This window comes from Henriciella sp. (assembly GCF_029937755.1).
GTDB lineage: Bacteria > Pseudomonadota > Alphaproteobacteria > Caulobacterales > Hyphomonadaceae > Henriciella.
On sequence record NZ_JAPYPG010000004.1, the window covers coordinates 288,358 to 341,849 of the forward strand.

The 53,492-nt window shown below is 61.7% G+C and carries 56 protein-coding genes and 2 tRNA genes (2 of these 58 only partly in view); 31 read left to right on the plus strand and 27 right to left on the minus strand.

The features are described 5' to 3' along the window. A protein-coding gene (gene dnaN / locus Q1K29_RS11130; protein ID WP_300394753.1) for a DNA polymerase III subunit beta crosses the window boundary here: on the plus strand, positions 1–664 show its 3' portion. It extends 455 nt beyond the left edge of the window; the window shows 664 of its 1,119 coding nt (coding positions 456–1,119); its start codon lies off the left edge, out of view; it ends in the stop codon at positions 662–664. A 9-nt stretch (positions 665–673) separates the two neighbouring features. After that, positions 674–1,783: a DNA replication/repair protein RecF gene (recF, locus tag Q1K29_RS11135; protein ID WP_300394755.1), complete on the plus strand. Its 1,110-nt coding sequence runs from the start codon at positions 674–676 to the stop codon at positions 1,781–1,783. A gap of 241 nt (positions 1,784–2,024) precedes the next feature. On the opposite strand, the gene Q1K29_RS11140 is transcribed toward recF, so the two are convergent. Together Q1K29_RS11140 and Q1K29_RS11145 are read right to left on the minus strand one after the other, a co-directional pair. After that, positions 2,025–3,398 carry a hypothetical protein gene (locus Q1K29_RS11140; protein ID WP_300394757.1) on the minus strand — a complete coding sequence of 458 codons (1,374 nt, stop codon included), beginning with the start codon at positions 3,396–3,398 and terminating at the stop codon, positions 2,025–2,027. Continuing rightward, positions 3,395–3,808 carry a hypothetical protein gene (locus tag Q1K29_RS11145; protein ID WP_300394759.1) on the minus strand — a complete coding sequence of 138 codons (414 nt, stop codon included), beginning with the start codon at positions 3,806–3,808 and terminating at the stop codon, positions 3,395–3,397. Before Q1K29_RS11145 ends, Q1K29_RS11140 begins: the two co-directional genes overlap by 4 nt. Before the next feature lie 143 nt (positions 3,809–3,951). Between Q1K29_RS11145 and Q1K29_RS11150 the strand changes: the two genes are divergently transcribed. From Q1K29_RS11150 to Q1K29_RS11165, 4 genes are all read left to right on the plus strand, one after another. Beyond that, the gene (locus Q1K29_RS11150; RefSeq protein WP_300394761.1) at positions 3,952–5,184 is read left to right on the plus strand and encodes a cytochrome P450; all 1,233 of its coding nucleotides are present in this window, start codon (positions 3,952–3,954) and stop codon (positions 5,182–5,184) included. 53 nt (positions 5,185–5,237) lie between these two features. Beyond that, complete coding sequence (locus tag Q1K29_RS11155) at positions 5,238–6,065, plus strand: methyltransferase domain-containing protein (RefSeq protein ID WP_300394762.1); 828 nt, start codon at positions 5,238–5,240, stop codon at positions 6,063–6,065. An 85-nt stretch (positions 6,066–6,150) separates the two neighbouring features. Continuing rightward, a complete protein-coding gene (locus Q1K29_RS11160) occupies positions 6,151–6,849 on the plus strand; it encodes a transporter substrate-binding domain-containing protein (protein ID WP_300394764.1) in 699 nt (232 codons plus the stop codon). Beyond that, on the plus strand, positions 6,846–7,814 hold the full coding sequence (locus Q1K29_RS11165) for a cation diffusion facilitator family transporter (protein ID WP_300394766.1): 969 nt from the start codon (positions 6,846–6,848) through the stop codon (positions 7,812–7,814). Before Q1K29_RS11160 ends, Q1K29_RS11165 begins: the two co-directional genes overlap by 4 nt. Positions 7,815–7,821: 7 nt before the next feature. Here Q1K29_RS11165 and hemN read toward each other — a convergent pair whose 3' ends face one another. Beyond that, entirely contained in the window at positions 7,822–9,177 is a 1,356-nt protein-coding gene (gene hemN / locus Q1K29_RS11170; protein WP_300394768.1) for an oxygen-independent coproporphyrinogen III oxidase, read from the minus strand. A 121-nt stretch (positions 9,178–9,298) separates the two neighbouring features. Between hemN and Q1K29_RS11175 the strand changes: the two genes are divergently transcribed. Both Q1K29_RS11175 and gyrB read left to right on the plus strand, forming a co-directional pair. Beyond that, the gene (locus tag Q1K29_RS11175) at positions 9,299–10,063 is read left to right on the plus strand and encodes an enoyl-CoA hydratase (protein WP_300394770.1); all 765 of its coding nucleotides are present in this window, start codon (positions 9,299–9,301) and stop codon (positions 10,061–10,063) included. Between the two features lie 202 nt (positions 10,064–10,265). Further along, the gene (gyrB, locus tag Q1K29_RS11180; protein ID WP_300394772.1) at positions 10,266–12,689 is read left to right on the plus strand and encodes a DNA topoisomerase (ATP-hydrolyzing) subunit B; all 2,424 of its coding nucleotides are present in this window, start codon (positions 10,266–10,268) and stop codon (positions 12,687–12,689) included. A gap of 2 nt (positions 12,690–12,691) precedes the next feature. Here the strand turns inward: gyrB and Q1K29_RS11185 are convergent, their stop codons facing one another. Then, the gene (locus Q1K29_RS11185; protein ID WP_300394774.1) at positions 12,692–13,498 is read right to left on the minus strand and encodes a serine protease; all 807 of its coding nucleotides are present in this window, start codon (positions 13,496–13,498) and stop codon (positions 12,692–12,694) included. 380 nt (positions 13,499–13,878) lie between these two features. Between Q1K29_RS11185 and Q1K29_RS11190 the strand changes: the two genes are divergently transcribed. Further along, the gene (locus Q1K29_RS11190; RefSeq protein ID WP_300394776.1) at positions 13,879–14,238 is read left to right on the plus strand and encodes a hypothetical protein; all 360 of its coding nucleotides are present in this window, start codon (positions 13,879–13,881) and stop codon (positions 14,236–14,238) included. 109 nt (positions 14,239–14,347) lie between these two features. Here Q1K29_RS11190 and Q1K29_RS11195 read toward each other — a convergent pair whose 3' ends face one another. Further along, positions 14,348–14,785 (minus strand): hypothetical protein, encoded by a 438-nt coding sequence (locus Q1K29_RS11195; RefSeq protein ID WP_300394777.1) that lies wholly within the window; start codon positions 14,783–14,785, stop codon positions 14,348–14,350. 86 nt (positions 14,786–14,871) lie between these two features. Then, on the minus strand, positions 14,872–16,668 hold the full coding sequence (locus Q1K29_RS11200) for a glycosyltransferase family 39 protein (RefSeq protein WP_300394778.1): 1,797 nt from the start codon (positions 16,666–16,668) through the stop codon (positions 14,872–14,874). A gap of 131 nt (positions 16,669–16,799) precedes the next feature. On the opposite strand from Q1K29_RS11200, the gene Q1K29_RS11205 reads away from it, so the two are divergent. After that, positions 16,800–18,170 carry a dicarboxylate/amino acid:cation symporter gene (locus Q1K29_RS11205; RefSeq protein ID WP_300394780.1) on the plus strand — a complete coding sequence of 457 codons (1,371 nt, stop codon included), beginning with the start codon at positions 16,800–16,802 and terminating at the stop codon, positions 18,168–18,170. On the opposite strand, the gene Q1K29_RS11210 is transcribed toward Q1K29_RS11205, so the two are convergent. Then, a complete protein-coding gene (locus tag Q1K29_RS11210; protein ID WP_300394781.1) occupies positions 18,167–19,078 on the minus strand; it encodes a hydrogen peroxide-inducible genes activator in 912 nt (303 codons plus the stop codon). The genes Q1K29_RS11205 and Q1K29_RS11210 overlap by 4 nt on opposite strands. Before the next feature lie 155 nt (positions 19,079–19,233). Here Q1K29_RS11210 and Q1K29_RS11215 point away from each other — a divergent pair, with 155 nt between their 5' ends. The 4 genes from Q1K29_RS11215 to rpsP all read left to right on the plus strand — a co-directional run bounded on the left by Q1K29_RS11215 (position 19,234) and on the right by rpsP (position 22,318). After that, the gene (locus Q1K29_RS11215) at positions 19,234–19,833 is read left to right on the plus strand and encodes a GNAT family protein (protein ID WP_300394783.1); all 600 of its coding nucleotides are present in this window, start codon (positions 19,234–19,236) and stop codon (positions 19,831–19,833) included. 189 nt (positions 19,834–20,022) lie between these two features. Further along, positions 20,023–21,483 carry a signal recognition particle protein gene (gene ffh / locus Q1K29_RS11220; RefSeq protein WP_300394785.1) on the plus strand — a complete coding sequence of 487 codons (1,461 nt, stop codon included), beginning with the start codon at positions 20,023–20,025 and terminating at the stop codon, positions 21,481–21,483. Then, positions 21,480–21,797, plus strand: a complete 318-nt coding sequence (locus Q1K29_RS11225; protein ID WP_300394787.1) for a chorismate mutase — start codon at positions 21,480–21,482, stop codon at positions 21,795–21,797. Before ffh ends, Q1K29_RS11225 begins: the two co-directional genes overlap by 4 nt. A 20-nt stretch (positions 21,798–21,817) precedes the next feature. After that, positions 21,818–22,318, plus strand: coding sequence for a 30S ribosomal protein S16 (rpsP, locus tag Q1K29_RS18495; RefSeq protein WP_366524199.1), 501 nt, complete (start codon positions 21,818–21,820; stop codon positions 22,316–22,318). 69 nt (positions 22,319–22,387) lie between these two features. Here the strand turns inward: rpsP and glmS are convergent, their stop codons facing one another. From glmS to Q1K29_RS11260, 6 genes are all read right to left on the minus strand, one after another. Next, positions 22,388–24,226: a glutamine--fructose-6-phosphate transaminase (isomerizing) gene (gene glmS / locus Q1K29_RS11235; protein WP_300394790.1), complete on the minus strand. Its 1,839-nt coding sequence runs from the start codon at positions 24,224–24,226 to the stop codon at positions 22,388–22,390. 139 nt (positions 24,227–24,365) lie between these two features. After that, entirely contained in the window at positions 24,366–24,923 is a 558-nt protein-coding gene (locus Q1K29_RS11240; RefSeq protein WP_300394791.1) for an RDD family protein, read from the minus strand. Positions 24,924–25,028: 105 nt separating this feature from the next. After that, positions 25,029–26,432 carry a dihydrolipoyl dehydrogenase gene (gene lpdA / locus Q1K29_RS11245; protein ID WP_300394793.1) on the minus strand — a complete coding sequence of 468 codons (1,404 nt, stop codon included), beginning with the start codon at positions 26,430–26,432 and terminating at the stop codon, positions 25,029–25,031. A gap of 83 nt (positions 26,433–26,515) precedes the next feature. Further along, a complete protein-coding gene (locus Q1K29_RS11250; RefSeq protein WP_300394795.1) occupies positions 26,516–26,881 on the minus strand; it encodes a hypothetical protein in 366 nt (121 codons plus the stop codon). 75 nt (positions 26,882–26,956) lie between these two features. After that, the gene (locus Q1K29_RS11255) at positions 26,957–27,331 is read right to left on the minus strand and encodes a hypothetical protein (RefSeq protein ID WP_300394797.1); all 375 of its coding nucleotides are present in this window, start codon (positions 27,329–27,331) and stop codon (positions 26,957–26,959) included. 158 nt (positions 27,332–27,489) lie between these two features. Beyond that, a complete protein-coding gene (locus Q1K29_RS11260; protein ID WP_300394799.1) occupies positions 27,490–28,134 on the minus strand; it encodes a hypothetical protein in 645 nt (214 codons plus the stop codon). A 137-nt stretch (positions 28,135–28,271) separates the two neighbouring features. On the opposite strand from Q1K29_RS11260, the gene Q1K29_RS11265 reads away from it, so the two are divergent. Continuing rightward, positions 28,272–28,736: a DUF3429 domain-containing protein gene (locus tag Q1K29_RS11265; RefSeq protein ID WP_300394801.1), complete on the plus strand. Its 465-nt coding sequence runs from the start codon at positions 28,272–28,274 to the stop codon at positions 28,734–28,736. Here Q1K29_RS11265 and Q1K29_RS11270 read toward each other — a convergent pair. Further along, entirely contained in the window at positions 28,733–29,254 is a 522-nt protein-coding gene (locus tag Q1K29_RS11270; RefSeq protein ID WP_300394803.1) for a disulfide bond formation protein B, read from the minus strand. The genes Q1K29_RS11265 and Q1K29_RS11270 overlap by 4 nt on opposite strands. An 87-nt stretch (positions 29,255–29,341) precedes the next feature. After that, complete coding sequence (locus Q1K29_RS11275; protein ID WP_300394805.1) at positions 29,342–29,944, minus strand: exopolysaccharide biosynthesis protein; 603 nt, start codon at positions 29,942–29,944, stop codon at positions 29,342–29,344. Between the two features lie 88 nt (positions 29,945–30,032). Between Q1K29_RS11275 and Q1K29_RS11280 the strand changes: the two genes are divergently transcribed. Beyond that, a tRNA-Leu gene (locus Q1K29_RS11280) sits at positions 30,033–30,119 on the plus strand. A gap of 132 nt (positions 30,120–30,251) precedes the next feature. Continuing rightward, the gene (locus tag Q1K29_RS11285; protein WP_300394807.1) at positions 30,252–30,959 is read left to right on the plus strand and encodes an SDR family NAD(P)-dependent oxidoreductase; all 708 of its coding nucleotides are present in this window, start codon (positions 30,252–30,254) and stop codon (positions 30,957–30,959) included. A 2-nt stretch (positions 30,960–30,961) separates the two neighbouring features. Here the strand turns inward: Q1K29_RS11285 and Q1K29_RS11290 are convergent, their stop codons facing one another. The 3 genes from Q1K29_RS11290 to hisC form a co-directional block, all read right to left on the minus strand. Further along, positions 30,962–31,441, minus strand: a complete 480-nt coding sequence (locus Q1K29_RS11290; RefSeq protein WP_300394809.1) for a hypothetical protein — start codon at positions 31,439–31,441, stop codon at positions 30,962–30,964. Positions 31,442–31,735: 294 nt separating this feature from the next. Beyond that, positions 31,736–32,671 (minus strand): prephenate/arogenate dehydrogenase family protein, encoded by a 936-nt coding sequence (locus Q1K29_RS11295; RefSeq protein WP_300394811.1) that lies wholly within the window; start codon positions 32,669–32,671, stop codon positions 31,736–31,738. 3 nt (positions 32,672–32,674) lie between these two features. Beyond that, a complete protein-coding gene (hisC, locus tag Q1K29_RS11300) occupies positions 32,675–33,757 on the minus strand; it encodes a histidinol-phosphate transaminase (protein WP_300394813.1) in 1,083 nt (360 codons plus the stop codon). 236 nt (positions 33,758–33,993) lie between these two features. On the opposite strand from hisC, the gene Q1K29_RS11305 reads away from it, so the two are divergent. Together Q1K29_RS11305 and Q1K29_RS11310 are read left to right on the plus strand one after the other, a co-directional pair. Then, the gene (locus Q1K29_RS11305) at positions 33,994–35,130 is read left to right on the plus strand and encodes a homoserine O-acetyltransferase (protein WP_300394815.1); all 1,137 of its coding nucleotides are present in this window, start codon (positions 33,994–33,996) and stop codon (positions 35,128–35,130) included. After that, positions 35,130–35,735: a methionine biosynthesis protein MetW gene (locus tag Q1K29_RS11310; protein WP_300394817.1), complete on the plus strand. Its 606-nt coding sequence runs from the start codon at positions 35,130–35,132 to the stop codon at positions 35,733–35,735. Before Q1K29_RS11305 ends, Q1K29_RS11310 begins: the two co-directional genes overlap by 1 nt. Positions 35,736–35,827: 92 nt before the next feature. Here the strand turns inward: Q1K29_RS11310 and Q1K29_RS11315 are convergent, their stop codons facing one another. Together Q1K29_RS11315 and Q1K29_RS11320 are read right to left on the minus strand one after the other, a co-directional pair. Beyond that, positions 35,828–36,172 (minus strand): P-II family nitrogen regulator, encoded by a 345-nt coding sequence (locus Q1K29_RS11315; RefSeq protein WP_300394819.1) that lies wholly within the window; start codon positions 36,170–36,172, stop codon positions 35,828–35,830. A 5-nt stretch (positions 36,173–36,177) separates the two neighbouring features. Beyond that, entirely contained in the window at positions 36,178–37,011 is an 834-nt protein-coding gene (locus Q1K29_RS11320) for a methyltransferase domain-containing protein (RefSeq protein ID WP_300394821.1), read from the minus strand. 45 nt (positions 37,012–37,056) lie between these two features. Between Q1K29_RS11320 and gloB the strand changes: the two genes are divergently transcribed. The 3 genes from gloB (at position 37,057) to Q1K29_RS11335 (ending at position 38,662) form a co-directional block, all read left to right on the plus strand. After that, entirely contained in the window at positions 37,057–37,818 is a 762-nt protein-coding gene (gene gloB / locus Q1K29_RS11325; protein ID WP_300394823.1) for a hydroxyacylglutathione hydrolase, read from the plus strand. 2 nt (positions 37,819–37,820) lie between these two features. Next, entirely contained in the window at positions 37,821–38,261 is a 441-nt protein-coding gene (locus Q1K29_RS11330) for a cupin domain-containing protein (RefSeq protein WP_300394825.1), read from the plus strand. An 86-nt stretch (positions 38,262–38,347) separates the two neighbouring features. Then, the gene (locus tag Q1K29_RS11335) at positions 38,348–38,662 is read left to right on the plus strand and encodes a nuclear transport factor 2 family protein (RefSeq protein ID WP_300394827.1); all 315 of its coding nucleotides are present in this window, start codon (positions 38,348–38,350) and stop codon (positions 38,660–38,662) included. A 15-nt stretch (positions 38,663–38,677) separates the two neighbouring features. Here the strand turns inward: Q1K29_RS11335 and Q1K29_RS11340 are convergent, their stop codons facing one another. Together Q1K29_RS11340 and Q1K29_RS11345 are read right to left on the minus strand one after the other, a co-directional pair. Continuing rightward, complete coding sequence (locus Q1K29_RS11340) at positions 38,678–39,472, minus strand: glucose 1-dehydrogenase (protein ID WP_300394829.1); 795 nt, start codon at positions 39,470–39,472, stop codon at positions 38,678–38,680. A 104-nt stretch (positions 39,473–39,576) separates the two neighbouring features. Beyond that, positions 39,577–40,473 carry a hydroxymethylglutaryl-CoA lyase gene (locus tag Q1K29_RS11345; protein WP_300394831.1) on the minus strand — a complete coding sequence of 299 codons (897 nt, stop codon included), beginning with the start codon at positions 40,471–40,473 and terminating at the stop codon, positions 39,577–39,579. Between the two features lie 29 nt (positions 40,474–40,502). Here Q1K29_RS11345 and Q1K29_RS11350 point away from each other — a divergent pair, with 29 nt between their 5' ends. From Q1K29_RS11350 to Q1K29_RS11360, 3 genes are read left to right on the plus strand one after another with little or no spacing between them, the layout of a single operon-like run. Then, positions 40,503–41,696: a CoA transferase gene (locus Q1K29_RS11350; protein WP_300394833.1), complete on the plus strand. Its 1,194-nt coding sequence runs from the start codon at positions 40,503–40,505 to the stop codon at positions 41,694–41,696. Beyond that, positions 41,696–42,097 (plus strand): phosphoribosyl-AMP cyclohydrolase, encoded by a 402-nt coding sequence (gene hisI / locus Q1K29_RS11355; protein ID WP_300394835.1) that lies wholly within the window; start codon positions 41,696–41,698, stop codon positions 42,095–42,097. The genes Q1K29_RS11350 and hisI overlap by 1 nt, the downstream gene beginning before the upstream one ends. A 40-nt stretch (positions 42,098–42,137) precedes the next feature. Then, a complete protein-coding gene (locus Q1K29_RS11360; protein WP_300394837.1) occupies positions 42,138–43,088 on the plus strand; it encodes an N-acyl homoserine lactonase family protein in 951 nt (316 codons plus the stop codon). On the opposite strand, the gene Q1K29_RS11365 is transcribed toward Q1K29_RS11360, so the two are convergent. Continuing rightward, a complete protein-coding gene (locus Q1K29_RS11365) occupies positions 43,085–44,017 on the minus strand; it encodes an alpha/beta hydrolase (RefSeq protein ID WP_300394839.1) in 933 nt (310 codons plus the stop codon). The genes Q1K29_RS11360 and Q1K29_RS11365 overlap by 4 nt on opposite strands. Positions 44,018–44,143: 126 nt before the next feature. Here Q1K29_RS11365 and Q1K29_RS11370 point away from each other — a divergent pair, with 126 nt between their 5' ends. Then, complete coding sequence (locus tag Q1K29_RS11370; protein WP_300394841.1) at positions 44,144–45,373, plus strand: aminotransferase class V-fold PLP-dependent enzyme; 1,230 nt, start codon at positions 44,144–44,146, stop codon at positions 45,371–45,373. Positions 45,374–45,426: 53 nt separating this feature from the next. Here Q1K29_RS11370 and Q1K29_RS11375 read toward each other — a convergent pair. Then, positions 45,427–45,503, minus strand: a tRNA-Arg gene (locus Q1K29_RS11375). A gap of 50 nt (positions 45,504–45,553) precedes the next feature. Here Q1K29_RS11375 and Q1K29_RS11380 point away from each other — a divergent pair. Further along, positions 45,554–46,327: a thermonuclease family protein gene (locus Q1K29_RS11380; protein ID WP_300394843.1), complete on the plus strand. Its 774-nt coding sequence runs from the start codon at positions 45,554–45,556 to the stop codon at positions 46,325–46,327. Between the two features lie 2 nt (positions 46,328–46,329). On the opposite strand, the gene phbB is transcribed toward Q1K29_RS11380, so the two are convergent. Then, a complete protein-coding gene (gene phbB / locus Q1K29_RS11385) occupies positions 46,330–47,055 on the minus strand; it encodes an acetoacetyl-CoA reductase (RefSeq protein ID WP_300394845.1) in 726 nt (241 codons plus the stop codon). Between the two features lie 171 nt (positions 47,056–47,226). Between phbB and phaR the strand changes: the two genes are divergently transcribed. Then, on the plus strand, positions 47,227–47,862 hold the full coding sequence (gene phaR / locus Q1K29_RS11390; protein ID WP_300394847.1) for a polyhydroxyalkanoate synthesis repressor PhaR: 636 nt from the start codon (positions 47,227–47,229) through the stop codon (positions 47,860–47,862). Positions 47,863–47,889: 27 nt separating this feature from the next. Here the strand turns inward: phaR and Q1K29_RS11395 are convergent, their stop codons facing one another. Then, the gene (locus Q1K29_RS11395; protein ID WP_300394849.1) at positions 47,890–48,552 is read right to left on the minus strand and encodes a DUF1223 domain-containing protein; all 663 of its coding nucleotides are present in this window, start codon (positions 48,550–48,552) and stop codon (positions 47,890–47,892) included. A 106-nt stretch (positions 48,553–48,658) separates the two neighbouring features. Further along, the gene (acnA, locus tag Q1K29_RS11400) at positions 48,659–51,430 is read right to left on the minus strand and encodes an aconitate hydratase AcnA (protein WP_300394851.1); all 2,772 of its coding nucleotides are present in this window, start codon (positions 51,428–51,430) and stop codon (positions 48,659–48,661) included. 135 nt (positions 51,431–51,565) lie between these two features. On the opposite strand from acnA, the gene ccmA reads away from it, so the two are divergent. The 3 genes in view from ccmA to ccmC are tightly spaced (at most 21 nt apart) and all read left to right on the plus strand, a layout consistent with a single transcriptional unit that may run on beyond the window. Further along, complete coding sequence (gene ccmA / locus Q1K29_RS11405; RefSeq protein ID WP_300394853.1) at positions 51,566–52,141, plus strand: heme ABC exporter ATP-binding protein CcmA; 576 nt, start codon at positions 51,566–51,568, stop codon at positions 52,139–52,141. Then, positions 52,138–52,800: a heme exporter protein CcmB gene (ccmB, locus tag Q1K29_RS11410; RefSeq protein WP_300394855.1), complete on the plus strand. Its 663-nt coding sequence runs from the start codon at positions 52,138–52,140 to the stop codon at positions 52,798–52,800. Before ccmA ends, ccmB begins: the two co-directional genes overlap by 4 nt. Before the next feature lie 21 nt (positions 52,801–52,821). Then, on the plus strand, positions 52,822–53,492 hold the 5' portion of the coding sequence (gene ccmC / locus Q1K29_RS11415) for a heme ABC transporter permease CcmC (RefSeq protein ID WP_300394857.1). Its footprint extends 61 nt past the window's final position; the window shows 671 of its 732 coding nt (coding positions 1–671); its start codon is at positions 52,822–52,824; its stop codon lies off the right edge, out of view.

Consider the following 53,492-nt stretch of genomic DNA (forward strand, 5'->3'; position numbering starts at 1 on the left):
GCGCTACTACCTGAACGGTGTGTACCTGCATGTCGCCGATGGCGAAGGCGGCAAGGTGCTGCGCGCCGTGGCCACCGATGGCCACCGGCTGGCGCTTGCCGACAGCCCGGCCCCAAAAGATTCCGATGGCCTCGACGGCGTGATCGTGCCCCGCAAGGCTATCGCCGAGGTCCGCCGCCTGATCGACCAGGTCGATGGCGACGTCTCCATTGCGGTCTCCGATACCAAGATCGTCTTCCGCGCCGGGCGTGCCGTGCTGACCTCGAAACTAATCGACGGCTCTTTCCCGGACTATGCGCGCGTCATCCCGAAGGGCAATGAGAAGCGCCTTGTCATCGATAACAAGTCATTCGAGGCCGCCGTGGACCGCGTCTCGACCGTATCAGCCGAACGCTCGCGGTCGGTGAAGCTCTCCATCGAACCCGGCAAGGTCATCCTCGCGGTGAACTCCGCCGAAACCGGCCAGGGCCATGAAGAGATCGAATGCGACTATAGCGAGGACGCGATGGAGATCGGCTTCAACGCGAAATACCTGCTCGACGTCACCGCGCAGATCGAGGCCGAGGACGCCGAATTCCTCCTCAACGATCCCGCCTCTCCGGCGCTGATCCTCGATCCGGGCGATGCCGCCTGCCGCTATGTGCTGATGCCGCTTCGGGTGTAAGCGGGGGCGATGACCGGCCTTACCCGCCTGCGCCTCAAGGACTTCCGCAATTACGAGACGCTGTCGCTTGATCTCGATGGGCGGCATGTCTGCCTTTACGGGCCGAATGGTGCGGGCAAGACCAACCTGCTTGAAGCGGTCTCGCAACTCGGTCCCGGCCGGGGCCTGCGCAGTGCGACGCTGGCCGACCTTGCCCGTCATGACACTGACAGCGGCTGGACCATCTCCGCCACGGTCGATGAGCGGCGCATCGGTGTTGGCCTCGAGACAGACGGCACAAGCTCCAAGCGTATCGTCCGCATCGATGGCGCGCCGGGCCAGGCGTCCGATCTTGCCGAACTCATCCGGATCGTGTGGCTGACGCCGGCCATGGACGGCGTTTTCCGTGGCGGCGCGTCGGAGCGGCGGCGCTTCTTCGACCGGCAGGTGATGGCGCATGTGCCCTCGCACGGGACAGCCGCCGCTCGCTATGAGCGCGCCATGCGTGAGCGCAATGCGCTGCTCGAACGCGGCCATGTCGACCCGGCCTGGGCGGATGCCATCGAGACGCGCATGGCCGAAGCCGGCGCCGAAATCGCCATCAATCGCGCGAGCGTACTGGACGCCCTGCAGGCCGCCGTGGATGCGCGACCGGACGGCTACTTCCCGAAGGGCGACCTGACGCTTGACGGCGAGGCTGAAAAGGCGGCCATAGCGGGCAACGACTTCAAGAGTATTTTCGAGGAGCTCGCCGAAGCCTACCGTATGGGCCGCCGCCGCGACATGGCCGCCGGGCGCACCCTGTCCGGCCCCCATCGCACTGACCTTGCCGTCATTCATCGTCCGACCGGCATGCCGGCTGGCGATGCCTCGACCGGCCAACAGAAGGCGCTGCTCATCGGCCTGATCCTCGCTTCGGCGTCCGCGCTGGCGAAGGATGGCGACGGCCCCTCGCCTATCCTCCTGCTCGATGAAGCCGCCGCGCACCTGGATGCAGACCGGCGCGCGGCCCTCTTCGACGAACTGTGCGACCTCGGCGGCCAGGCCTGGCTCACGGGGACGGAAAGCTTCCTCTTCGAAGCCTTCGGCGACCGGGCCCAGCGGTTCGAGGTCAGGGATGCCGGCGTGACGGAGGCCTGACCCTCAGGCCAGCGCCGCAATCCCCTCCAGTGTGCGCAAGGTTTCCCCGTCCAGCTCCAGTCACGACGTTTCGCAACTGACTCGACCCGAAGTTTGAGGCCGGTACGCTTCAGCCGGTCCTTCAGGGTTTCTGGCCGGACTTCGACGGGCCAAACCTCTACTATTCCAGCCGGTTCGTGCCGGCGCCCCTGCGCGCTTTCATCGACTTCATCCGGGCCGGAAAAGGCCCCCCGGCCCAAGCCTAGGTCGCCCCACCCGCATCGGCGTCGCAATGGCGTGACAGTTCATCGACGGTCTGGCTGTATTTCGAGGGCAACAGGCGTTTCAGTTCCGGCCGGTCGATCTGGTTGCATTCCATCAGGCCGAGGACGAGGCGGGTGTCGTTCTGGATGGTCTGCATTTCGCGGATCTCGTTGCGCGGCGCGTCCGCACTTTTCAACGCCTTCTCGTTCTCCATCGCCGCAATGTGGCGCACCGTCAGGTTCCAGGCGAGCGGCAGGATATTGTCGATCCGTCCGGTATGCTCCAGCGCCGCCTGCCAGTCCTCGTCGAGGATATGGATGAAGCCGATATTCTCTTCAGTGTAGGCGACCCCCACCGACGTCGCGCCACGCTCGCCACGGATGCGGGCAGCCTCACGAAGCTCCGACATCGCTTCCTGCAAGGCGCTCTCGGAATCCTCGCCTTGCGGAAGCTCCTCGCTCGCGACAAGCGCCACCAGCGTCGTTCCGACCCCGTGATGGGCAAGCTGGGCATGCAGCAGCGTTTCCTCGAAACCGCCACCTTCCAGCATGGTCGCCGCCTTGGAGAAAGCCTGATAGGCGGTCAGCGCATCGCCGCGCTTGCGCAGGCACTGGCCTTTCCAGAGCAGCAGCATCGGCGCTTCGAGACCGCGCGCCGAAGCCTGGTTCACATAGTCGACCACGGTCGAGCAGCCCCGGTTCCAGCCGAGCGAATTGTCGTTGGCCGCGCGGTACTCCAACGCGGCGAGCCCGGCGGCGCCACGAGCCTGATCTTGCAGTGCATCGCTGTCCTGGTAGAGGCTCGTCAGAGCGCCGCGAACGGCCTCCTGGTTCTGTCCGCCCCAGTCTTCCAGCGCCGCCTGCAGCAGAAGCCGCTGCGCCGGGTCAAGCAGTTCGCCGTCCGCCCCGTCGGCGCGCAGGACAATCGAGACGACTTGCGACGTTACCTCGTTGAGCAGAATGCCGAGAAAATGCTTCTGCGCCAGCTCCAGCGCATTTTCCTTGTAGCTGGCGACCTGTGTCACGCTGTCGGCCCGCTGGATCTCTCGCGCCAGTTCAGCCTGACGGCGGGCGGCCTCGTTCTCCTCGCGGATGGCAACGATAGCGGCCTGTGTGGACTCCCGCTGGCGGCCGGCCTCACCCGCGACGATGCGGAGATTCATCTCGTTGAGGCGAGTCTGTTCGGCATATTGCTGCTTCAGCCCGGACAGCTGCATGTAGAAATAGATCACGCTGCCTGCGACGATCACGGCGGCCATGCCGATGATCGCGGCAAGCGCCGTCATCAGGAAGCGGAAGCTCTGCTGTTCTTCGCGCAGCTCCGCGAGGAGGTCGGCGGAGGTGATCTGCTGCTCGCTCGTCGTCTCGCTCATACCGGTATCCTTACGCGCGCAAAGCGTCTCGGGCGAGCCGCCTCGTCGTCATCCTGCCAGACCTGATCGCCAAACAGCGGCTCAAGCAGGATCTTCATGGCCGTATCCGTGTCATTCTCGCGGATGAAGGCTTCCGCAATCATCAACTTGATCCGCATCTGACGGAAGCGCCACATACGCAGCGCTGCGCCGATGGCCGTCATCATGAAGAAGTTCGTCGCCCCCAGCATCCGCTCGGGATAGCTGGAGAAAAGCTCTGCCCCCACAGGCAGTGGATACTTGCCGGTCAGGGTGGAAATGAAGGTCGCAAAGCAGGTGAGCGTCGCCAGAATGGCAAGCACGAGGATGTAGCGCGAAAGCCTCGCTCTTTCCTTTATCTGCGCTCGGTGACGCCCGATGAGACGGTTCATGGTCCCCATGGTTAACAGGAATCGGCGCTTCACCCGCGGAAGTCAATTCAATTCGGTCCGGGCTGGGCTGACCTTGCGCGACCCCACGCCAATCCGGGCAAGGTGCGTTATACTTCCCGCAACAAAAAGAATGGGAGGAAGCGATGGCCGACGACATGAAGCAGGGGGAGATGCCACAAAGCATCTTGGAGGTCTCCGCCTTTGATCCGCAAGGACGAAGCGATCCGCACACACCCCTCAAGGCTTTGCGCGAGGGGTGCCCGGTCATGCGGGACGAGATCGCGAAGACATGGTTCCTGACCCGCTATGGGGATATCCGCGAGACGGTGAACGACCGGTCCTATGTGCGCTTGCCGATCAAGGCGGAGGAAGGCTCGCTCGCCCGCCGTTTCGTGGACGAGCAGAGCGGAGAGCTGGAGCAGCCCTCGATCCTCTTCCTTGACGATCCGGACCATTCACGCATCCGACTGCCACTCGCCAAGGCCTTCTATTCGCGCATCCAGAAGATGAAACCCGAGATCGAGGCGATCATCGATGACATCATCGATGCAGCCCCTGCCAACGGGCGGTTCGACCTGATGAGCGAGATCGCCGTGCCGATCCCGGTCCTGGTGATCGCGCGTATCCTTGGTGTCGACGAGAGCCGGCTGGCCGAATTCCGCGACTGGTCGGAAGGCGTGATCCTGTCGCTCAATCCAGTGTGCACCGAAGAAGAGACAGAGCGCCTCGCCCGCTCTGCCGACGCGTTGAACGCCTATTTCGACGAACTGCTCACCGCCCGCCGGAAAGCGCCGCAGGATGATCTCGTCAGCGACATGGCCGCGCTGCAGGCCTCCGGGGAGGCCGACATCAGCGACGATGAACTTCGCCGCAATCTCGAAGCGCTCCTCGTCGGCGGAAACCTCACCACGACAGACCTGATCGGCAATGGCGTGTGGCTGTTCCTCACCCATCCCGACCAGCTCGACGCGCTGAAGGCCGATCCGGCACTGGCCGGGCAAGCGGTGGAAGAAGTGCTCCGTTACGAGGCGCCCGTCTCGGCGACGTCGCGCATCTCGCCGGATGACCGCGAGATTGGCGGCTGCCCGGTCAAGGCGCGCCAGACCGTGTTCTGTTCGCTGGCCTCAGCCAATCGCGATGCAGCCGTCTTCGGCCAGCCAGACCGGTTCGACATCACGGTGAAGCGTCCCTCGCATGTCGCATTTGGGGGCGGTCCGCATATCTGCATCGGCGCGCCACTCGCCCGGATGGAAGCGCGGCATGTCTTCCAGAAGCTGTTTGCGCGCTACCCTGAGATGACGCTTGCAGACGCCCCGCTTGAGTGGCGCACCCTGCCCTTTTTCCGTGGCCTTGAGACATTGGCCGTTGAGGTCTAAACCCTAGCCCGCCGGACCCGTTTCCGGCGGGTGATGAGGAGGCAAGGCCGGGCATGAGCGGACCCGTCAGCGACCACTACAACCGGCCAGATCTGCTGACGCGTATCGAAAAGGCGCTGGGCGAAATGGAACTCTGCCCGGAAACCGTCACCCTCGATGCCCTTGCGCCGGTTGAGGAATTCCATGTCGGCGGCCGCATGGCCACGGACTTGCTATTGCCCGAGCTCGAAATCCGGGAAGAAGAGCACGCGCTGGACGTCGGTTGCGGCACAGGCGGCACGTCGCGCCACGCCGCGCATCGCTATGGCTGCCATGTTGACGGGATCGACCTGACCGGAAACTTCATCGAGACCGGCAAGGCCATTACCTCATGGGTAAAGCTCGGCAGCCTGGTCCAGCTGCATCACGAAAGCGCGCTCGATATGCCATTCAAGGATGAGCTTTTCGACGTCGCCTGGATGTTTCATGTCGGCATGAACATCGAAACCAAGCGCGAGCTCTTCGCCGAGGTCTTTCGCGTGCTCAAGCCCGGCGGGCGCTTCCTCGTCTATGACATCATGCGCGGGGAGGACGAGACCACACCGCTGACCTTCCCCGTCCCGTGGGCCGGTGACCCGTCGACAAGCTTTGTGCGGTCTGCCGACCGCTATGAGGAGCATCTGGAAGCCGCCGGTTTCGCCATATCGAAGACTGAAGCGCGCCATGACATTGCCAGCCGCTTCTTCGAACATCTCGACCGGCAGGCAGGCCAACCCTCCTCACCGATGAGCCTCGCCATGGTCATGGGCGAAACGGCGAAGGAAAAGAGCGCGAACCTGCGCGCCAACTACGAAGCCGGCCGGATCGTTCCCACGGCCATCCTCTGCCGCAAACCAGCCTGATCAGGCTCAAGCCGGGGCCGCATCCTCGCGCCCCAGGCCCGGAACGCGTCGCGATGGTGAGCGTTTGGCGAGCATGATGACAGGCATGATCGGACGAAGTCTGCTGCCGCTTCTGGTGGCTGGCAGTTTGGCGGCCTGCTCCCGCTACCCGGCGGATGTCCGCGGGTCGCTCGAACAGGCCAGGCAGGGCGCGCTGGAAGTCGGGGTCGCCGATGCGCCGCCATGGATCGAATGGAATGATGGCGATCCGACCGGTGTCGAAGCCGACCTCATCCGTGCCTTCGCCGAAGCGGAAGATCTCGAGATAGAATGGCTGCAGCGCGACGAAGAAACGCTGATGCACGCGCTGGAAGCAGGCGACCTGCACATCGTCGCCGCAGGGCTGACAAAAAAGACCCCGTGGAAGAAACATGTCAGCCTGTCGGAGCCCGTCTCCGCCTGTAAATCCTATATCGGCGTCCCCGTTTCGGGCGTTCCAACGCTAAGCGATGCCGACATCAAGGATCTGACGGTCCGCGTCGAGCGTGCGACCGAATTTCCGAAACTCGTCGAGAAACGCGGCGCGAGCGTCGAACGGGTGAACGACCTGACTGACGGCACGGCCCCTGCGGCGGCGGAGGAATACCGCCTTGCCGAGCTAGGCCTGACCCCGGTGGGAGACAAGCTCAGCAAGACCACCCACGTCCTCGCCATTCCGCATGGCGAGAACGCGCTCTATGCCGCGCTGACCCGGTCCCTGCCGGCCAATCCCGGCTGCCTTCCTCTTCAGGAGGCCCGCCCATGAGACTGGCCCAGCAATACGAATATCCCGAAAGCCTGCAGGATGATCGCAAGAAGGCGATCTGGCTCGAGCGCATCACCTTCCTCTACCTGCTCAGCGTCGTGGGCGTGATGTACCTCGTCATGGGCGCCTCGCAGGCGATGAAGGCGGCCTGGCTGGAAGACTCGCTCAGCCTTATCCCGCCGCTGTCCTTCCTGATCGCGATCCGGCTGGTGAGCAAGGCGCCATCCAAGACCTTCCCATTCGGCTTTCATCGCGCCTCTTCGATCGCCTATCTCGCAAGCTCGCTCGCGCTTTTCCTGATGGGCGCCTATCTGATGTACGACTCCTCGATGGCGCTCATCAAACAGGAGAAGCCGACCATCCCGACCGTGCACATGTTCGGCGCCACAGTCTGGATGGGCTGGATCATGATCGGCGTCCTTGTCTATTCCGGCCTGCCCGCCGCCATTCTCGGGCGGATGAAACTGCCGCTCGCGCGCAAGCTGAATGACAAGGCGCTCTATGCCGATGCGGCGATGAATTCAGCCGACTGGCAGACGGCTTCAGCCGCGATTGTCGGCATTATCGGCATCGGGTTCGGCTTCTGGTGGGCGGACGCGGTGGCGGCGCTTTTCATCTCGTTCAGCATCATCAATGACGGCTTCTCCAACCTGAAGGATTCCGGCGCCCAGCTGCTCGACCGCACGCCGGAGCCGCTCGGCACGAATGGCGAAAAACTGCGCCAGGCGATCTGCGACCGGCTGAACGAGCTGGACTGGGTGGACAGGTCGGATGTGAGGCTGCGTGAAGTCGGGCACCTCGTCTTCGGCGATGCCTTCCTCACCATGACCGGCGATAAACGCCCGAGCACGGCGCAGATCGAGGAAGCCGAGCGCATCGTGCGCGATACCGACTGGCGGGTCGGCGATGTGTCCATATCCATTGGCCATTCCGGACATTCACCAAACTCCGAGGCCGGCCTCTAGCGCAGGGTCAGACCGCCCTGGCGTGGCGCGGGGCGGCATCCTCGGCGGGCACATAGGCGTCGAAGCAGCGCGCAACCGTGCGCATCAGGGCGCGCGCCTCTTCCGGCACGGTGATGCAGCGGCCCTCGATCTCGCAGAGCCCTGCAGCCTCCAGCGGACGTGCCCGCTCGATCGCACCGTCGAGCGCATCCTCAGCCACGGACTTCTCCCGGCAGATGGCCGCCGTATCGACGGTGAGATTGCACATCAACGCCTCAATGGCGCGGCCGCGCAGCCGGTCGTCATCGGTCAGGGTAACGCCACGCTCGGTCGGCAGCCGTCCCTCCGCAATCGCCGCCTCCCAGGCGCGGCGGTCCTTCGTGTTCTGGGCGAACCCCTGCCGGAAGGCGGAGATGGACGAGACGCCAAGTCCGATCAACGTGTCGCACGGATCGGTCGTATAGCCCTGGAAATTGCGATGAAGCGCACCGGCCTTCGCGGCGACAGCCATCTCGTCGCCCGGGCGAGCGAAATGATCGAGGCCAATGGCGGCATAACCCGCCGCCGAAAGCGTCGCGCCAACGGCTTCAGCCTGATGGAAGCGCTCTCCAAGGCCGGGTAGCGCTTCGGCATTGATGGCGCGCTGGTGCTTGGCAAACCACGGCACATGCGCATAGCCGAACACGGCAACGCGGTCTGTCCCCATGCCTGCGGCGAAGCGTGCGGCCTCGACCACGTCTTCGACCCGCTGGTGCGGAAGGCCATACATCAAGTCCATATTGATCGCGGCGATGCCGGCCTTGCGGAGGCTCTCGACAGACTCTTCGATCATCTCGCGCGGCTGTACGCGGTTGATGGCCTCCTGCACGGGGCGCGACAGGGTCTGAACGCCAAGGCTCGCGCGCGTCACGCCGCTGATGGCCAGCGCGGCGATCCGCTCCGGGGTCAGCGACCGTGGATCGAGCTCCACCGCGATTTCGGCATCGCTGCGGAGCGTAAACGCCGCCTCGATCCGGTTCACCACGGCGACAAAGTCACTGGCCGAAAGCGCATTGGGTGAGCCGCCGCCGAAATGCAGGTGCTTCACACCATCATGCGCGCCGACCTGACGAGCCCAGAGATCGATCTCGCGATGCAGCTGGTCGACATAGCGCTCCACGCGTGCATAGCCGTTCGGCACGCTCGTATGGCAGCCGCAGTACCAGCAAAGCTGCTCGCAAAAGGGCACATGCACATAGACCGAGATCGCCCCGTGCGGATCGACGGTCGCGGCCCAGTCGCCAACCTGGCGGGCACCGATCCCGTCATTGAACTGCACCGCAGTCGGGTAGCTCGTATAGCGCGGAACAGTCGCCCGGGCGAAGGAAATCCAGTCTTGTCTCATACTGCCCTGATGCCCGTTTCCTCGGGCCGGAACTATCCGGAAAACTCCCTAGGCCCCGGGCCATCTTGCCTGACGGGTCCCATCCTGCTCAAAGGGCGTGAACACCTTTCAAGGAACCGCCATGACCGACCACATCAAGACAGACCTGTCCGATCGCATCCTGACGATCACCATTGCCCGTCCGGACCGTAAGAATGCGCTGACCCAGGCGATGTATGGCGTCATGGCGGACGCGATCAACGGCGCCAATTCCGACAAGGCCATTCGCGCCATCGTGATCACCGGCGAAGGCGACATGTTCACCGCCGGGAACGACCTGACCGACTTTGCCTCCATCGAAGCGCGCGAGAGCGGCGAGCCGCCGGTCACCCGTTTTCTCAACGCCATCCGCGATGCAGAGAAACCGCTGATCGCGGCGATCAACGGCCCGGCCATCGGTGTCGGCCTGACCATGCTCCTGCACTGCGACATCGCCTATGCAGCGGCTTCAGCCAACCTGCGCGCGCCGTTCGTACAGCTGGGGCTGGTGCCGGAGGCGGGCTCCTCCATGCTGCTGCCGCGCATGGTCGGCCGCTCGATGGCGAATGACATCCTGCTGGCGGGCCGGATTCTTTCAGCCGAGGAAGCGCTGGCCTGCGGCCTCGTCTCCCGCGTGGTGGCCGACGGCGAGGTGCTGGAGACCGCCCAGCAGACGGCCCGCAAGATCGCGGCGTCAGCTCCGGGTGCTGTCCTGAAATCCAAGGCGCTGCTGAACATGAACCGTGCGGAAATCGCCGACCAGATGCGCGCGGAAGGAACCGTCTTCGCCGCCCAGCTCCAGTCTCCGGAATTCGCCGAAGCGGCCGCCGCCTTTGCCCAGAAACGGGCGCCTGTGTTCGAGGATTGAGCGCTCTTTGGCGTTGACCTGAAATCCCAGGATCGACCCGTTTTCCGTGGCTTTCGGGCACCGCCCCGGAAGCGAACTGCACACGACCCGTTAAAGCCTTGTTTCTGCACGGGATTCCGCCCCCTCTGGGATTTCCCTTTTGGGCTCGAATCCTCTACAATTTCAACGAATTGTGACGAATCACGAGAACAGGCAGATCAACATGGCCGAAACAGCTGAAAACATGCCCGAATACGGTGCCGATTCCATCAAGGTCCTGAAGGGGCTGGAGGCGGTTCGCAAGCGCCCGGGGATGTATATCGGCGACACCGATGACGGCTCCGGTCTGCACCACATGATCTATGAGGTCGTGGACAATGCAATTGACGAGGCGCTGGCCGGCCATGCCGACGAAGTGACCGTCACGCTGCACCCCGACAACTCCGCCGAGATCACCGACAATGGCCGCGGCATTCCGGTCGAGATGCACAAGTCCGAAGGCGTGTCTGCGGCGGAAGTCATCATGACCCAGCTGCACGCTGGCGGTAAGTTCGACCAGAACTCCTACAAGGTCTCCGGCGGCCTGCACGGGGTTGGCGTCTCGGTCGTCAACGCCCTGTCGGACTGGCTCGAGCTGCGCATCCATCGCGGCGGGCAGGAGCACTTTGTCCGCTTCATCGAGGGTGGCCAGGTCGAGGCGCCGCTGAAGACGCTGGGCGACAGCCCGCCGGCTGCGGACGGCAAGCCCTATTCCGGCACCGCCGTGCGCTTCCTCGCCTCGACGTCGACCTTCACCATGACGGAGTATGACCGCAAGACGCTGGAGCACCGCCTGCGCGAACTCGCCTTCCTGAACTCCGGCGTGCGGATCGTCTTCAAGGACCTGCGCGGCCCCGAGCCCTATGAGAGCGTGCTGCAATATGACGGCGGCGTGAAAGCCTTCGTCGAGCACATCGACCGCCAGAAGACCGCGCTGATCCCCGAACCGATCTATGCGATCGGCGAGCGCGACGGCATCACGGTCGAGGTCGCGATGGAGTGGAACGACACCTATCACGAGCAGGTGCTCTGCTTCACCAACAACATCCCGCAGCGCGATGGCGGCACGCACCTGGCCGGCTTCCGCGGCGCGCTGACCCGGATCATCAACAAATACGCCGCCGAGACGGGCCTCGCCAAGAAAGAGAAGGTCGACATCTCCGGCGACGACGCGCGTGAAGGCCTGACCTGCGTGCTCTCGGTCAAGGTGCCGGATCCGAAGTTCAGCTCGCAGACGAAGGACAAGCTCGTCTCCTCCGAGGTGCGCCCCGTGGTCGAGAGCCTGATGGGCGAGAAGCTGTCCGAATGGTTCGAGGAGCATCCGAAGGAAGCCCAGAACATCATGCAGAAGATCGTCGAGGCGGCGGCCGCACGTGAAGCGGCCCGCAAGGCGCGCGAGCTGACCCGCCGCAAGACCGCGCTCGACATCACCTCGCTGCCCGGCAAGCTCGCCGACTGTCAGGAAAAGGACCCGTCCAAGTCCGAACTCTTCATCGTCGAGGGTGACTCCGCCGGCGGCTCGGCCAAGCAGGGGCGCGACCGCTCCAACCAGGCCATCCTTCCGCTGCGCGGCAAGATCCTCAACGTGGAGCGCGCGCGCTTCGACAAGATGCTGTCGTCAGACCAGGTCGGCACGCTGATCATGGCGCTCGGCGCCGGCATCGGGCGCGACGAGTTCGACCTGAACAAGCTGCGCTATCACAAGATCATCATCATGACCGACGCCGATGTCGACGGCGCGCACATCCGCACCCTGCTGCTCACCTTCTTCTATCGCCAGATGCCGGACGTGATCGAGAACGGCTATCTCTACATCGCCCAGCCGCCGCTCTACAAAGTCAGCCGCGGCAAGTCCGAGCGCTATCTCAAGGATGACCTCGAGATGGACAATTACCTCATCAATGAGGGCACGACGGGCGAGACGCTGATCCTAGCGGACGGCACGCAGATTGGGGCCGAAGACCTGCGCGAGAGCGTGCGCAAGGCCGCCCAGTTCAAGCAGGCCCTGTGGCGCCTGCAGCTGCGCGCGCCGGGCCCGATGGTCGAGCAGGCGGCGATTGCCGGTGCGCTGGCACCAGGCGCCTCGCAGGCCGAAGCCCAGAAGACCGCCGAGCGGCTCAACCTGTTCGCCGAGGAAGGCGAGGACACCTGGGAAGGCAAGTTCGAGGATGGCAGCCTGATCCTGCGCCGTGAGGTCCGCTCCGTGGAGGAGAAGGCCGTGCTCGACCAGACGCTGCTCGCCAGCCAGGATGCGATCCGCCTCAACAGCATCGCCAATGACATCCGCCCGCTCTATGTCGAGCCGTCCGTGCTGCGCAACGAGAAGGCGGGCGAAGTCCCCGTCTACGGGCCGGTCGGCCTGTTCGAGGCGGTGCTGGCCGCCGGCCGCAAGGGCCTGAAGATCCAGCGCTATAAGGGCCTCGGCGAGATGAATGCCGACCAGCTCTGGGAAACCACGCTGGACGCCAATGCCCGCACGCTCCTGCAGGTGAAGGTCGCCCATGCCGACGATGCCGATGAGATGTTCACGAGGCTGATGGGGGATATCGTCGAGCCAAGGCGCGAGTTCATCCAGCACAATGCGCTTGAGGCGGAGGTGGATGTTTAGGTCTAGGCGGGAAGTCCCTGCGCGCGACGAATGTTGAGTATTCGGTTCTCAACCTCAAGCAGGCGTTCGGACTTCAAAACAAGACCTAAATGAATCATGCTTGAAATTGTTACTTCTGGCGGCCGATTCATCGTTATGGTTCCGCTTTGGTCCATCGTGGGCCCGGCAAATAGCACCCCAAGTAGCGCGAAGTGAACTGGTTGCGTGAATTGCTTGTCGTCATTGCCAACCGGCGTAGCCTCGCCGCGATTAAATAGCAAAACAGGCGACCCCGAAGAACCGGGAAAGCATGCAATATCGACCAAGAATTCCTTTCGCCCACGGTAATCAAGGACAAATGGTGTGGCTGTAACGCCTCTTCGAGCGAGAGGAATATGGTTTACGTCATCATACAATCCATTTGGACAGCCAATCATGATTACGCTGCTAACTGGAAGCATACTGTCGATATGAACCTGCGAAACCAGCCCGCCTTTGTGAAATGCCGAGAATTTTAGTCCCCCGACATCTTCGGAAGTTTTCTGTACGTGCTCAGAGATATTTACAAAGCAAAGATCAACGTTTGCATCCCAATGCGGCAAATATGTGCGGTCGTTAATTTCGATAGAAATAGGTATGGCATTTGGCTCCTCGAGAGTTGAACCATTAATATGCATCCAAATACGAAAATCCTCCGCTCCTTCTAAAACGTGCTTATTGGTTACAATAAAAAACATATGCTGGTCGTTGGGCAGAAATATTCGATAATAGAAGCCTGTACCTCGCGAAAATACCTGCCCACCACGGCTGGCTTCAATGCGTGTGGCCATTTCCGGAGTACGATTGAATAGGCTAGTCACATTCCCTCCAGAATACTTGGCCGTCACGCTAAGACAGCATCTCCGCCAATAACCTTAAAGACGGAATATAGTATCTAGAATTGTTTTGGCAGGCCACTGCCGTGGCCCTCTTCGCGGAAATCAGTCCACTGGACTGATTTTCGGACGCTTCGAAGTGCCATTCGGCCATGGCCAGCCTCTTCCGATCTGAATTTGCCTATCAAGGGCGCTTCGCGTCCGCAGGACTTAACCCTTGACGGGCAAATCCAGATCGGACACCGCTCCCCCCTCATCCCCGGCCCCTCTCCCGAGGGAGAGGAGAGCATTACGCCGCTTGACCCCGCACCCTTCTCGCGCCAAATCCCCGCCCCATGGCCCTGAAGGATTATCCCCACACCCCCGATGGCCGCTACTTCGTGGCGGCTGGCAAGCTCTGGCGCTGCTCCGATCCGCGGCTCACGCCGGAAGGCAGGAAGGCGTTGACGAAGAAGCTCATGGAGGCGCGCCGCAAGGTGAAGGAAGTCCAGACCTCGGAAGACAAGCTCCGGCGCGCCCGCCGCGCGGTCAACGCCGCCAAGGAAGCCCTCGGTGAGCGCGGCCCTGTCTGGTGGACGGACGGTGCCCCTGACGAGACGATGAAGGATCCGGCCAACTCATCCTATGCCGAGTGGTGGGCCAGCCTCTCCGACGAAGAGCGCATCCGGGGGCGTACCAGCCCGCGCGGCAAGTAGGCGCGCGCGAACCGGACTGTTTCCGGACTAAAACCGGACTGTTTTCGGACTCCCGTCCAGCGCCCCTGATTTTCAGGGATGGACCGCGGATCGTTCCGGCCGGACGGCGCTAGAGGCGCACTGTGCCGGAGGCGCGCAGGGCGGCGAGTTTCCGGTGGAGCTCTTCCACGTCGGAGACCTCGATGCGCTGGGCATCCTCGAACCGCCAGTCGCGCGTCTCTCCATACTGGCGCTCATAGGCCCGGTCGAATTTTTCCTCGGTCAGGTCCCCCGCAAAGCGATAGGTTGTGAGATCGTCGCCCGCATCGGCACGCGAACCGCCGGGCAGGTAGATGGCGCCAGAGCCGAAGTCGACCGCAAAGGCGATCAGGCCGGGCACGAGAAACAGAAGCAGGCCGAGGCCATCAAGCAGGACGACAGCGGTATCAAGGCGACCGCCGGTCTGTCCGCGGCGTTCGGGGTAAAGCAGTGTCCCGCAGCCGCTGAGCGGCGCAGCGATAGCGGTGGTGCCTGCCAGTGCGAGCAGGCGGCGGCGTGATTGGTCCATGGGTCCCTCCTTCAGGCGTAACCGGTCCGGGTTTTGTGAACGCTACATCACACAGCCGGTTCCCCGGAATTAAAACCTGTCCATCCCTATTCGTCCGCGCAATCGGCCTCGTAGCGAACGGCAATGAAGGCCGTCGGGTCGTTGTTGGAATAATTCAGCGCGTAATACGGGTTCGACCGCGTCGAACAGCGATTCAGCCGCTCGGCGGAGGCCTCGACGCGCGCGAACTGATCCGGGACGCCCGGGTTTTCGAGGTTTACGAGGTAAACGACCGGGTATTCGGCATCATCCTCGGGAAGGTCGAGGGGCGTTTCCGGCGGATGCAGGTTCTGCGTGCCCAGTGTGAGCACATAGGACGGCTCGGCAAAACCAAGCGCCAGAACGCGTTCCGGGCCTTCGGTCTCACCGCAGGATTGATGCGGAATGCCACAGACCTCTGCAAGGGCGAGCTTGCCGGTCTCGGTGGCCTGGATCCATGTCTGCGAGGGGAGGACGAAAATCCGCGCCTGCCAGCCAAGCAGCACGGCTGCGGCGACACCGCCAGCGACCGCCCAGCCGATCCGGCGCACCAGCATGGCGATGACAGCAAGGGCCGCAGCGCCGAGCCCCATCCACCACAGGAAGAGCGGATAGTCCGACGATCCGGTCCACTGCGCGAGTACGGCCTCTTCGGCCACCGTCCTGAAATCACCGGCTTTATCGGCCTGCAGCACTTCGACCACCCACGGGGATGTAAAGCCGATCAGCGCGACCGCGCCGAGCAGGAAGAAGGCCGTCGAGACCCAGCGCGAAACCGGGGCGCGGTTGCCCTCCATCAGCTTCACGGCGGCCCAGCCGCAGAGCAGCGCGAAGGCCGGATAGGCGGGGAGGATGTAGTGGCTGAGCTTGGTCAGCAGCAGCTCGAAAAAGATCCAGGTGGTCAGCGCCCACGCCACGAGGAATTTCAGCGCATCGCGGTCGACATCGCCGAGCGATTCCAGCGTGCGGTGGCGCAGGTAGCGCCATGTCAGGACAATGGCCGGGACGAGGAGCAGGATGCCCGGGAAGAACCAGGCCGGCAGGTGCATCAGGTGGTAGCCCGGCAGGCCGCCATGGCCCTCGGAGGCCGAGACCAGCTTGTCCTTGAGGTCCTTGCCGACAGCGCCTTCGACATAGGTGCCCTGGGTGGCGATCTGGATCATGATGAACCAGGGCAGCACCATGAGCACGCTGATCAGCGGACCCGGCCACCAGGCGAGGCTTCTCATCCAGTCATGGTCGCGCCGGTCCCACAGCCAGAGCACGAGGATCGCCATGCCGGCCACGAGGGAAATGACGGGACCCTTGATCAGAAATCCCGCGCCATGGATCACCCAGAACGCAATGGCCAGGCGCTTGTCATTGTCCTTCTTGAGGTAGAGCCGCAACAGGCATCCCATGGCCGCGGTAATGAGGAAAACCAGCACTCCATCCGTCTTGGAAATATGCGCCTCGGACGTCAGCAGCAGACTGGACCCAAACAGCGCCGCACCAATAAATGCGCCCCGTCTTCCGATGGCAACAATCCCGACCCAGAAGACCATGAGCGTTGCCAGGCCCGCGCCGATCCAGCTCGGGACACGGTAGGTCCACACATCGAGGTGTTCGCCCTCGCCAAACGCGGCGGTCGAACCAGCCTGCAGCCAGTGAATGCCGGCGGGCTTCTTGTTTCGGTACTCGTCCTGATAGCGGATCGTGATGTAGTCGCCGGTCTCGAGGTACTGTTTCGAGGCTTGCGCGAAGCGGCTCTCGTCACGGTCCAGCGCCGGCAGGTTGAACACGCCGGGCGCAGCCGCGGTCATCGTCAGCGCAAAGAGCAGCACCCAAGCTTTCCAGCCGGTCGAGAGACGGTCAATCCAATCCATTCAGACCCGCTTGTAGACTGGAATGGCCGCAGGCGAAACGGGCTTGCACGGTGATTTCACAGATGCCGATTTGATTTCACGAAAACGCGCTCTAGGGTGCCCGCCAGTTTTGGGCGTTCAAGGGGAGCAGCATGAAAGCCTGGTTTCGGATTGATCTCTGGAAGCGCGTAATGATCGGCCTGGCCATCGGCCTGCTGATCGGCGCAGCCGTTCGCTATGGCATGATCGCTTCTCATGGCACCGAGGATGGCATAGCCCGCTCGAAGGACATCGCCGAATTCTTCAAGCCTCTGGGCGACCTCTTCCTCAACCTCATCCGCATGCTGGTCGTGCCGCTGATCTTCCTGACCCTTGTGTCGGGCGTACTCGCGCTCGGTGACCCCAAGAAGCTTGGCAGCCTCGGCGGGCGAACCATCGGCATCTACATGTTCACCACGCTGATTGCGGTGACACTCGGCCTGCTGATGGGGACAATCTTCCAGCCCGGCGCCGGATACGACCTCTCAGCCGTTACACCGGAACAGATAGCCGAAACGCAGGCACGGCTCGAGGGCGGCGGGGCGCTGGAGCAGGTCGGCGTTTACGAGTCCATCATGCGCACCATCCTGTCCATCGTACCGACCAACATTGTGTCTTCGATGGCGAATGGCGACGTGTTGCCGATCATCTTCTTCGCGATCATGTTCGGCATCGGCATTCTACTCGCCGGCGAGGCAGGAAAGCCGGTCGCAAAAGTCTTCGATGCCGGCGCAGAAGCCATCCTGAAGCTCACCCTTATTGTCATGGAGACCGCCCCCTTCGGCGTGCTCGCCCTGATGGCCTGGGTGATGGCAGACCAGGGGTTCAGCGTTGTGTCCTCGCTCGCACTGATGACGGTCGCGCTCTACATCGCCTGCATTCTGCACATGCTGCTGACACATGGCTTCCTGATCAAGGTCGTTGGGCGCCTCCCCCTTATTCCGTTCTATCGCGGGATCACCGACGCCCAACTTGTAGCCTTCTCCACCTCGTCCTCGAGCGCGACACTGCCGGTCACCCTTAGCGTTGCGGAGAAGAATCTCGGCGTGGGCAAGCCCGTTGCCTCCTCGGTGCTGCCGCTCGGGTCGACCATAAACATGGATGGCACCGCGCTCTATCAGGGCCTGATCGCGCTCTTTGCCGCCCAGGCGCTCGGAATCGATGTATCGATCGGCATGTATTTCACGGTCGCGGTCATGGCGACGCTGGTCTCGATTGGCACTGCCGGCATTCCGTCGGTCAGTCTTTTCCTGGCGACCACGACTCTCGGAGTCGTCGGCGCAACGCCGGATCAGATGTTCGTGATCCTGGCCCCGCTCTTCGCCTTTGACCGTCTGCTCGACATGATGCGGACCGTGACGAACATTACAGGCGACCTCGCCGTCGCCACTCTGGTCGGCAAATGGGAAGGCGAGCTGAATGAAGAGATTTTCCGGGCCGAAGACAATGTCACCGAAGAGATCGACCGGACGATGACGAACTAGGCGCTTACGCGATCCGAGAGTGTCTTTCGCACACATTGGCCGATCAGCCGGGCTTCATCCTCTCGCGGAGACCCAGCGCGCCAGGCAATGCCGATCTGGCGGCCGATTACAGGTGTGTTGAACTGGCGGATGGCGACATCCGTTCCCGCCGTTACGCCAGCCTCGGCGGCAATGCGCGGCAGGAGCGAAACGCCGAGACCGCCGGCCACCATCTGCACAAGTGTGGCGAGGGACGTTGCGCCGACATCAGAGCCTGTGCCGTTCGCTGTCAGGGAACAGACCGAGACAGCATGTTCGCGCAGGCAGTGACCGTCTTCAAGCAGCAGGACTTCCTCACCATTGAGGTCGTCCGGCTGTAGCGTCTTCGCTTTTGATAGCTCGTGATCCTTCGGGCCGATGAAGAGAAACTCGTCATCCCCGAGAATCTCGGTCTCGATACCGCTTGCCTCCCATGGCAGGGCAATCAGGGCCGCATCGAGCGTCCGGTTCCGCAGGCCCTCGATCAGCCGGTCGGTCTGGTCCTCGCGCAGGTAGAGCTTGAGTTCCGGATGCCCGGCCCGCAAGGCCGAGAGGGTGCGCGGCAGGAGATAGGGCGCAAGCGTCGGAATGGCGCCAAGATGAAAGTGTCCGGTCAGTGGCGTACCGGCCTGGTGGGCCGCGGCCACAAGGTCAGCGGCACTCGAGAGGATCGCACGGGCGCGCTCGACAGCAGCTTCACCAGCGCGGGTCAGCGAGGCACCGCGCGCTTCGCGCTCAACCAGCTGGACCCCAAGGATCGCTTCAACTTCCTTGATGGCCGACGACAGGGTTGGCTGTGTCACATTGCAGACTTCCGCAGCACGCGAAAACGATTTCTCGTCGGCAAGCGCGCACAGGAACTGAAGCTGTCTCAGGGTCGGTAGATGCATAGGGCTTATCTATTGTGCCCCGAGCGCTTATCAATTCATTCTTGATCGATACGCGCGGAATTTCACATCACCGTGATAAGCATACCTCTATCTGGAACGATCTGGCCCGGAATTTCTTGCATTCCACTCCCGCTAGCGAGCAAAGTGACACGGTCATGGAACTAGGTGCAGATGGCTTGGAGACCGCCCGCATCCGCCTCGCTCCCTTCGAGGAGGCGGATCGCGAGGATATCCACAATAGCAAGGCCGTCGATGCGATGTGGACCTCGATGCCGGTGATTGCGACCGGCAATTCGCTCGACGCCTATTTCGACCATACGGTCCGGATGGGAGAACTCGGAATCGGGCTTGGGCTGACGGCGCGCGACAAGGCAGATGGCGCCCTTGTCGGACTGGCAGCCTTCCTCCTGCCGAACCGCCTGCACCGGCGCATTCGCATCGGCTATATCTGGGTAAAGCCGGAACTGCGCGGGACCGGGATTACCGATCATGTTCACTTCCTGATGCTGAAGCGGGCAATGGAATGGCGGGCCCGGCGCGTCGAATGGTTCCTGTCGACGCGCAATCAGGCCGCAATCACGCACGTCGAACGTCTCGGTGCCCTGCGCGAAGGCCTGCTGCGCCAGCATTCACGCTTTGCCGATGGCAGCTGGTCCGACATTGTCGTCCTGTCGCTGGTCGACGCCGAGATTCGGGCAGCCATGAAAGAACTCGGGACGCGCATCGGCGAGATCGAAACCGCCTCCGGCGCTTGATTTTGAGACCGAGGCGTGCTTTAGGGCGCGCTTAAATCCGCGCACAAGTGAAAAGCGCGCTTTTCCGGGACGAGAGCCCGGCGAAGCCCCCCGCTCGGCGAAGTTTCGCTCAGTGGGGTCGCACCGCTTTGCGCGAAAGACCGTGAATGCTTACCTGTCGAGTATGTGCAGGATAGCAAGGAGTGAGCGATGTTCGACGCGCTGACAGACCGCCTTGGCGGTATATTTGACGGACTGACAGGGCGCGGCGCCCTGACGGAGAAAGAAGTCAATTCCGCGCTGCGCGAGATCCGCGTGGCGCTGCTCGAAGCCGACGTTGCGCTGCCCGTGGTGAAGGACTTCATCGAGAAGGTGCGTGAGCGCGCCGTCGGTGAGGAAGTCATCCGCTCGGTGAAACCCGGCCAGCAGGTCATCAAGATCGTTCATGACGGCCTTGTCGACATGCTGGGTGGCGAAAATGCCGAAACCGGGCTTCGCGTCGACAATCCGCCATCGGTTATCATGATGGCGGGCCTGCAGGGCTCCGGTAAGACAACCACCACCGCCAAGGTCGCCAAACGCCTGGCCGAACGCGACAAGAAGAAGGTCCTGATGGCCTCGCTCGACGTGCGCCGTCCGGCAGCCATGGAGCAGCTTGCCATCCTCGCCGATCAGGCCGGCGACAATATTTCATCGCTTCCGATCGTTCAGGGCCAGAGCCCGGCTGAAATCACACGCCGCGCCCTGCAGGCCGCCAAGCTTGGCGGCTATGACGTCCTCTTCCTCGATACCGCAGGCCGCACATCGATCGACGAGCAGATGATGGCCGAGGCGTCCGAGATCGCAAAGATCGCGCAGCCCAAGGAAACCCTTCTCGTCGCTGACGCGCTGACCGGTCAGGACGCTGTCGAGACCGCCAAACGTTTCCATGAGCGCCTGCCGCTGACCGGCCTTGTGCTGACCCGGATGGATGGCGACGGCCGCGGTGGTGCTGCACTCTCCATGCGCGCGGTCACGGGCCTGCCGATCAAGTTCCTCGGTACGGGTGAAAAGCTCGACGGGCTCGACGCCTTCGACGCCAAGCGCGTTGCGGGCCGCATCCTTGGCCAGGGCGACATCGTCTCCCTCGTCGAAAAAGCTGGCGACCAGTTCGACCAGGAAAAGGCCGAGCGCATGGCCAAGAAGATGCGCAAGGGCGAGTTCGACCTCAATGACCTCGCCGACCAGCTCAAACAGATGCAGAAGATGGGAGGCCTTGGCGGCATCATGGGCATGCTGCCCGGCGCGAAGAAGGCCAAACAGGCCATGTCGGCCGCAAATATGGACGACAATATGATCAAGCGTCAGGAGGCGATTATCTCGTCCATGACGCGCAAGGAGCGCGCCAAGCCGGCCCTCCTCAACGCCTCCCGCCGCAAGCGGATCGCTGCGGGTGCCGGCGTCAGCGTGCAGGACGTCAACAAACTGCTCAAGATGCACCGCCAGATGGCCGACATGATGAAGAAGATCGGCAAGGGCGGCATGAAGGGCATGATGAACGCGCTTGGCGGCGCGGGCGTGTCACAGGCGGATCTGGCCAAGATGGGCCAAGGCGGCATGGGCGGCGCCGGGCTCCCCGGCCTTGGCGGCGGACAGCTGCCACCCGGCATGGGCGGAGGGAAAAAGAAGTGACCGCCCCACTCCCCGAACTCGAACGCCTGCGCTCAAGCATCGACAATATGGACTCGATACTGCTGCACACGCTGGCCGAACGCTTCAAGCTCACCCAGCAGGTCGGCCAGCTGAAGGCCGAGCACGATCTGCCGCCTGCCGACATCAATCGCGAAGCGCGCCAGATCGAACGGCTGCGCAAGCTCGCACGCGAAAGCGGGCTCGACCCCGTCTTTGCCGAAAAATTCCTGAAATTCATCGTGGCCGAAGTCATTCGTCACCACGAGCGAATCCGTGACGGAGCTCCCGCCACGCCTCAATCGAAGACGCCATAAGACACTTAAGGAGATACACCATGGCTCTCAAAATCCGGCTCGCCCGCGGCGGGTCCAAGAAACGCCCCTTCTACCGCGTTGTCGTCGCCGACTCCCGCGCCCCGCGTGACGGCCGCTACATCGAGAAGATCGGCACCTATGATCCCCGCCTGCCGAAGGACTCCGAAAACCGCGTCCAGATCGACGGCGAAAAGGCCGCTGAATGGGTCAGCAAGGGCGCCAAGCCGACCGACCGCGTCGCTCGCTTCCTGAACCAGATCGAAGTCGACGGCAAACCGATCGTCGCCTGGGAACACGGCAACAACCCGCAAAAGGGTGAGCCGGGCACGAAGGCCAAGGAACGCGTCGAGGAAAAGGCTGAAAAGGAAGCCGCCAAGAAGGAAGCTGAAGCAGAAGCCAAGAAAGCCGCCGAAGAGGCCAAGAAGGCTCCGGCTGAAGAAGAGGCCCCTGCTGAAGAGGCTGAAGCTGAAGCCAAGGAAGAGCCGACCGAAGAGGCCGCCGAGGAAGAAAAGACCAGCTAGGTCTTTTCGCTTTCGCGAAACATTGAACGCCGGGCAGGAAACTGCCCGGCTTTTTTTGTTCTCTGTCGCCTACTCCACCGTCACCGACTTTGCGAGGTTGCGCGGCTGGTCGACATCGGTGCCTTTCTCGACAGCGACGTGATAGGCGAGCAGCTGGACCGGGATCGAGTAGAGGATCGGCGCGACGAAGGGGTCGCAGTCGGGCAGTTCGATGCGGTGGGCCGGGGCCTCTCCAGCCGCGCGCAGGCCGGCGGCATCCGAGATCAGGATGACCTCGCCCCGGCGGGCGGCGACTTCCTGGAGGTTCGACAGCGACTTCTCGAAAAGGCCGTCGAACGGCGCCACGAATACCACCGGGGTCTCCTCGTCGATGAGCGCGATCGGCCCGTGCTTCAGCTCCCCGGACGCATAGCCCTCAGCGTGGATGTAGCTGATTTCCTTGAGCTTCAGTGCGCCCTCCAGTGCGATGGGATAATGTACCCCGCGACCGAGATAGATGACATCCTCGGCCTTGGCGATATCCCGGGCCAGCGCTTCGATGCGCTCGTCCAGGCCAAGCGTCGTGGAGACCAGCCGCGGCAGCTCTGTCAGCGCGCGCACCAGCCGGATCTCGGTATCGCGTGACATCACGCCCCGGCCTCGCCCCGCTGAGATGGCCGTGGCCGCGAGTGCAGAGAGCTGTGCGGTGAAGGCCTTGGTCGAGGCCACGCCGATCTCCGGGCCCGCCAGTGTCGGCAGGACAAGATCGACTTCGCGCGCAATGGTCGATGTCGGCACGTTGACGACAGCCGCCGTCTTCATCCCGTGCTCCTTGCAGTAGCGCAGCGCCGCCAGCGTATCGGCGGTCTCCCCTGACTGGCTGACGAAAAGGGCGAGCCCCCCCGATTTCGGCAGCGCCGGTTCGCGGTAACGAAACTCCGAGGCGATATCGGTCTTCACCGGCAGGCCGGCGAGCTGTTCGAACCAGTATTCAGCCACACGCGTTGCATAGTGCGCGGTGCCACAGGCGACCATGTAAAGGCTTGTCACCTCGCTCCAGTCGATGGCCTGGTCATTGTCGTCCGGCAGGGTGACCGTCTGGTTCAGCACGTTGAGATAGGCGCCGATGGTCCGCGCGGTGGAATCGGGTTGCTCGAAGATTTCCTTCTGCATGAAGTGGCGGTAATTGCCCTTCTCGACCGCGGCACCGGCACCCTGCACCAGCGTCACACTTCGTTCGACCTTTTCGCCTTTACGGTCGAAGACCTCATAGTTCTCGCGTGTCAGCACGCACCAGTCACCTTCTTCAAGGTAGACGACACGGTTCGTGAAGGGGGCCACCGCCAGCGCATCGGAGCCGAGATACATCTCGCCATCACCGACACCAATCGCGAGCGGCGAGCCCTTGCGCGCGCCCATCAGCAGGTCCGGGCGGTCCTCGAAAAGGAAGGCGAGCGCAAAGGCACCCTGTAGCTTGGCGAGCCCGGCCTTTACGGCCTCGACCTCGCTCATGCCCTCATTCATGTTCGATGAAATGAGATGGGCGATGGTCTCGGAGTCGGTCTCGGTCTCGAATGTATGCCCCTTCGCCTCAAGCTCCTGGCGCAGATCGCGGAAATTTTCGATGATGCCATTGTGAACGACACAAACCTTGCCGGAGACGTGCGGGTGAGCGTTGCCGACCGTCGGCGAGCCGTGTGTCGCCCAGCGGGTGTGGCCAATGCCCTGATCGCCATCGAGCGGGTTGGCATCGAGTTCGGCTTGCAGGTTCTTGAGTTTGCCCGGCGCGCGCCGGCGGTCGAGCTTGCCGCTCGCATTCAGCGTTGCGATGCCCGCACTATCATAGCCGCGATACTCAAGCCGCTGCAGCGCCTCAACGAGACGCGGGGCTGCCGGTTCGTTTCCGAGAATACCAATAATTCCGCACATACCTACTCAACTCGCTTAATTTGCCTTCCGGGGAAAGCCTCTAGGAAAAGAGACGACCCCTCGTCACTGCAATTAGGATGACCGAATGTGACAGGCACGGGCCCGGATCGCGGGATTTCAGAGACGATTTGAGGCCGGGTCAGCGCTTTAGCGCTACGACGCTAACCGCGCGGGTGCCAGACTCCCTGTCCCAGTGATAGGTGCCGGGCGTGGAATCGGCTTGCGAGGTCGAGATGAAGGTGACCGGCCAGAGACAGGTCGCGACGAAGCTAGACAGCACGCGGTGGGCATATTCCGGTTCGGTATTTCCACTGGGCGCCACAACGATCCGATACGCCATGACATACTGGCCGGGAGTCGCCCGCCCGAAGGCAGCGTGGAGCCAGAAATAGCAGAAGACCAGGGCCGGACCAATCACAACCGCGCCAGCAGGGCTGATGAGCGAAAGCAGCGGATGAAGCACGAGGAAGAGGGCGATCATGTCGATCAGGAAAGCCGTGAAGCGGCGCCATAGCCGGACGGGATGATCGGTCTCGATCAGATCGCCTGCAGGCATATAACCGAGGGCGAAGGCGCCTAGCGCGAGTCCTGCAAACAGGCGTACCGAACTCGCCTCAGGCACAAGGCGAAGCCAGGGCAAGGCCGCCCAGACGCCCAGAAGGGCGAGCAAGACGCTGAGGACCATCCAGCGGTTCATCGCACCTGCGATTTGGCGCGCTCCACCCTCTGGCGTCAATGAGAATTGGGCAGGATCAATGAGGAAATCTTGGCAACCCTGCTCACGCGCAGGGCGCGCAGCTGCCTACATCTGCATCGTCCAGCCTTCGACGCCCATGGCCGCCTGACGGACAGCTTCCGACAGCGTCGGGTGGGCGTGGCAGGTGCGGGCCACATCTTCGGACGCCGCGCCAAATTCCATGGCCACGCAGATCTCATGGATCATTTCACCGACACCGACACCAACCATATGAGCACCGAGGATACGGTCAGTCTTGGCATCCGCCAGGATTTTCACAAAACCAAGCGTCTCGTGATTGGTGCGGGCGCGAGAATTGGCCTGGAAGGGAAACTTGCCCTTCTTGTACTCGATACCGGCTTCCTTGAGCTGGTCTTCCGTCTTGCCGACCCACGCTATCTCAGGGTTCGTGTAGACGACACTGGGGACGAGATTGTAATCGACATGCCCGGCCTTGCCGGCAATGAGCTCAGCCACGGCAGCACCGTCATCTTCAGCCTTGTGAGCGAGCATCGGGCCGTGGATGCAGTCGCCAACCGCCCAGACGCCGTCGGCAACCTTGAAATGGTCCGTCGTTTCGATGACGCCACGCTTGTCGGTCTTGCCCCCGACAGCCTCAAGGCCAAGGCCTTCGGTGAAGGGGCGACGGCCAACCGCGACGACGACGGCATCCGCTTCCAGCACTTCCTCATCGCCGCCTTTGGCCGGCTCCATGAAGAGCTTGAGCTTGGATTTCATCTTCTCGACGCCGGTGACCTTCATGCCGAGGTGGAAATCGAGGCCCTGCTTCTTGAAGATGCGCTGGGCTTCCTTGGCGACCTCGGCGTCAGCGCCCGGCAGAGACCGGTCGAGAAACTCCACGACAGTGACGTCCGAGCCGAGCCGTGACCAGACCGAGCCGAGTTCAAGCCCGATCACGCCAGCGCCGATCAGGATGAGTTTCTTCGGAACGTCTTTCAGCGCAATGGCGCCGGTATTGGTCACCACGCGCTCTTCGTCGATTTCGATATTCGGAAGAGAGGCGGGTTCTGAGCCGGTGGCGATGACGATATTTTTCGTCTCGAGCGTCTGTTTCTTGCCGTCAGCGCCATCGACCTCGACCTTGCCTTTACCGGCGATCTTGCCGAAGCCCTTGATGTAATCGACCTTGTTCTTCTTCATCAGGAACTCGACGCCCTGGGTGAGGCCTTTCACGGCTTCGTCCTTCTGCGCCATCATCTGCTTGAGATCGAGATCGACCTTACCGGTCTTGATGCCGAGGCCTTCGAAATTCGTCTTTGCCGCCTCGAAGAGTTCCGACGCATGCAGCAGCGCTTTGGATGGAATGCAGCCGACATTCAGGCAGGTCCCGCCAAGCACGCCGCGCTTCTCGATAATTGCGGTCTTCAGGCCAAGCTGGCCGGCGCGGATCGCGCAGTTATAACCGCCGGGGCCGCCCCCGATGATGACGACGTCATAGGTGTCTGCCATGGAAATTCCGCCTCAAAAGGTCAGTGCTGTGAATCGACCGCGAACCTAAGCACTGACGCAGCGAAATCAATGCGGCTAACGGCTCATTTCCTGTGGCGGAACACAAGCACGCCGGAAATGACAAGAAGGAACGGGGCGAGCACGGCTTCGTCCGACCAGAGAGACGAATCTGCCCCTGATCCGGCCATCGCGCCGGTCATGGCCGCGAACACCGCCGCGCCGGCTGTCATCAGCCAGGCACCGCCGGGCAAAGCAGCCAGGGCGAGAAGGCCGCCAACGATCATCAGCGCCGTCGATACAAGCCGCATCAGCGATGTCGGCGGGTTGAGCAGCTCGGTTATCAGATCGCTGCCACGTGAGATCTGCATCTGGATGGGTTCGATGGTCTGCCACAGCATCCAGGCTGCAACGCAGATGCCGACGAGGCCGGCCAGTCGCCTGATAAGCATGGGCCCTCCTCCCGCCTTTGCATGCTCTAGCCAGATGCATCCAAGGGCGAATTGCCCATGAATGCAAGCCGTGCATCAGGTACGGGAGATCTGGCCCACATCGACCGTGTCGTATTCCGGCGTATCGGCTTCGTCTCCCTCGCGCCGCAGAACAACGAGGGCAAGGAAGAGCGTGGTAAGGATCGACAGGTAGAGATAATCGTCGCTCCAGACTGCCACGCTGTATCGTCCCTGGATCAGGCCGATGGTGACGCAGGCGAACATGAAGGTCGAGATACCTGCCAGCCATGCTCCGCCCTTGCGTTCGGTAAGCGCTGCCAGACCCGCAAGGAATGCAGCAAGCGCCGACATCATCCGGACGCTGACTTCCGGCTCGATAAGGAGCGATGGCAGTGTTACTTCGAGGGTCGCGTGGATGAAGTGTGCCAGTCCGACGCCAACTTGCCACATGAACCATGTTCCAAGAAGGCCGAGGCAAAATCCACAGAACTGGCGGAATCTCATGGCCGGAAAACCCCCGAGGCTTACATGAATTTCAGGTTGTACTTTGCTGCCCTGAACAGTTTGTGAAAATTTCCTGCTCGATTGCATCTATCAGCCAAAAACTTTCAATATCCACTACGCTCCCGACGTGCGCGCATCCGTCTGCCTTCAGCCGCAAAATGGGCACGCTGACGGGCAATCGCGGCCGGGACAGGCCGGCGCCGGCGAGGCTTTTCAGTTATGAGCTCCGGCGTTACGGAGGGGGCTGTTCGCGCGACCAGGGCGTCGAACTGCTCCTGGCTCAGTGTGACCTTCCCGTCCTCCTCGTCCGCCTCCGGCAGTCCAGCAGGAAGCTTGCGCCGGCGCAGCATCAGTACCGCATATCCCAGCAGTAGCGTGATGATCGCTCCTCCGGCCACCATGCCTTCGGGGCCACTCGGATCACGCCACCAGCCCTGCTCGAAATCGACGAGATAGAAGATGGGAGTCGAGGCGACCATGCCCATGGCGTACCAGAGCACTCCCCCCGGACGGCGCCCGGCAACGCAGACAGATGCCGCATAGTAACAAAGCGAGGCGAGGAAATAGGGGGCGCCATAGACGATGCCGAGTTCACGCCAATTGATGTTGTCCAGCCCAAGTGACGGATCAGGATGGAAGAACAGGGTCAGAAACATCATGATGCTCGGCCAGCGGATAGCCGCTAGCGCGCCAAACGCAAATACGATGGCGAGGCCGGCAACCATGAGAGCAATCACGCGGCGGGACATGCCGACAGACCTAACGCAGGTGCAATTTACACCGCATGAATGGTTGCGCCGAGTTTTCGGTTAACCGGAAAGGTTGTGTTCACGAATCCGCCAGCGGGCATGGACAGCTGCCTCTGAGAGGACATATCTCAAACATTATGAGTGACGTGTCCCCCACCTTTCGCCATACCGCTGCAGGGCTGACAGGCGCAGGCGCCTTGCCATTCATTGCCCTGACAATTGCCATGGGTGTACTGGACGCACCAACAAATCTGACGGCCAGCTTCTGGCTCATGGTTTACGCGACTGTGATCCTCAGCTTCCTCGGCGGTATCCGGTGGGGGCTCGCCCTGACATCACCGTCAGGCACGCCGCTGCCGCTTGTCCTGTCGGTGCTTCCTGCCCTGGCCGGCTGGGCGATCGTACCCTATGCGATCCTGGTCCAGCAAATCCCAAGTCCGGAATGGTTTCTTGCCTACGCCGCCCTCTTCGCCCTGCAATTCGGCTGGGACTGGACATCCACGGCTGTACCCGGCTGGTTCAGGCCGATCCGGCTGATGGTCAGCGGCGTCGTCATTGCTTGCCTGATTGCAGCCTGGGCGATCAGGGCTTTTGCCGGCTAGGCCGTCTCGCTCGGCAGGGCGGCGGTTGCTGCGGTAAAGCTGAGCGCCGCCAGTCCCAGAGATACCAGTGCATTCCAGCCCGCCATGGAAAGGCCGATCATCGTCCATGCCGCATCTTCGCAGGACGCCGTCGCGGTGCGTTCATCAATACCGCCCAGATCGAGATTGACGACATCGACCGTCCCGGCAGCACACCCTGTTGGGGCCGGCCAGAAATTCCATTCCACACCCGCATGATAGGCAGCCACGACAGCCCCTGTCAGAAAGACGAGCGCGAGCATGACGTTGAAGGCGACCAGAAAGCGCCGGTTCTGACGGATGTTCCATAGAACAAGTCCCGTGGCCGCCATGGCAATAGCCGCCCAGTAAACCTCCCGCTGGCGCAGACAAAGCTGGCACGGCAGGAGGTAGGCGAAATGCTCGAAAGCGTGCGCAGCCGCAAGCATTGCGGCGGATGCGAGCAATGCCAGCAGCGGCCAGCGCCAGGTTTTCAGCAAAGGGGAAAGTGCCGCTGTCATGCGCCCTCAAGCAATCCGAACGGGTTTACGAATTGAACAATGACCATGGCATCAACAAGGCGCAATGCGGCGATGAAGCGCGCCCCGTCACGCTCCCGTGATCGTGCGCACGCCCAGAGCCACCAGGGCCAGCAGGGTAATGATCCAGGCGGTGCCGATAATACTCCCGAGAATGACCAGGATACCGTCACGCGCCATCAGCCCGAAGGCGACGATCGCGACACCGATGCCCGGCACGGTGTTTGTTGAAGGCAGCGGAACCAGGATCGACGCACAAAAGAAGACAAGAAACAGGCCGATAACCCGCTCACCCCGATCTCCCATGAGAAAAGTGAAGCGCGGCCGGGCAATCTTTTCCAGCCAGCCGAACCACTTTCGCCCCCCCCTTGCAGTGCGTGTCAGCCCCTTCTTGTCGATCTTCCGCTCGCCGAACTTGTGCGGCAACCATGGCTCTTCGCGTCCGGCAGCCATCTGGCCGGCCAGGACCATCATGGGAAGCGAGACAACCTGCGGAACGCCATAGAGAAATGGAATGCAGCATGGCAGGGCCAGAATAAAAAGCGCAGCGCCGAACGCACGTTCATCGAGCCTGTCGAATATCGCTCTCAGCGAAAAACCTTCCTCGGGAGCCTCGGCCGCCATGGCTTCGATTGACTGCAGAAAAGTGCGCGGAGAGGGATCGTGTGTCATGCATTTTCGCCTAGCCCAGTTCCGTTGGCTGGTCGAGACGATTGACGCGGATTGCGCGTTCAGGCACAGGCAAAAGCCCCACGAATCAGCCCCGGTGGTGGAATTGGTAGACGCGGCGGACTCAAAATCCGCTTCTGGCAACAGAGTGCCGGTTCGAGTCCGGCCCGGGGCACCATTCATCCTTGGTGGGGCGTGGCGAAAAATCAGTCCAGCGAACTGATTTTAGCGGATGAATGCCCCGGCAGGGACCATTTCCTTCATCAAATATCGCGCTAGCTCCCCGGTCATAACCATGCGGGAGACTATCATGCCAGCCGTCATTATCGGCGCGACCGGCGGAATTGGCCGCGCCCTGACCCTCGGGCTGAAGGAAAAGGGCTATAGCGGCCCGGTTCATGCCCTTTCACGCTCAGGCGGTGGAGACTGGCCGAGCGACGTTGTGCCCGGGAAAATCGACATCCTGCATGAGGATAGCATCGCGGCAGCCGCTGAAGCTGTCGACGCGCCTGATCTTGTCATCATTGCCAGCGGTATCCTGTCGGACGGTGAGCGATTGCAACCGGAAAAATCTTGGCGGCATCAGTCCATGGCGGCGTTTGAGAAAGTCTTCCACGTGAACACGTTCGGTCCGGGGCTGGTCGCGAAACACTTCCTGCCACGCATGCCGCGCGAAGGGCGAACGGTTTTCGCCGCACTCTCCGCGCGCGTCGGATCGATCAGTGACAATGGCTTCGGAGGTTGGCATGCCTATCGGGCTTCAAAGGCGGCCCTCAACATGCTCATCCGCAACTATGCGATCGAACAGGCACGCAAGAATGAAAGTTCGATCTGCGTTGGCCTTCACCCAGGCACCGTCGATACAGGGCTGTCCAAGCCTTTCCAGACCAACGTGCCGGACAGGCAACTTTTCTCCCCTGAGCAGTCCGCAGGCTATCTGCTTGACGTTATCGACGGCCTGACGGCGAAAGACAGCGGCAGGCTGTTTGACTGGCAGGGGAAGGAAATCGCTCCCTGATCTCAGCCAGGACCAGCCGTGTTCATCAGGACAGATTCGGCGTCATAAACCTGCGCATCTTCCGGCTGGTTGCCCCTGCCGGTAATGATTTCCAGGCTTTCGGTCACCTTGCTTTTGCTCCCGCCAAGCGGGAAACCCACACCAACGCCAACACCGACGCCGGACCCATATGAGCCGCTGCTGCCGCCGACGGAAACAGAAGAGCCAGTACCGCCACGACTTTCCGCCTCCGTGTAGCCATGAACCACGCGGAACCACTCATCTCCATGCTCAACCGTTACCTCTGCGGCGCGGCGCAAGGCGTACTGTCTCGCATCCTCAGGGCTGAGCGCGGTGTAGCTGACGCGATAGCGATTATTTTCAATAGGCTGAACCAGATAGCCCTGAGCACCAGATGAACCAGCGGGGCCATAGGGTTGTGCGGTGGTGCAGGCAACGGTGCCGGAAACCAGCAGGCCTGCGATAAGAAGATGTCTGATCATGTGTCCAATCCTGCCACGGGCCTTCGTGAGACGCCAGCGGGTTCACTATCATGTCAGAATGAACGCGTCACAACGATGTGGGCTCCAGAGTGTTCAGGTGGCCTGAGTTACAAAGTGGAACAGCACGGACGGTTCCCCCTGAGACCGACAGCGTGCTGTGCGGGTTCGCGCTGAGTGGCCGTCTGCCCAATCTGGCCAGATCCAGGCGCGATCCATTCGGCAGAATGCCTCTGGCGGAACAGTGGACTCTGAGGGGACAGAAGCTGTTCCGCCCGCATTCCGCTCTGTGAGCCTTCAGTCCTTCTCGCCGTCCTTGTTGCGGCCGAAATTGGTTTCGTCGGTATCCTGCCCGGCCTCGATGATGGCCTTGCGGATACCCCGGGCGCGCTCGAACTCCTGCATGAGCATCTCGCCATCGCCCCAGCGGATCGCCCGCTGCAGGGCAGCCAGGTCCTCACTGAACCGGCCAAGCGTTTCGAGGACGGCATCCTTGTTGTTGAGGAAGACGTCGCGCCACATGGTGGGGTCGGAGGCGGCAATCCGGGTGAAATCCCGAAAACCGCCAGCCGAATATTTGACGACTTCGCCCTCGCCGACACTTTCCATGTCGTAGGCGGTGGAGACGATATTGTAGGCGATGAGGTGCGGCAGGTGTGATGTGATCGCCAGCACGCGGTCATGACGGGCGGCCTCCATGATCTCGACCCTTGCCCCCAGCATCTCCCAGAAGCTCGCCAGCCGGTCGACCGCTGAATTATAGGGCTCTTCCTGCTGCGGTAGCGGCGTGAGGATGTGCCAGGCCTTGCGAAACAGCGTCGCGAAGCCAGCCTCCGGCCCGGACTTCTCCGTACCGGCAATCGGGTGGCCAGGAATGAGGTGGACACCGGCGGGACACTGCTCGAGCATGGCTTCGAGCGCCCTTTCCTTCACCGACCCGACATCCGTGAGAATAGCGCCCTCTTTCAGATAGGCCGCCAGCGCCTTGCTTGTCTCCCCGATCGCACCAACAGGGACGCAGAGAATGACGCAGTCTGCTCCGGAGCAGGCCGTTTCCAGTGTGTCGGCCACGTCGCCGAGTTCCAGAGCGGCGGCCCGCTTTCGGACATCCTCGCTGCTGTCATACAAGACCACTGTCTTTGCTGCGCGAAACTCGCGCGCGGCCAGGGCCAGGGATGACCCGATCAGGCCCGCGCCGATGATCGCAATGCGGTCAAACACGGGCCCCGGCATGGCTCAACCTGCCTTAGCGAAAGCGTCGAAAGCCTCAAGGACCTCGTCATTGGCTTCTTTCGTGCCAATGGTGAGCCGCATGCATTTCCGCAAGCCGTAAGCTTTCATGTCGCGAATAACGATCCCGCGCGAACGCAGGAAGGCATCGGCATCATCTGCGCGCTTGCCATCGCGATCCTCGAACTCGATCAACAGGAAGTTGGCGACCGAGGGATAGACCTTGTAGCCCATCGCCTCGAGTGTAGGCTTCAGACGGTCGAGTTCGCCATTATTGTGATCGGCGGAATGGGAGACGAACTCGTCGTCCGCAAGTGCTGCGATGGCGGCCGCCTGCCCGACAGAGGTAACGTTGAACGGCCCGCGCACCCGGTGCAGTGCGTCGATAACGCTTTCCGGCCCGTACGCCCAACCCACACGAAGCCCGGCAAGGCCATGGATCTTGGAGAAGGTACGCGTCACGAGCACGTTCGGCTCCTCGCCCGCCATCTCCATGCCTGCCGCATAATCGTTCTGACGGACATATTCGGCGTACGCTCCGTCGAGGACCAGAAGAATGTCATCCCGCAGCCCCTTGTGGAGGCGTTTGACCTCCTCATACGGGATATAGGAGCCGGTCGGATTGTTCGGATTGGCCAGGAAGACAATCTTCGTCCTGTCTGTCACCCGCTCAAGCATCGCATCGACGTCTGCGGTCAGGTTCTTCTCCGGCGCGCTGATACACTTTGCGCCAGCCTGCTGGGCGACGAGTTTGTAGACCAGGAAACCGTGCTGGGACTGGATGATTTCGTCGCCGGGCTGCAGATAGGCGCGGCCGAGCAGCTGGAAGATCTCATCCGATCCTGCACCGCAGACGATGCGGCCCGCATCAATGCCATACTTCTTCGCGAGCGCCTCGCGCAGCGCGAACGCCGACCCATCGGGGTAGAGTTCAAGGTGCTCAGCGGCCTTGGCCAGTGCCGTGCGAGCCGCCTGGCTGCTGCCAAGCGGGTTCTCATTCGACGACAGTTTCCAGCCATGATCGAGCTTCTGGCCGCCCTTGTAAGGCGTAATCTCGAGAATGTTCGCTAGCGGCTTAGGCCCGGTCATTCGCATCTGGCTCCTTTGCTTCGCCAACCTCGTGGTCAAAACGCGGCGGAAAATCAAGTCGCCAGATGCGCGCGAGCGGGGTTAAGCTATGCCTTCAGGAGGATTTCGAGATCCGTGACCAGCTGGCCGGAATGCGTGGCGGTCAGGCCATGCGGCCGTTCCATAGAGAAATCCCTTACGGACCTGCGCCCTGACCGCTTGACTTCCGCCGCCAGTCCGGACACCTCACGCCTGTTATGCCGGATACAACCCGTGTCTCTCTCAGCGATGTGAAGCAGGTGACATTGCCAAGCCCGTTACCGCTCGACTGCGGTGAGGAGCTGGAGACCGTGCGAATCGCCTACGAAACTTGGGGCGATCTCAACGAAGATAAGTCGAACGCCATCCTCGTCTGCCATGCGCTGACCGGCGACCAGTTCGCCGGCTCGCCGAACGTGGTCACGGGCCGCCCAGCCTGGTGGCCTCGCATGATCGGGCCCGGAAAGCCGATTGATACGAACCGTTTCCATGTCATCGCAACGAATGTTCTCGGCGGCTGCATGGGGACGACGGGACCGGCCTCTCCGGGACCGGACGGCAAGCCCTGGGGTACACGCTTCCCGGTCATCACCATTGGGGACATGGTGCGCGCCCAGCGCGCCTTTGTTGAGGCTCTCGGCATTGACAGCCTGTTCTCGGTCATGGGTGGCTCCATGGGTGGCATGCAGGCGCTGGAATGGGCCGTGCAGGCTCCTGAGCAGGTTTTCACCGCTGTCCCCATCGCAACCGCGGCGCGCCATTCGGCCCAGAACATCGCCTTCTATGAAGTCGGCCGCCAGGCAATCATGGCCGATCAGGACTGGTGCGACGGACACTATCTCGCCGAAGGACGCCGCCCCGGCCGTGGCCTCGCCATCGCGCGCATGGCCGCTCATATTACCTATGTCTCCGAGTCAGCGCTGAAGCGGAAGTTCGACCGCGGCCTGCAGGACAGGGACCGGGCGAGCTTCAGCTTCGATGCCGATTTCCAGGTCGAATCCTATCTGCGCTACCAGGGGCATTCCTTCGTCGACCGGTTCGACGCCAATTCCTATCTCTATGTCACGCGCGCCATGGATTACTTCGACATGGCCGCCCGCCATGACGGACGACTGGCAGATGCGTTCAAGGGCACACCCGTCCGCTTCTGCCTCTTCTCCTTCACGTCAGACTGGCACTATCCACCGCAAGCGAGCCGCGAGATCACCAGAGCGCTGGCAGCAGCCGGCGCCGAGGTCAGCTATCTCGAGATCGAGAGTGACAAGGGCCATGACGCCTTCCTTCTCGAAGAGCCTGTCTATGAGGATGCCCTGGCCGGCTTCCTGTCGGCCAATGCCGATCTGAGGGGCATCTGATGAACGAGGCCCGTCAGATCCGTGCCGATCACCTGGCGATCGCCACGCGCGTCCCACAGGGCGTCCGCGTCCTTGATGTCGGCTGCGGCAATGGAGACCTGCTCGCCCTCCTGAAGAGCGAAAAAGGTGTGAACGCCCGGGGGCTCGAATTGTCGCCGGAGGAGGCCGGGGTCGCGCTGGCACGGGGGCTGTCGGTCATTCAGGGGGATGCCGACAGCGATCTCGAAGTCTTCCCTGACAATGGCTTCGATGTGGCCATTCTGTCGAAAGCGATCCAGCAGATGCGCAGGCCGGTCTTTGTCCTGCAGGAACTGGCCCGCATCGCGCCGGAGATGATCGTGTCCTTCCGAAATTTCGGGCTCTGGCAGCGGCGCTTCTCTCTGGTCACATCAGGGCGCATGCCGGGACATCGAGACTGGCATCATGAAGGCGCCCTTCATCCATCAACCGCCCGTGACATGATCGACCTGACCAGTGCGCTGGGCCTGGAAACCGTCGCCATGGCGCCGATGCGCGGCGACCATGTGGGCGCCTTCCGCCGCACGGGCCTTTCCCGCCTGAACTGGGGCGCAGACGAAGTTATCCTGCACCTGCGTCGGAGCTGATCTCGTTCAGTTATTTGTAGTGAGACATGAAAAAGCCGGCTGGGCCCTGACCCCCAGCCGGCTTTTATAGCACACTCTCAGAGAGACGTGCTTTAGCTTGCGAGCGCTTGCTCGTTCTTCTCACCCGTACGGATACGGATGACAGAGTCCAGTCCGGAGACGAAAATCTTGCCGTCACCGATGGTGCCTGTGTTGGCAGCAGCAATGATGGCTTCGGACAGGCGGTCCACATCGTCTCCGCCGCATGCCACTTCCACTTTTACTTTAGGAAGCAGGCGTACTTCGTATTCAGCGCCGCGATAGACTTCGGTCTTCCCCTGCTGCCTGCCATATCCGCGGACTTCCGAGACAGTCAGACCGGCGACACCGGCTTCGCTCAGAGCGTCAATAACGGCATCAAGCCGGCTTGGCTTGAAAATGGCGGTAATAAGTTTCATGGCCCCTAAGCCTCCCAATCTGCAACATTTTGATCAAAGCGCGCCGCCTCTGGGCGGTCAACGCGCGAATTCCGGTGTTTTTCAACGCTTTTCACCTCTGCCTCTTTTCTAGGCAGTTGTGCCACTCCTTTGCGCCCGGGCGTCAAACTCGTAACCGGTGCAGCTGCGCCGCCTCCGGGACGAGCATACAGTCTCTTGACCGCTTCGACCATAACCACGCCGCCCAGACCAGGAGCGAATAACTCACCGAACCGTTCCCAGCCCTCCGCTCCGGACGAAAACGGGTCCCAGCTGACCGGCGGCATATGGACCGCCGTTGTACTGGCTGTCACCTGGAAAAGATGATCTCCGAGATAGGCAATGAGCTGGCGCCGGGTCCAGGGCCGGCCATGACCAAATGGTGTGTTTTCGAAAAGCGACCAGAGCCCCTTGCGATTGGCAACCGCGACCAGCATCCGCCCTTCTGGGGCGAGCAAACGCCACGCCTCACGCAGGACCGCACGTGGGCTATCGGCCTCTTCTATCGCGTGCAGCAGGATGATCCGTTCGAAAGCCCCGTCGCCAAAAGGGAGCCGGTCTTCCTCCGCAATACAGGTCGAGACGCCCCGCTCGGTCGCAGACCAGGGGGGCCGAGACGATATATGCGGCGTGGTGGAAACGCATGTCTTCGCCGTTCCGGCATAGCCGAGCAGGAGCGGTTGGGCGTATCCCATGCCGAGAACGTTGAGCTCTGAACAATCCCCCCACAGGTCTCCCATCCGCTTCATAAGCAGGAAGACAACCGCCTCTCCGAGGCGGCTGCCATAGAACCCTTCGAGATCGCTTGCGGCCAGTCTCATGAAAAACCCTTGTTTCGCCGACGCGTCATAGCTTTAAATGGGGCTATGCTCGATATTCACCAGTTTCCATGCCTGAATGACAATTACGGCTTTCTTGTCCATGACCGCGAAAGTGGCATGACAGTCGCCATCGATACGCCTGATGGCGACAAGTATCTCGACGAGGCCAAAGCGCTCGGCTGGACAATTGATGCCATCTGGAACACCCACTGGCATCCAGACCATGCCGGCGGCAACCTCAAGATCAAGGACGCCACCGGTTGCCGGATTATCGGTCCGGCCGGCGAGGCCGAAAAAATTCCCGGGATCGATCACCCGTTGCGCGGCGGCGACACGTTGAAGCTCGGCGAACTGACGGTTCATGTCCTCGATGTTCCTGGCCACACGCTCGGCCATATCGCCTATCACATCCCTGAAGCGAAAGTCGCCTTTGTCGGCGATGCGCTTTTTGCGCTTGGGTGCGGCAAGGTTTTCGAGGGCGATGCCAGGATGATGTGGACGAGCCTTGCGCGTCTGAAAACGCTGCCGCCGGACACGACGATCTATTGCGCACATGAATACACTGCCGCCAATGCCAAATTCGCCCTCACGGTTGACCCTGAGAACGCAAAACTCGCCGCCTATGCCGAAGACGTGAAGATGAGGCGCCGGCGCGGTGACTGGACCGTGCCGACGCTGCTGTCGCGTGAACTGGAGGCCAATCCCTTCCTGCGGGCTGACGACCCGGCCATGCAAGCCGCCATGGGCCACCCCGGCGACCCGGTTTCGACCTTTGCCGAGATACGTCAGCGCAAGGATACGTTCTAGCAATGCCGGGCATTTCCGGCGATCTTGGCGCAAACGAGATCATCCGCCTGCTGGGCCTGAAACAACACCCCGAAGGCGGGCATTTCGCGGAAGTTTATCGCAGTGAAGGCGAAGGTCGTGCCGCGTGCACAACCATCTATTACCTGCTCCAGGCAGATGAAGTTTCTGCCTGGCACCGTGTGGACGCTGTCGAAGTCTGGGCGTGGCATGCCGGCGGGCCGCTTTCACTCACCATAGCTCCGCCTGATGGCAAGAGGGTGCAGGCGAACATGCTGGGCCCCGACCTGCGGGCTCGGCAAATGCCTCACCTCGTTGTTCCGAAAAACCATTGGCAGACTGCCGAGAGCCTCGGCGCCTGGACCTTGGTCAGCTGTTTCGTGGCGCCCGGTTTCGAATTTTCCGGATTCGAGCTTGCGCCCGAGGGCTGGAGGCCCGAAACCTAGACCATCTCTCTCACAAGGATTCGGGAATGAGGATTTCGCGGTCTGGGGAATGCGGTAACTCGCCAATAAACGAGTTCATCGAAGATTTGGCCATCTCACTCGCCGATCGTGATCCGCGTGCTTTCGAAGAGGTCCTGACAGACGACTTTCGCTGGGTGCGCGCGGGCGAAGCTGTCTCACGCGGCCGGGACGCTTTCCTGCGCTACCTCGCCGATGAAAGTGCGGCTGACGCCATCACCATCTTCCATGTCAGCACAGACGGGCAGACGGGGGCCGTAAACGGTGAAATCGCCATGCCCGCCACCGATATAGCCTTCTGCCACGTATTCGAATTCGGCAGCGCCGCCGGCAACACCATCAAGACGATTACGAGCTATCTCATCCCGCTCGCCTATCGCTAATCCTGCGCCTCATACTCAACCGGCTGTCAGACCACCATCGATGACCAGTTCGGCGCCGGTCATGTAGCTGCTTTCGTCAGACGCCAGGAAAAGCATGCCATTGACGATTTCCTGAATTGATCCCGTGCGCCCGAACGGGACGGCTTCGGCCGTCATGCCGGCAAGCGTCGCATCTCTCGGCATATTGTCCTTCATCTCCACGCTGGTGCCGATGAGCGTGTCCCAGATTGCCGTGGAGATGATGCCCGGATGGATCGAATTCACGCGGATCCCGTCTTTCGCTTCAGCGCATTCGAGTGCCACCGATTTCGTGAAGCTGCGAACGGCTGCTTTCGTCGCGCAGTAGCACGAGAAGTTCGCCGTCGAGCGGATACCCGCAACTGATGAGACATTGATGATATTGCCCTTACCCGCTTCCTTCATCAGCGGGAGCGCATGCTTGGTGCCGAGAAAGACGCCATCGACATTCACCGACATCATCTTCCGCCAGAGGGAAAACTCCATCTCGTGAACTAGTCCGGTCATCCCGATGCCAGCATTGTTTATAAGGACATCGAGGCGGCCATGCCTTTTCCGGATCTCCTCAATGACGCTGATCCAGTTCACTTCAGACGTGACATCATGTTCGAGAAAGGTCGCCGACCCTCCAGCGCCTTCGATTTCTGAAACAAGGCCTTGTCCCTCGCCACGCTCAATATCCGTGGCGACGATATGTGCCCCTTCACTCGCAAAGCTGATGGCTGCCTGACGGCCGATCCCCTTCGCGGCACCGGTGATCAATACGACCCTGTCCTTGAAACGCTCCGCCATGATGGCCCTCCCTTCTCATTCGTCCGTCTGAAAATGACGGATCTCTGAAAGGACTTGAGCGGCGCCGGGTGCCGGAGGCAAGTCTGACGCTGGGTCATGGCAGTCTAGGCCGGGAACGGTCCAGCCTTGCTGAGACTTGAACTAACTTCGTGGCCGAGGACGGTTTCGAGCCACTTGGCTGTCTCGATGAGTTTAGACAGGTCCAGCCCGGTCTCGAATCCGGAGCGTTCCAGCATGTAGACGACGTCTTCGGTCGCGACATTCCCAGTGGCCGCTGGCGCAAACGGACAGCCGCCGATACCGCCGCAACTTGCATCGATCACATCGACACCTTCCTCGATGGCGGCCGTCACATTGGCCAGCGCGGCGCCTCGCGTATCGTGGAAATGCATGCGCAGGAACACATCGGGGGCTTCCATGAGAACGCGCTCGATCAGCGCGCGCACCTGCCATGGCGAAGCGACACCGATGGTGTCTCCCAGCGCCAGTTCGCCGACGCCTGCGCGCTGCGCACGTGCCGCGAGATTGGCAACAACACCCGGATCAACCTCGCCATCATATGGATCGCCAAACGCGACCGAAATCGTGGCCGAGAGCGGCAGGCCGACCTCATGCACGAGAGGCGCGCACTGTTCAAGCATGTCGGCGCTTTCTGACGGGCTCATGCCCTGGTTGCGCCGGCCGAAGCCCTCTCCGGCGACCAGCACGAAATTGATTTCATCGGCTTTCGCATCAATCGCGCGCCGAACCCCTTTTTCATTAAGCGCCAGGGCGATGTGGCGGGTCGGCCTGGTGCGGTCGAGACCCATGAAGACTTCAGCGCTATCGGCCATTTTCGGCACGGCCTTGGGCGAAACGAAGCTTCCGGACTCCATCCGCTTCACACCACAGTCCTGCAGCCGGGCAATGAATTCGAGCTTCTGCTCCGTGCTCAGATTGCCCGGATCATTCTGCAGCCCGTCGCGCGGACCGACCTCAACAATATCAATGCGTCTTGTCATGAAGCCTATCTAATGCTGTTGGAAGTCGGATGACAGACCCAAAACCACCCCTTGCCGGGCTTCGTGTAATTGAACTCGGTCAACTCATTGCCGGCCCGTTTTGCGGCCAGCTGCTCGGTGACTTCGGCGCCGAAGTGATCAAGATTGAACCGCCGGACGCGCCGGACCCTGCCCGTGGCTGGGGCGCGGCCAAGGTAGATGGGCAGAGCCTGTTCTGGCCGATCATTGCCCGAAACAAGAAATCTCTGACCCTGAACCTGCGCACTGAGAAGGGCCAGTCGATCCTGAAGGAGCTCGCAAAAAGTGCTGATGTCCTGATCGAAAATTTTCGGCCGGGCACCCTGGAACGCTGGAATATCGGGCCAGACGTCCTGCACCAGATCAATCCGGGCCTCGTGATCACCCGCATCTCAGGTTACGGCCAGACGGGGCCCGAAAGCCACAAGGCGGGCTATGCCAGCGTGGGAGAGGCCAAGGGCGGTCTAAGGCACCTGATCGGGGAGCCTGACAGGCTGCCAGCACGCGCCGGGGTGTCCCTTGGCGACACGATGACAGGGACGTTTGCGGCCCTCGGCACGATGATGGCCCTTTTCTCGAGGGAGCGCACAGGCAAGGGCCAGGTAGTCGATGCGGCGATCTACGAAACCGTCATGGCCTTCATGGAGAGCCTCATCCCCGAATACGCGCTTGCCGGGCACACCCGGGAACGCACCGGGCCGATCCTGCCGAAAGTGGCCCCCTCCGGCGTTTACCCCTGCTCGGACGGCCTTGTGATTATCGGAGCAAACCAGGACACGCTTTTTCGCCGGCTTGCAGACATGTGCGGCACCGACTGGGCCGACGATCCACGCTATGCGAGCCATGATGCCCGTGGCGAGAACCAGCTCGAACTCGATGGAAAGATTTCATTGTGGACGAAGCAGCGCACGGTCGCCGACGTCCTCGCGCTGTGCGAGGCGTATGGTGTGCCTTGCGGGCCAGTGAACACAGCGAAGGACATGCTTGCGGATGCGCATATCGCTGCCCGCGAAGCCATCATCCGCGTGGCCCATCCGCTGCTTGGCGATGTGCCAATGCAGGGGGTCTTCCCGAAACTCTCCGGCACCCCGGGCGGCGTGAAGAAGAGCAGCCCGGCGCTGGGCGAGAATACAGGCGAAATCCTCTCCACGATCGGCTATGACGAGGCCGAACAGCAATCGCTCAGACAGGAAGGCATTATCTGATGGCGCGCTTTGACCCTCCCCTTGATGGCGCTGCGCAGGACGAGACACGGGATCTTCGCCCGAAATTCGATGACGACGGGCTTATTGCTGCCATCGCTCAGGATGTCGAAACCGATGAAGTCCTGATGCTCGCCTGGATGAATGAAGAGGCGCTCAGGAAGACGATGGAGACTGGCCGGGCGACCTACTGGTCACGGTCACGCAAGACTATCTGGGTAAAGGGGGAAAGTTCCGGGCACACCCAGGAAGTTGCGGATATACTCGTCGATTGCGATCAGGACGCGGTGCTGCTCAAGGTTCGCCAGCATGGCGGGGCCTGCCACACCAATCGGAAGTCCTGCTTTTACCGGCGTCTGGAAGGTTCTGGAACAGTTCTTTCCTTCACAGGTCCGGACAGATAGAGTCGCTGCGGAATCACTTGGGTTTTTTGGGGTCAGACTGATGAAACAGATCGTACTTGCTACCGCCAGCGCTTTCATTCTTGCCATGGCCGCCTGTTCCGGTCCGAATGAGGCGTCGGGCCCGGAAGGGCAGGAAAGCACTGAGGGCACCACTGATCCGGTCGGCGAACCCGAAACCGCGGAGCAGGAAGGTGTCGATGCATTACAGCTGATCAAGCTCGACTGCGGCTCCATCTATGTCTCCGATCTCGATATCTTCTCAACGGCCGGTGACTATGCTGGTGAGACGGACACCTTTACCGACACCTGCTGGTTGGTCCGTCACCCGGAAGGCGACCTGCTCTGGGACCTGGGCCTGCCGACTATCCTGACGTCTCAGGATGAGCAGACACAGGGTGTCTTTACGGTCTCGCTCGACAAGACGATCGCTGAACAGCTGTCGGAAGAATACGATGTCGCGATGAACGAGATCGAATATGTCGCCATTTCGCACAGCCATTTCGACCATACTGGCCAGGTCGATCTGATTGATGGCTCGACCTGGCTCGTCAATCAGGTTGAATATGACTTCATGTTTCCTGAGCCGGATGTGAGCGAAGAGGCGCCCGCGGAAGGCGCAGAGTCTGACAGTGGCGCCGATGCCGGCAATCAGTTCCCCGGCTTCGAGGTGCTCGAACACGACATCATTCTCGACAATCATGATGTCTTTGGTGATGGCTCCGTCATCATCTTCATGACGCCGGGCCATACGCCGGGTCACGCTTCACTGCTCGTAAACTTGCCCGAGACCGGCCCCGTCATGCTGACGGGTGACCTCTGGCACCGCGAAGAAAGCCGGGAGCTCGGCCGGGTGCCGCAATTCAATTCCAGCGAAGAAGCAACCCGGGAGTCCATGCAGGCATTCGAGGACCGCGCCGACGAACTCGGCGCAAAGGTCATCATCCAGCACGAACCTGCCGACACTGAAGACCTGCCGGACGTGATGCGCTAGTCTGCGGTTTCGGTCTCAGGACCAAGCAACCGTTTCAGGGCCACGGTCTCGATATCGAAAGCGAGCGTGCCCGGCGCGATAAGCTCGACATGGCCGCTGACTGGCACATTCACAAAGTCGGCCTCGCCACCAGCCTCACGAACCTTTTCTGTGAGCGCCCGGCCAAGCTCAGGCGGAGCAATTCTGTCCTGTGCGCCGTTGACGCTGATGATCTTGGAAGAAACCGGCAGGAGGGCAGCCGGCGATGTGTCTGAAAAGACATCTGCCCGGCTCTCGGAGGGCGGCCCGGTTAGCTGGTCCATGATATCGGCAAGACAGCCAGGATCGGCAATGGGGGCGGAGGCTTCAAGGTCCGCAAGCCCGCCGGAGTTGACGACCCCTGCGAGATGTAACGGGTCATCGGAATAGAGCGGGCTTGTCTCCGGCAGGTTCTCGCGTGCCGCCGCCCAGACGGCGAGATGTCCACCCGCAGAATGTCCGAAAGCGACGATCCGGTTCGTGTTCAGGCCAAGCGAACGTCCGCGTTCTCCAAGAGCATCAATCGCCCGGGCAACATCAAGGAACGTCCCGGGATATCCGCCACCCTCCTCGTCAACACCGCGATACTCGATGTTCCAGACCGCAAACCCCTCTTGGCGAAGGGCTTCAGCTGCATAGTTCATGATCGTGCGGTCCGCGATTTCCTTTTGCCAGCAGCCACCATGGATCATCAGCACGGTGGGATGCAGCCCCGCGCCTTCCGGCAACCAGACATCGACCAGATCCGTCTCAGCATCCGGGCCAACCTGCAGGGTCCGCGATGGCTGTGGGATCGGCTGGTTCAACAGATCCGGCCAGCGCATCAGGCCCTCCGGAGCCGTGCCGTTCCCACTTTCGGCCGCTGCTGGCTGGTTTGCCGCGTCCATGGGAGCACCCTCACTATCGTTCATGCAGGCCGTTGCGAAACACAGACAGGATGCGGAAACTGCAGCGAACCATTTCATCCTTTGACCTTTCAGTGCGTTGATAGACGATGAGAGCGGGCGATGCCTGCGGTTTCAAGAGCAAAGACAAAAATGAGTTACACCCTACCAGACAGCCGCCACGCCGCAGAGACCCTCGACGAGCACGATATCCTCGGCCACGCGCACGATTTCTTCGATCTGCCGAATGGCAAGGTCTATCTCGTTGGCCACTCGCTAGGACCGGCGACGCACAATGCGCTGGACGCATTGGAAATGGCGGGCGGCCGTAGCTGGCGCAACGAACTCGTCAAGGCCTGGAACAGTGCCAGCTGGTTCGACCTGCCCCAAACGGTCGGGAACAAGATCGCCCGGCTGATCGGTGCGAATGAAGGGGAAGTCCTGATCGCCGACAGTGTGTCCCTGAACCTCTATAAGCTGGCTTCTGCCGCACGCACACTTGCGCGCACATCCACCCTGATTGTCGAGGAGGATGAATTCCCCACCGACCAATACATAATCGAGGCACTGGCGGCGCTGGCGGGGGCGGACTTCGTGCGCGTGGCGCCGGGGGAGGGTCTGAACACAGTCAAAGCGACAGGGGGCGTGCTGGTGCTGAGCGCGGTCAATTACCGCTCCGCAGATATCCGCGACATCGCGGACGCTGAAAGACGAGCGCAGGCTGGCGGCGGCGTGATTGTCTGGGATCTTAGCCACGCGACCGGCGTCATCGCCCTGGACATGAAGGCAAGTGGCGCCAGGCTGGCGACAGGCTGCACCTACAAATACCTGAATGGCGGACCTGGCGCACCTGCCTTCCTCTATATCGATCAGAGCCTCACGGCACGGCTATCGACACCCCTGCCCGGGTGGATGGGTCATGCCCGGCCGTTCGCCTTCGAGCCCTCATACGATCCGGCCAACAACATTCGCCGCTTCGCCTCCGGCACACCGCCCATCCTCTCGCTGGCCGCGCTTTCGGGCGCGCTTGAAGTCTTCGAGGGGATCGATATTGGACTGGTTCAGGCCAAGGCGCGCGCCTTGGGCGACCTGGTGATCGAGCGGGCAAAGGGCATGGGGCTGGAGGTCACGTCTCCAGAAGATGCCGCTTGCCGTGGCGGTCATGTCAGCTTCACCCATCCGCACGGCTATGAAGTCGTGCAGGCGTTGATCAATCGCGGTGTGCTCGCCGACTTCCGCGCCCCCGAAACAATCCGCTTCGGCGTCTCACCGCTCTATCTGCGCTTCACCGAGGTCTGGGATGCCATGGACGACCTGAAAGATATTCTGGATCACGACGCCTGGGACGATCCGGTCTATCGCCAGCGCGACACAGTGACCTGAGGCCCGAGCCGGTTGCACGGCACGGCACCGTGTTTCTGCTGAAACGAAAAAAGTGGCGACCCCGGCGCGATTCGAACGCGCGACCTACAGATTAGGAATCTGTTGCTCTATCCTGCTGAGCTACGGGGTCAGCCAGAGGTGTGCGATACCCTGTTTTGACGCGGGGTTGAAGAGGCAGGCATGCGCACAGGACTAATACCGGTAATTGCTGCCCTGCTCGTGGTCGCGGCCTGCTCGAAAAACTCGCCACTCGATGCGATGCAGCCAGGAGAGCGCGCACGAGTCGTACGGGTGATAGACGGGGATGCGCTGGTACTGGAAACTGGACAAAGCGTCCGCCTGGTCGGAATTGAAGCGCCCTCACGCGGGGGCCGGTATGATGAGACCGAACCCCATGCCGAAGAATCCGCTCGGGCTCTGGAGGATCTTGTCATGGGCCGGGAGGTTCAACTTGTCTATCCGGGCCTGACACGCGACCGCTATGACCGGGCGCTGGCTCATGTAAAAACGACCGATGCGGCTGGACCAGCCTGGTGGGTGAACCTGGAACTCATCCGGCAAGGCCACGTGCGTGTGCGGCTTTATCCCGACACCGATGCTGGAGGCGCCATCCTTGTCGAAGCGGAAAAGGAAGCCCGCCAGACCTCACGCGGCCTCTGGAGCGAAAGAGCCTATGCGCCGCAGCGGGCAGAGAGGGTCACCCACGAAGACCGCGGCTTCATGCTTATCAAGGGAATCCTTGGCGATGAGGCCGAGCGCCCCCAGGAAGATGAGCGCACAATCCTCTGTACCCGCAAACTGCAGGGCTCCAGCATTCTCATCGACATGACATTCAGCGCGCGGGCAGCCTGCGACACACCTGCCGGAACGCCTGTCCTCGTACGTGGATGGACACAGAAAAAGCGGATGGAACTCGTCCATCCGCTTCATCTCGAAATTCTCGAAGGCGAATAATCCTAGCCCGCGATATACTGCGCACCATTCACTGTCATGGTCGCGCCATTGATGAAGGCGGCTTCCTCTGACGAGAGATAGGCGCACATGGAGGCAATCTCTTCCGCCTTGCCGAGACGTCCGGTCGGGATGGTCGCAATGATGGACTCGAGCACCTTCTCTGGCACAGCGCGGACCATGTCAGTGTCGATGTAACCCGGCGCGACGACATTGACGGTAATGCCTTTCTTCGCGCCTTCCTGGGCGAGCGCCTTGGTGAAACCGATCAGACCGGCTTTTGCTGCAGAGTAGTTGGCCTGGCCGAACTGCCCCTTCTGCCCGTTGATCGAGGAAATATTGACAATGCGGCCAAACCCGCGATCACGCATGCCTTCCCAGACATGGCGGGTCACATTGAAGGCCGAGGACAGGTCGGTATCGATGACCTGGTTCCATTGCTCCAGCGTCATCTTGTGAAACGGGGCATCGCGCGTGATACCGGCATTGTTGATGACGACATCGACAGGGCCGAGATCCGCTTCGATCTGCTTGATACCGGCGCCAGTGTCTTCATAGCTCGAAACATCGAACTTGTAGCACTTGATGCCCAACTCCTGCTCGCAGAGTTTCGCAGCCTCCTCATTGCCTCCAAAGTTCGCCGCGACGGAATATCCGTCATTCTTCAGTCGTTCGCTGATGGCGCGGCCGATGCCGCGTGTTCCACCCGTTACAAGCCCAACGCGTCCCATTCATTCCTCCCTGCTTATTGCGCAGCAAAAATTTTGCTGCGTCTGCTCAACCCGGTGTAAGCATGATATGTATAAGGAAGACAGGCGGTTTTGAAAGTCCGGCGACGTCATGCCAAGAATGACGCCGAACAGGAATGATCTCGCCAGCAAACAAGAAGACAAGGGCACGAAATGACCAAGGCAAATGGATCGGACGGGAAAGTCATCATCAAGAAGTACGCCAACCGGCGACTCTATGACACATCCACCTCGTCTTATGTGACGCTCGATCACCTCGCCGATCTTGTGCGCCGCGAAATTGACTTCGAAGTGCGCGATGCGAAGACGGGTGAGGATCTTACCCGCGCGGTGCTGACGCAGATCATCTTCGAGCGCGAGACAAAGGGGGACGGCGCCCTGCCGCTTTCCTTCCTGCGCCAGCTGATCGGCTTTTATGGTGGCGGCTCACAGGCCATGCTTCCGGCCTGGCTCGATATGAGCATGAACAGCTTCGCCGAGAGTCAGGAACGCTGGAAGAAGGCAATGGGCGGTGCCCATCCGCTCGCACTCTTTGAAAGCCAGGCGCGCCGTAACATGCAGATGTTCGAGCAGGCGATGAAGGCGTTCACACCGGGGGCGGCCGGGATGTCAGGTTCAGCGGCCACCTCTGGCGACCCGCACCAGAAGAGTGAGAAGCCCAAGCGTGAAGACCCGCAACCGGCTGAGGAAACATCGGGCAGCGATAATCGTGATGCCGCAGTGGCCGCGCTGAAAGCCCAGATGCAAATGATGCAGGAGCAGCTGGAAAGTCTCTCAGACAAGAAGTAGGCCGTATAGGCGGCTTCTCCGGTACCTCTAGTTCAGGCGCTGAACGGCATAGACTTCGCCATGGCCCGGCTGCTGCACGATCGCTGCACAGCTGGCCTCGCATGCATAGCCGAAACTCACACGTCCGCCCGTCCAGCTGCCAAGCTTGCGCGTGCTTGTGACAGGATGGACCATTGCGGTCGGATTGGCTGAGCCATCCAGAAATTCAACAAGATGAACCTCGACCGGCGCCGGCGTGTGGCCGTCGAGACTGAACTGGCCATTCCCGGTGGAGACAATCTCGACCTTACCGGGGCGGGTCGCGGATTCCCGAGTCTGGATATTCGACACAACCGCTTTCTTCCGGGTAGCAGGACACTGCATCGCCCCGTCATAAACCGATTGGGGCGTATAAGGCGCCCGGATCTCGAAACGGTCGGTATAGGCAGCCTGACGCTCTGTGGCCGCTGGAATGGCCATAGGGTCGGGCGCACCGAGATAATCCCAGTAATCGACTGACCAGGTCAGGACGAGGACCTTGGCGCCGTTCTCCGCCTGAACGTCCTTCAGTGTCCGGTGCGCTTTCGGGCACGCATTGCAGTTCTGCGAGGCAAATAGTTCGACAAGTACCGGCGTCTCGGCGGAAGCTGGCTGCGCTGGCAGCAACGAACCGGTCAGGGCCGCAAGAAAGGCAAGCAGGACATGTCTCATGGCTGCGTCAGATAACGTCTTCCAGCGGGAGGATGAAATCACCGTGCTGTGATCGGCCCGCTTTTACTGCAATTGGCAGAAAAAGCGGGCCGGACAGCTAGATATATCAGGCTGCGTCCCTGGCGAGATTGCGCAGCACATAGTGCAGGATGCCGCCATTGCGGAAGTAGTCGAGTTCGTTCTCGGTATCGATGCGCACCAAGGTGCTGGCCGTAACGGTTTCGCCATTCGACTTCTTGATGACGACATCAAGGTCCTGCCGCGGGTTGATCTTGCCGATGCCTTCAATGGTGACCTGTTCGGAGCCATCCAGACCCAGCGACTGCCAGCTCTGGCCATCCTTGAACTGCAGCGGGAGGACGCCCATCCCGATCAGGTTGGAGCGGTGGATGCGCTCGAAGCTTTCAGCCACAACGGCTTTGACGCCGAGCAGGATCGTGCCCTTCGCCGCCCAGTCACGCGACGAGCCAGTACCGTATTCCTTGCCGGCGAAGACAACAAGCGGGACATTTTCCGCCTTGTACTTCATTGCCGCGTCATAGATCGGCATCTCTTCGCCCGACGGGTGGTGAACCGTCACGCCGCCTTCGACACCTGGCACCATCTGGTTCTTGATGCGGATATTGGCGAACGTGCCGCGCATCATGACCTCGTGGTTGCCCCTGCGCGAGCCGTAGGAGTTGAAGTCGACAATATCGACATCATGATTTTGCAGATACTGGCCGGCCGGACTCGATGGCTTGATCGAACCGGCAGGCGAGATGTGGTCGGTGGTGATGGAGTCCGCGAAAAGGCCGAGCACACGCGCATCGTGCACGTCTTCTGCCCGGTCGAGTTCGACCGTCATGCCTTCGAAGTAAGGCGGGTTTTGGACGTAGGTGGATTGCGGCGGCCAGGAGTAGGTCTTCGAGCCCGTGACGGAGATATTCTGCCAGTGCTCATCGCCCTTGAACACGTCGCCATAGCGCTCGGTGAACATGTCCGGCGTCACTGACTCGCGCATGATGGAGGCAATTTCCTGCGAGGAGGGCCAGATGTCCTTCAGGTAGACATCGTTGCCGTCCTTGTCCTTGCCGAGCGGATCGGTCGTCAGGTTGATGTGCAGTGATCCGGCAATAGCATAGGCAACCACCAGCGGCGGCGATGCAAGATAGTTCGCACGCACATCCTGGCTGATCCGGCCTTCGAAGTTACGGTTGCCTGAGAGTACAGACCCGACGACGAGGTCATTCTCATTGACCGCCTTGGAAATAGCGGGCGGAAGCGGGCCGGAATTGCCGATACAAGTCGTGCAGCCGTAGCCGACCAGGTTGAAGCCCATCGCGTCGAGGTCATCCTGTAGGCCGGCGCGCTCGAGATAGTCGGTCACGACCTTGGAGCCGGGCGCAAGCGATGTTTTCACCCATGGCTTGCGGTTGAGGCCTTTCTCGAGCGCGTTGCGCGCGAGCAGGCCGGCGGCGAGCATCACCGACGGATTGGACGTGTTCGTGCACGAGGTAATGGCTGCAATCACGACCGAGCCGTCATGGACATGATAGTCGGTGCCCTCAACGGCGTGCATAGAGACGCCATAGGACTCCGGATGGGTGTAGACGCTCGTTGCGCCTTCATCGATGAAGCGGGCTTCACCCTGTGAACTCGGCGTAGCTTGAGGGTCTTTCGCACCGCCGCGGATTTCATTCAGCGCATCGCGGAAGGCGGTATCGGCCTCAGACAGCAGCACGCGGTCCTGCGGGCGCTTCGGGCCCGCAAGCGATGGGACGACGCTGCCAAGATCAAGTTCGAGCTTCGAGGTATAGGTCGGTTCGACCTGCTCCGGCCGCCAGTAGCCCTGGGCCTTGGCATAGGCTTCGACGAGCTTGACGCGCTCAGGCTCGCGGCCGGTGTCGGAGAGATACTGGACGGTTTCCTCATCAACCGGGAAGAAACCGCAGGTCGCGCCATATTCCGGCGCCATGTTGGAGATGGTGGCTTCATCTTCGAGCGTGAGATTGGCAAGGCCCTCACCATAGAACTCGACGAACTTGCCGACCACGCCGTGCTTGCGCAGCATCTGGGTGACGGTGAGGACAAGGTCGGTGGCCGTCGCGCCTTCAGCGAGCTTGCCGGTCAGTTTGAAGCCGACGACTTCCGGGATCAGCATGGAGACCGGCTGCCCCAGCATGGCCGCTTCGGCTTCGATCCCGCCGACGCCCCAGCCAAGGACAGAGAGACCATTGACCATGGTCGTGTGGGAGTCCGTACCAACGCAGGTGTCCGGATAGGCGATCGTTTCGCCGCCCTCTTCTTTCGTCCAGACGGTCTGGGCGAGGTATTCGAGGTTCACCTGGTGGCAGATACCGGTGCCGGGCGGCACGACGCGGAAATTGCGGAATGCCTTGGAGCCCCAGCGCAGGAATTCATAGCGCTCGAGGTTACGTTTGTATTCGATATCGACATTCTTCTCGAAGCTTTCCGGGCCGCCAAAGAAGTCCACCATGACGGAGTGGTCGATGACGAGGTCGACCGGCACCAGAGGGTTGATCGCTTCGGCATCAGCGCCGAGATTTTCAGCGGCATCGCGCATGGCTGCGAGATCGACCACAGCAGGGACGCCGGTAAAGTCCTGCATCAGGACGCGGGCCGGACGATACGCAATCTCCTGGCTCGTCTTGCCGCCATTGTCGAGCCAGGTCTTGAAGGCAACGATGTCATCCTTGGTGACCGTCTTGCCGTCCTCATTGCGCAGCATGTTTTCCAGCAGCACCTTGAGCGAAGCGGGAAGCCGTGAGACATCGCCAAGACCGTTTTCGGCTGCAGCCTTGAGCGAGTAATAGGTGTAGGACTTGCCGTCGACGTCGAGCGTCTGGCGGGCATTGAAACTGTCGAGGGATGGCATCGTTGGAATGACCTCTTCTTGCATCAGCGGATGTGGCGCGCGTTCTCGCGCGGCGCGGTGTTGCCCGCGTCTTACTAGCGTATCCGCATATGTGCAATCGCAGCATCATGCGCCTTTTGTCACGAGGGGGATGCTTTGACAGACGGTCTTCTGATCGAAGCCGATGGCCTCGGCGCCGTGCGCGGCGAACGCATGCTGTTTTCAGGCATTCACCTGACGCTGCGCCCCGGTGAAGCGCTGGTCCTGCGCGGACCGAACGGATCGGGCAAGTCGACGCTGCTCCGCCTGCTCGCAGGCCTCAGCCAGCCCTCGGTCGGAGAGGTCGTTCGCAGCCGGCCGCACCACTGGCTCGGTCACAGAGACGGCATCAAACCGCATGAGACCCCGCGCCAGCACCTCAGGCACTGGGGTCGCGCATGGGGAAGCCAAAAAAAGGCTGATGAAATCGCCGGGCACATGGGCCTTGAGCGGCCGATGGACGTGCCCGGCCGCCTGCTGTCGGCTGGGCAGCGTCGGCGCACGGCACTGGGCCGACTTCTTCTGGTGGATCGTCCCATCTGGCTGCTGGACGAACCGTTCAACGCACTGGATGCGGACGGACGCACACTCCTCACCGAACTCATCGCCTCACACCGCGAAAGTGGCGGCGGAATCATTGCCGCCCTGCATGGCGATGCGCCATTCAAGGCGAGCCGGGAGGTGGTGCTGTGAGATCGCCCTCCCCCATCCGCGCTGCTTTCCGACAAGCGCTCGCTGAAGCCTGGGCCGGCGGGGCCGGTGCATTGCTGCCGATCGGCTTCTTCGCCGGTGCGGCCATGCTCGTGCCGTTCACAGTCGGAAGCGAGGCCAACCAGCTTGCCGCTATCGGAACAGGTGTGCTCTGGGTGGCGCTGGCTCTTGCGTCGCTCGTCTCCATGGAGCGGCTTTTCCAGGCAGATCTGGAAGACGGCACACTCGAACTCTGGGCGCAGGAGGATTGCCCACTCTTCCTCATTGCAACCGCAAAGATCCTCGCCCACTGGACGGTATCCGGCCTTCCGCTCGTCCTGCTGACACCCCTTATCGGGATCACGCTGCAAGTCCCGGCCGACCAGCTCCTGCCCGCCATGCTGGCTTATGGACTAGGCGGTCTGGCTTTCTTCTTCTGGGGCGGCGTTGCCGGGGCGCTTGCTGCCAGCGTCCCGCGCGGCGGGCTGCTGATCGCCCTTCTGGCCCTGCCACTCTTTGTGCCGACGGCCATATTTGGCGCGCTTGCCGCCGAGCCGGGCGCAGCCGGACCGAACATATTGTTCCTCGCCGCCTCGACCCTGTTCGCGCTCGCGGTTGCACCTTTCGCCGCATCTGCGGCGCTTCGCTTGGCCGTGGACTGATCGGCTAGTAATGAGGGCCCCATGATCTCGATCTTCGCCAATCCCCACCGCTTCATGGCGCTTTCGCGCTGGCTGGCCCCGGCCTGCCTCGTCATTGGCGTTGTTCTTATCGCGTGGAGCGTCTGGCAGGCTCTCTGGATCGTGCCGCAGGATGACTATCAGGGCGGCGACATCATGCGCGCCATGTTCATCCACGTGCCGTCGGCCTGGCTGGCCATGGGCAGTTATATGGGCCTCGCACTGGCGAGCTTCGTCTGGTTCATCTGGCGCCACGAACTGGCCGACATGGCGGCGAAATCCATTGCCCCCATCGGGGCTGGCTATACCGCCATGTGCCTTGCCACCGGTGCCATCTGGGGCAAGCCGACCTGGGGCACCTGGTGGCTCTGGGATGATGCACGGATGATGTCGGTGCTGCTGATGTTCTTCCTCTTCCTCGGCTATATGGCTCTCCGCGCGGCCATGGACACGCGCCAGAAGGCCGCCCGCGCCGGCGCCATCCTCGCAATGGTCGGGGCGGTGAATGTGCCGCTGATCAAGTTTTCGGTCGATATCTGGGCGTCCATCCATCAGGGCGCGAGCGTCATCCGCATGGATGGGCCCGCCATGCCGGCGGTCTATCTCACGCCTCTGCTGATCGGGGCGCTTGGACATCTTATCTTCTTCGGTGCGCTTACGATGATCCTGATGCG

What these genes read in the sequence shown, in the direction of transcription:
- recF (WP_300394755.1), top strand. Translation starts at nt 674, where the DNA reads ATGACCGGCCTTACCCGCCTGCGCCTCAAGGACTTCCGCAATTACGAG.
- Q1K29_RS11140 (WP_300394757.1), bottom strand. Translation starts at nt 3,398, where the DNA reads ATGAGCGAGACGACGAGCGAGCAGCAGATCACCTCCGCCGACCTCCTC.
- Q1K29_RS11145 (WP_300394759.1), bottom strand. Translation starts at nt 3,808, where the DNA reads ATGAACCGTCTCATCGGGCGTCACCGAGCGCAGATAAAGGAAAGAGCG.
- Q1K29_RS11150 (WP_300394761.1), top strand. Translation starts at nt 3,952, where the DNA reads ATGGCCGACGACATGAAGCAGGGGGAGATGCCACAAAGCATCTTGGAG.
- Q1K29_RS11155 (WP_300394762.1), top strand. Translation starts at nt 5,238, where the DNA reads ATGAGCGGACCCGTCAGCGACCACTACAACCGGCCAGATCTGCTGACG.
- Q1K29_RS11160 (WP_300394764.1), top strand. Translation starts at nt 6,151, where the DNA reads ATGATCGGACGAAGTCTGCTGCCGCTTCTGGTGGCTGGCAGTTTGGCG.
- Q1K29_RS11165 (WP_300394766.1), top strand. Translation starts at nt 6,846, where the DNA reads ATGAGACTGGCCCAGCAATACGAATATCCCGAAAGCCTGCAGGATGAT.
- hemN (WP_300394768.1), bottom strand. Translation starts at nt 9,177, where the DNA reads ATGAGACAAGACTGGATTTCCTTCGCCCGGGCGACTGTTCCGCGCTAT.
- Q1K29_RS11175 (WP_300394770.1), top strand. Translation starts at nt 9,299, where the DNA reads ATGACCGACCACATCAAGACAGACCTGTCCGATCGCATCCTGACGATC.
- gyrB (WP_300394772.1), top strand. Translation starts at nt 10,266, where the DNA reads ATGGCCGAAACAGCTGAAAACATGCCCGAATACGGTGCCGATTCCATC.
- Q1K29_RS11185 (WP_300394774.1), bottom strand. Translation starts at nt 13,498, where the DNA reads ATGGCCACACGCATTGAAGCCAGCCGTGGTGGGCAGGTATTTTCGCGA.
- Q1K29_RS11190 (WP_300394776.1), top strand. Translation starts at nt 13,879, where the DNA reads ATGGCCCTGAAGGATTATCCCCACACCCCCGATGGCCGCTACTTCGTG.
- Q1K29_RS11195 (WP_300394777.1), bottom strand. Translation starts at nt 14,785, where the DNA reads ATGGACCAATCACGCCGCCGCCTGCTCGCACTGGCAGGCACCACCGCT.
- Q1K29_RS11200 (WP_300394778.1), bottom strand. Translation starts at nt 16,668, where the DNA reads ATGGATTGGATTGACCGTCTCTCGACCGGCTGGAAAGCTTGGGTGCTG.
- Q1K29_RS11205 (WP_300394780.1), top strand. Translation starts at nt 16,800, where the DNA reads ATGAAAGCCTGGTTTCGGATTGATCTCTGGAAGCGCGTAATGATCGGC.
- Q1K29_RS11210 (WP_300394781.1), bottom strand. Translation starts at nt 19,078, where the DNA reads ATGCATCTACCGACCCTGAGACAGCTTCAGTTCCTGTGCGCGCTTGCC.
- Q1K29_RS11215 (WP_300394783.1), top strand. Translation starts at nt 19,234, where the DNA reads ATGGAACTAGGTGCAGATGGCTTGGAGACCGCCCGCATCCGCCTCGCT.
- ffh (WP_300394785.1), top strand. Translation starts at nt 20,023, where the DNA reads ATGTTCGACGCGCTGACAGACCGCCTTGGCGGTATATTTGACGGACTG.
- rpsP (WP_366524199.1), top strand. Translation starts at nt 21,818, where the DNA reads ATGGCTCTCAAAATCCGGCTCGCCCGCGGCGGGTCCAAGAAACGCCCC.
- glmS (WP_300394790.1), bottom strand. Translation starts at nt 24,226, where the DNA reads ATGTGCGGAATTATTGGTATTCTCGGAAACGAACCGGCAGCCCCGCGT.
- Q1K29_RS11240 (WP_300394791.1), bottom strand. Translation starts at nt 24,923, where the DNA reads ATGAACCGCTGGATGGTCCTCAGCGTCTTGCTCGCCCTTCTGGGCGTC.
- lpdA (WP_300394793.1), bottom strand. Translation starts at nt 26,432, where the DNA reads ATGGCAGACACCTATGACGTCGTCATCATCGGGGGCGGCCCCGGCGGT.
- Q1K29_RS11250 (WP_300394795.1), bottom strand. Translation starts at nt 26,881, where the DNA reads ATGCTTATCAGGCGACTGGCCGGCCTCGTCGGCATCTGCGTTGCAGCC.
- Q1K29_RS11255 (WP_300394797.1), bottom strand. Translation starts at nt 27,331, where the DNA reads ATGTGGCAAGTTGGCGTCGGACTGGCACACTTCATCCACGCGACCCTC.
- Q1K29_RS11260 (WP_300394799.1), bottom strand. Translation starts at nt 28,134, where the DNA reads ATGTCCCGCCGCGTGATTGCTCTCATGGTTGCCGGCCTCGCCATCGTA.
- Q1K29_RS11265 (WP_300394801.1), top strand. Translation starts at nt 28,272, where the DNA reads ATGAGTGACGTGTCCCCCACCTTTCGCCATACCGCTGCAGGGCTGACA.
- Q1K29_RS11270 (WP_300394803.1), bottom strand. Translation starts at nt 29,254, where the DNA reads ATGACAGCGGCACTTTCCCCTTTGCTGAAAACCTGGCGCTGGCCGCTG.
- Q1K29_RS11275 (WP_300394805.1), bottom strand. Translation starts at nt 29,944, where the DNA reads ATGACACACGATCCCTCTCCGCGCACTTTTCTGCAGTCAATCGAAGCC.
- Q1K29_RS11285 (WP_300394807.1), top strand. Translation starts at nt 30,252, where the DNA reads ATGCCAGCCGTCATTATCGGCGCGACCGGCGGAATTGGCCGCGCCCTG.
- Q1K29_RS11290 (WP_300394809.1), bottom strand. Translation starts at nt 31,441, where the DNA reads ATGATCAGACATCTTCTTATCGCAGGCCTGCTGGTTTCCGGCACCGTT.
- Q1K29_RS11295 (WP_300394811.1), bottom strand. Translation starts at nt 32,671, where the DNA reads ATGCCGGGGCCCGTGTTTGACCGCATTGCGATCATCGGCGCGGGCCTG.
- hisC (WP_300394813.1), bottom strand. Translation starts at nt 33,757, where the DNA reads ATGACCGGGCCTAAGCCGCTAGCGAACATTCTCGAGATTACGCCTTAC.
- Q1K29_RS11305 (WP_300394815.1), top strand. Translation starts at nt 33,994, where the DNA reads ATGCCGGATACAACCCGTGTCTCTCTCAGCGATGTGAAGCAGGTGACA.
- Q1K29_RS11310 (WP_300394817.1), top strand. Translation starts at nt 35,130, where the DNA reads ATGAACGAGGCCCGTCAGATCCGTGCCGATCACCTGGCGATCGCCACG.
- Q1K29_RS11315 (WP_300394819.1), bottom strand. Translation starts at nt 36,172, where the DNA reads ATGAAACTTATTACCGCCATTTTCAAGCCAAGCCGGCTTGATGCCGTT.
- Q1K29_RS11320 (WP_300394821.1), bottom strand. Translation starts at nt 37,011, where the DNA reads ATGAGACTGGCCGCAAGCGATCTCGAAGGGTTCTATGGCAGCCGCCTC.
- gloB (WP_300394823.1), top strand. Translation starts at nt 37,057, where the DNA reads ATGCTCGATATTCACCAGTTTCCATGCCTGAATGACAATTACGGCTTT.
- Q1K29_RS11330 (WP_300394825.1), top strand. Translation starts at nt 37,821, where the DNA reads ATGCCGGGCATTTCCGGCGATCTTGGCGCAAACGAGATCATCCGCCTG.
- Q1K29_RS11340 (WP_300394829.1), bottom strand. Translation starts at nt 39,472, where the DNA reads ATGGCGGAGCGTTTCAAGGACAGGGTCGTATTGATCACCGGTGCCGCG.
- Q1K29_RS11345 (WP_300394831.1), bottom strand. Translation starts at nt 40,473, where the DNA reads ATGACAAGACGCATTGATATTGTTGAGGTCGGTCCGCGCGACGGGCTG.
- Q1K29_RS11350 (WP_300394833.1), top strand. Translation starts at nt 40,503, where the DNA reads ATGACAGACCCAAAACCACCCCTTGCCGGGCTTCGTGTAATTGAACTC.
- hisI (WP_300394835.1), top strand. Translation starts at nt 41,696, where the DNA reads ATGGCGCGCTTTGACCCTCCCCTTGATGGCGCTGCGCAGGACGAGACA.
- Q1K29_RS11360 (WP_300394837.1), top strand. Translation starts at nt 42,138, where the DNA reads ATGAAACAGATCGTACTTGCTACCGCCAGCGCTTTCATTCTTGCCATG.
- Q1K29_RS11365 (WP_300394839.1), bottom strand. Translation starts at nt 44,017, where the DNA reads ATGAACGATAGTGAGGGTGCTCCCATGGACGCGGCAAACCAGCCAGCA.
- Q1K29_RS11370 (WP_300394841.1), top strand. Translation starts at nt 44,144, where the DNA reads ATGAGTTACACCCTACCAGACAGCCGCCACGCCGCAGAGACCCTCGAC.
- Q1K29_RS11380 (WP_300394843.1), top strand. Translation starts at nt 45,554, where the DNA reads ATGCGCACAGGACTAATACCGGTAATTGCTGCCCTGCTCGTGGTCGCG.
- phbB (WP_300394845.1), bottom strand. Translation starts at nt 47,055, where the DNA reads ATGGGACGCGTTGGGCTTGTAACGGGTGGAACACGCGGCATCGGCCGC.
- phaR (WP_300394847.1), top strand. Translation starts at nt 47,227, where the DNA reads ATGACCAAGGCAAATGGATCGGACGGGAAAGTCATCATCAAGAAGTAC.
- Q1K29_RS11395 (WP_300394849.1), bottom strand. Translation starts at nt 48,552, where the DNA reads ATGAGACATGTCCTGCTTGCCTTTCTTGCGGCCCTGACCGGTTCGTTG.
- acnA (WP_300394851.1), bottom strand. Translation starts at nt 51,430, where the DNA reads ATGCCATCCCTCGACAGTTTCAATGCCCGCCAGACGCTCGACGTCGAC.